Here is a 57,671-nt window from a genome sequence, read left to right on the forward strand (position 1 = left end):
ACTTTCTGCTTCATGGTCGGGTTTCCAATCATTCTGTTGGGCCAATGGGACCAATTGTGGAGCCGCGTGTTGCTGGCTTGCGGATGGGGATTCTTGATCTGGGGCATGTATGCGTATTTGTGGGCGTTCGTGCTGTACGCCGTCCAGATGACGATGGTGGTGCGGCAGATGCCCAAGCTCAAACACCGGACTCATCAGCCGGTCGCTCGGAACTCGGGTGAACATGGCTGAGTCTGATCGGCTGCTCGGCGGCTACGACCCCAACGCCGGCTTCAGCGCCCACTCAGCGGCGCGCCCACAGAGAATTCCATTGCCGTCCTTGCTTCGCGCGCTGCTGTCCGAACATCTGGATCCCGGATACGCGGCGGCTGCCGCCGAACGTGACCGTGCCGCGGCGCCACGAGGTAAGCGAGCCCGCGCCATCGACTGGATGTGGCAGGCTCTGGCGGCGACCCTGGTCGCCGCGGTGTTTGCCGCGGCGGTAGCGGAGGCGCGCTCGGTCGCACCCGGTGTGCGTGCCGCTCAGCAGCTGCTGGTCACGAGCGTGCGATCAACCCAGGCCGCCGCCGCCACGTTGGCCCAACGGCGCAGCGCACTCTCGGCGAAAGTCGACGTCGAGCAGCGGATCGCACTCGCGGACGACGCCGAGGGGCAACGGCTGCTGACCCGACTCGACGCGCTCGGCCTGGCGGCGGCCAGCACCCCAGTCATCGGCCCCGGTTTGACGGTGACCGTGACCGACCCCGGGGTGGGCCCTAATCTTTCCGACGTGTCCAAACAACGGGTGAGTGGCAGCCAGCAAATCATCCTGGACCGCGATTTGCAGCTAGTCGTCAACTCGTTGTGGGCAAGCGGCGCCGAGGCAATTTCGGTCGATGGCGCCCGGATCGGGCCGAACGTCACGATCCGGCAAGCCGGCGGAGCGATACTGGTCGACAACAATCCCACCAGTAGCCCCTACACGATCCTTGCGGTCGGGCCGCCGCACGTAATGCAAGATATCTTCGACCGCAGCCCAGGGCTGCACCGCCTGCGGTTGCTGGAGATCTCCTACGGCGTGGGCGTCAGCGTGAACGTCGGCGACGGTCTTGCGCTGCCTGCCGGAGCGGTCCGGGATGTCAAGTTCGCCAAACAGATTGGGCCCTAGTGAGAGAAGTACTCGTGGAAAAGATTTCGATGGGGGGAGAAATGCGGACGGGATTCCGGCGCACATGATCGGTATCGCAGCACTTGCCATAGGAATCGTGCTGGGTTTGGTTTTCCATCCCGGCGTGCCCGAGGCCATCGAGCCGTATCTGCCGATCGCAGTGGTCGCGGCGCTCGACGCGGTGTTCGGCGGGCTGCGCGCCTATCTCGAGCGCATCTTTGACCCCAAGGTCTTTGTGGTTTCGTTCGTGTTCAACGTCTTGGTGGCTGCCATGATCGTCTATGTCGGTGACCAACTGGGCGTCGGCACACAGTTGTCCACCGCGATCATCGTGGTGTTGGGCATCCGCATCTTCGGCAACACCGCCGCTCTGCGGCGGCGGCTGTTCGGCGCATGACGGAGATGAGATCAACGTGAGCGAGAATCGCCCAGACGCCGCCCCAGAGCCCGCCGGGGCTGAAACGCGCGCCGCGGCAACCCAGCACGGTCACCCCCAAGCCGACGCAGGAGACCACGAAACCGGGCGGCGTGGCCGTCACGAGCTATCGGCCGATCATCCGCGTCCCCCGACCGGAATGACCGAGACGCTGCGGGGTGGTCGTTCCCGGCTCGTGTTCGGGACGCTGGCGATCGTGTTGTGCCTGGTACTTGGGGTTGCCATAGTTACCCAGGTCCGTCAGACCGAGTCCGGCGATGCCTTGGAAACGGCGCGTCCCGCAGACTTGTTGGTGTTGTTGGATTCGTTGCGGCAACGCGAGGCCACGCTGAACGCCGAAGTGACCGAACTTCAGAACACGCTGAACGCGTTGCAGGCATCCGGCAACACCGATCAGGCAGCCATAGAAAGCGCCCAGGCCAGATTGGCCGCGTTGTCCATCCTGGTCGGCGCCGTGGGTGCCACTGGGCCAGGCATCAGGGTAACCATCGATGATCCAGGCCCCGGAGTGGCGCCCGAAGTGATGATCGACGTGATCAACGAGCTGCGTGCCGCCGGAGCCGAGGCAATCCAGATCAACGATGCGCAGCAGTCGGTGCGGGTCGGAGTTGACACCTGGGTTGTCGGCGTTCCCGGCTCGCTGACCGTCGACACCAAAACGCTGTCCCCGCCGTATTTGATTCTGGCGATTGGTGATCCACCCACGCTGGCCGCGGCGATGAACATTCCCGGTGGTGCCGACGACAGCGTTAAACGTGTTGGCGCGCGGATGTCGGTGCAGCAGGCCGACCGAGTGGACGTAACCGCCTTGCGGCAACCAAAACAGCACCAATACGCTCAGCCCGGCAAGTGAACCACCCAACTCCAAACCGACCAGAATAGGATTACCGTGAGCGATATCCCGTCCGATCTGCACTACACCGCCGAACACGAGTGGATTCGCCGCAGCAGCGACGACACCGTACGGGTGGGGATCACGGACTTTGCCCAGTCGGCACTTGGCGATGTCGTCTTCGTTCAGCTGCCCGCCGCCGGCACCGAGATCACCGCCGGCGAAACCTTCGGCGAAGTGGAATCGACGAAATCTGTGTCGGATCTCTACGCGCCCATTTCGGGCACAGTGTCTGCGGTCAACAGCGACCTGGACGGCACCCCGCAATTGGTGAACTCCGACCCCTACGGGGCGGGCTGGCTGTTGGACATCCAGGTCGACAGCTCGGATGTCGCCGCCCTGGACTCAGCCTTAGCGACGCTGCTCGACGCGGAGGCCTACCGCGGCACACTGACCGAATGACAATTGCTAGTGTCCCTGCCAGCGTCACCCGCGACGACGCGGGCCAGGGTTGAGCGCATTGCCGACCCGTGCGCGGTACGGTCGAGACATCAGCACGAGAAGGTAGTAAGGGCAATAATGGGCGGTGAAGAGTTAGTGGGAAGCCGGCCGAACGGGCCCGGTCAGACAACGCCACAGCGGCCAGTGAGGAGCAGCGGGTGACGGACATGGACCCCGATATTGAGAAGGACACGACCTCTGATGAAGTTACGGTAGAGACGACCTCCGTCTTCCGTGCAGACTTCCTCAACGAGCTGGACGCTCCCGCGCAGGCGGGTGCCGAGAGCGCGGTGTCCGGGGTGGAGGGGCTCCCCGCGGGCTCGGCGTTGCTCGTGGTCAAACGGGGCCCCAACGCTGGGTCTCGGTTCCTGCTCGACCAGGCCATCACGTCCGCCGGCCGGCATCCCGACAGCGACATCTTTCTCGACGATGTCACCGTGAGCCGTCGCCATGCCGAATTCCGGTTGGAAAGCCACGAATTCAATGTCGTCGACGTCGGAAGCCTCAACGGCACCTACGTCAACCGCGAGCCAGTGGATTCGGCGGTGCTGGCGAACGGCGACGAAGTCCAGATCGGCAAATTTCGGTTGGTGTTCTTGACCGGGCCCAAGCAAGGCGAGGCCGATGGGGGCACCGGAGGCCCGTGACCGCGCCCGATAGCCCCGGACTGGCCGGGATGTCGATCGGGGCGGTCCTGGACCTGCTACGACCGGATTTTCCCGATGTGACCATCTCCAAGATTCGTTTTCTGGAGGCCGAGGGGCTGGTGACGCCGCAGCGGGCGGCGTCGGGGTACCGGCGATTCACCGCGTACGATTGTGCGCGGCTCCGATTCATTCTCACCGCTCAGCGGGATCACTACCTGCCGCTGAAGGTGATCAGGGCGCAGTTGGACGCCCAGCCCGACGGTGAGTTGCCGCCATTCGGATCCCCTTACGTCGTACCGCGATTGGTGCCGGTAGCCGGCAAGGGTGCCGTCGGGTCGGATACTGCAGCGGTGTCGCCGACCCGTATCCGGCTGAGTCGGGAAGACCTCCTAGAACGCTCGGGAGTGGCCGACGAATTGCTGACGGCCCTGCTCAAAGCCGGTGTGATCACCACTGGACCGGGCGGCTTCTTTGACGAACACTCCGTCGTGATCCTGCAATGCGCACGAGCGCTGGCCGAGTACGGGGTTGAGCCGCGGCATCTACGCGCCTTCCGCTCCGCGGCCGACCGGCAGTCTGACTTGATCGCCCAGATTGCGGGGCCGCTAGGCAAGGCTGGTGCCCGCGATCGCGCCGACGACTTGGCCCGTGAGGTCGCCGCACTCGCCATCACTTTGCACACCTCGCTAATCAAATCTGCCGTTCGCGACGTTCTTCACCGCTGAGGACTAGACTTCGTTCGACAGCTTGGTGTTCGACGTCACGGGAGCGGCGCGGCGCTCACCGCGTCGTCGCGCCAAGCTTGGGTCGGAGATGGTGGCATGTGCGGAGGGCAGACACTGATGGGTGAAGTTCGTGTTGTCGGCATTCGCGTCGAGCAGCCGCAGAACCAGCCGGTGTTGTTATTGCGCGAGGCCAACGGTGACCGATACCTGCCGATCTGGATCGGCCAGTCGGAGGCCGCCGCCATCGCGCTGGAGCAGCAAGGTGTCGAGCCACCACGTCCGCTGACGCATGACCTGATCAGGGATCTCATTGCTGCACTGGGGCATTCGCTCAAGGAGGTCCGCATCGTCGACCTGCAGGAAGGCACCTTCTACGCGGATCTGATCTTCGACCGCAACATCAAGGTGTCTGCCCGCCCCTCGGATTCGGTGGCCATCGCATTGCGGGTGGGCGTTCCGATTTACGTCGAGGAGGCCGTGCTCGCCCAGGCCGGTCTGCTGATTCCCGACGAAAGCGACGAGGAGGCGAACACCGCCGTTCGCGAGGATGAGGTGGAGAAGTTCAAGGAGTTTCTCGACAGCGTGTCACCCGACGATTTCAAGGCCACCTAGCTGGCCAGGCAGCCGATGTGCGCCGAACGGCGGGCCCCCGCTATGCCGCGCTTCTCGCGGGGCAGCAAAGTCACGGCCGCGTCTCATCTCACGTTGCAATTGTCGACACGCCTGGCGGTTAGCCCGCTATGAGCCCGGCGACCGCGATACTTAATCACGACTTGATAGTTAACCGGGAGCATCGCGACCATCGAACAGCGTATGCTCTCTAACACTCGGGCCCTAAGCAGATGGCTGTCGGGGGCAGCCAGTAACGCAGCTAGTGACAAGAGCGCGATTGGCGAGAGGAAGCACGGTGGGCGAGCAGCCACGTCAAGACCAGCTGGACCTTGCTGACCACACGGACACCGCTAGCAACGGTAGCGACGGTGTTGTCGCAGCGAGCGAGCCCGTGCAGCCCGGCCTGTTCCCCGACGATTCCGTTCCCGACGAGTTGGTGGGCTACCGCGGGCCGAGCGCCTGCCAGATCGCCGGGATCACCTACCGCCAGCTCGACTACTGGGCACGCACATCGTTGGTTGTCCCGTCGATCCGCAGCGCGGCAGGCTCCGGCAGCCAGCGGCTCTACTCGTTCAAGGACATCTTGGTTCTCAAGATCGTCAAGCGGTTGCTTGACACCGGCATCTCGCTGCACAACATCCGGGTTGCCGTCGACCATCTGCGCCAGCGCGGCGTCCAGGATCTGGCCAACATCACGTTGTTCTCCGACGGCACCACCGTCTACGAGTGCACGTCGGCCGAGGAGGTCGTCGACCTTCTGCAAGGCGGCCAGGGTGTCTTCGGTATTGCCGTCTCCGGCGCAATGCGTGAGCTGACGGGCGTTATTGCCGACTTCCACGGTGAACGCGCCGATGGCGGCGAGTCGATTGCTGCACCCGAAGACGAACTGGCTTCCCGGCGCAAGCATCGCGACCGCAAGATCGGCTAGCCGCGCCATCGTGTTCGGCAACTGCCGAGCCGCATGCTTTGAACTCTTTGATTTGTCTTGATTCGTCCTTGGCCAGGTCGCGCAGGTAAAGTTGGATACGCATCGCCCTCGCGCGGGAGAGTTCCGTGACCGCCAGTTACGGACGCCGAAGGAGCAACACCTCTCCGTCAACCTCTCAGGCACCCGGACCGCGTGGGGCCCCGATGCCTCTGGAAAGTGGTAAGCCGATCAGTCGGCTTGCCCGCCCATGGGGAAAGGCAGCCGGGTCAGGTTGTCGAATCTCTCAGGCGCCCGGCTCGGGTGGACGACAGAGGGAGAGGACCACAGCGTCATGCCGATGACGTTGCGGTCCCACCGAGCGTCAGGAGTCCGGAATGCCCGAACCGAACACATCCAACAGCCAGCCGAACTTCGCCGACCGGCACATCGGCCTGGATAGCAGGGCAGTCGAAACCATGCTGGCGGTCATCGGTGTCGACTCGCTCGATGACGTGGCGGCCAAGGCGGTCCCGGCGGGCATCCTCGACAAGCTCACCGACAGCGGCGCCGCACCGGGTTTGGACCGGCTGCCAGCGGCCGCCAGCGAGGCGGAGGCGCTGGCCGAGCTGCGAGCGCTGGCCGACGCCAACACCGTTGCCGTATCGATGATCGGGCAGGGCTACTACGACACGTTCACGCCGCCGGTGCTGTTGCGCAACATTCTGGAAAACCCGGCCTGGTATACCGCCTACACGCCGTACCAACCGGAGATCAGTCAGGGTCGGCTGGAAGCCTTGCTGAACTTCCAGACCCTGGTCACCGATCTCACCGGCCTCGAAATCGCGAACGCGTCGATGCTCGATGAAGGCACCGCGGCCGCCGAGGCCATGACCTTGATGCAACGCGCGGCACGCGGTGGCGCCAAGAGGCTGGCCGTCGACGCCGACGTCTTCACCCAGACCGCGGCGGTGCTGGCCACCCGCGCCAAGCCGCTGGGCATCGAGATCGTCACCGCCGACCTGCGCGCGGGGCTACCGGACGGCGACTTCTTCGGCGTCATCACCCAGCTGCCCGGGGCCAGCGGCCGGATCACCGACTGGTCCCCCCTGGTGGCGCAGGCCCACGACCGCGGCGCCCTGGTCGCCGTCGGCGCCGACTTGTTGGCGTTGACGCTGATCACGCCGCCCGGCGAGATAGGCGCCGACGTCGCGTTTGGCACCACGCAACGGTTCGGTGTGCCAATGGGATTCGGCGGCCCGCACGCCGGGTACCTGGCGGTGCACGCCAACCATGCCCGCCAGTTGCCCGGTCGGTTGGTCGGCGTATCCGTAGACAGTGACGGCACGCGGGCGTATCGCTTGGCCCTGCAGACTCGCGAGCAGCACATCCGCCGCGACAAAGCCACCAGCAACATCTGCACCGCGCAGGTGCTGCTGGCCGTGATGGCGGCGATGTACGCCAGTTACCACGGCGCCGAAGGGCTGACTGGCATCGCACGCCGGGTGCATTCGCACGCGCGCAACCTGGCCGCCGGCCTGTCGGGCGCCGGGATAGACGTGGTGCACCAGGCGTTCTTCGACACCGTGCTAGCCCGGGTGCCCGGCCGGGCGACGCACATCCAGGCCGCCGCCAAGGAGCGCGGAATCAACATCTGGCGGATGGACGACGACCACGTTTCGGTGGCGTGCGACGAGGCCACCACCGCCGAGCACGTCGGGGCCGTGCTGGCCGCGTTCGACGTGGCGACGGCGGGGGAGACCTTCGACGGGCCGGATATCGCGGCGCGGACGTCGGAGTTCCTGACGCATCCGGCGTTCAGGGAATACCGCACCGAGACGTCGATGATGCGGTACCTGCGTGCGCTGGCGGACAAGGATATTGCCTTGGACCGCAGCATGATTCCGCTCGGCTCATGCACGATGAAACTCAACGCGGCAGCCGAGATGGAGTCGATCACCTGGCCCGAATTCGGGCGTCAGCATCCGTTTGCTCCGGCGTCTGACACCCCGGGGCTGCGTCGACTCATTGCCGACCTGGAGCAGTGGCTGGTGCTGCTCACCGGCTATGACGCGGTGTCGCTGCAACCCAACGCGGGCTCGCAGGGCGAGTACGCCGGCCTATTGGCGATCCACGAGTACCACGCCAGCCGGGGCGAACCGCACCGCAACATCTGCCTGATCCCATCCAGTGCGCACGGCACCAATGCCGCGTCGGCGGCCTTGGCCGGCATGCGGGTGGTTGTGGTGGGTTGCCACCACAACGGTGACGTCGACCTCGATGATCTGCGCGCCAAGGTTGGCGAACATGCCGAGCGGCTGTCGGCGCTGATGATCACCTACCCGTCCACCCACGGCGTGTACGAGCACGATATCGCCGAGATCTGCGCCGCCGTGCACGACGCCGGCGGCCAAGTGTACGTCGATGGGGCCAACCTCAACGCCCTGGTCGGCCTGGCCCGGCCGGGCAAGTTCGGCGGCGACGTCAGCCACCTGAACCTGCATAAGACGTTCTGTATCCCGCACGGCGGCGGTGGCCCGGGAGTCGGACCGGTCGCGGTGCGGGCGCACTTGGCCCCGTTCCTGCCTGGCCACCCGTTCGCGCCTGAGCTGCCCAAGGGCTACCCGGTGTCGTCGGCACCGTACGGGTCGGCCTCGATTCTGCCGATCACCTGGGCGTACCTCCGGATGATGGGCGCCGAGGGTCTGCGGGCGGCATCGCTGACCGCGATCACGTCGGCCAACTACATTGCGCGCCGTCTCGACGAGTATTTCCCGGTGCTGTACACCGGCGAGAACGGAATGGTCGCCCACGAGTGCATCCTGGACTTGCGCGGTATCACCAAATCAACCGGCATCACTGTCGACGATGTCGCGAAACGGTTGGCGGACTATGGTTTTCACGCGCCGACCATGAGCTTTCCAGTGGCCGGCACGCTCATGGTGGAGCCCACCGAGAGCGAGAGCCTGGCCGAGGTGGACGCCTTCTGCGAGGCGATGATCGGCATCCGCGCCGAGATCGATCGGGTCGGTGCCGGGGAGTGGCCTGTTGAAGACAATCCGCTGCGCGGCGCACCGCACACCGCCGAGTGCCTGCTGGCATCCGACTGGGACCACCCGTATACCCGCGAACAGGCCGCCTACCCACTCGGCACCGCATTTCGACCGAAGGTCTGGCCATCGGTGCGTCGCATCGACGGCGCCTACGGGGACCGCAACCTGATCTGCTCGTGCCCGCCGCTGGAGGCCTTTGCCTGAATTCTCGTGGGGTGAATTCTTGCCGACGCGCTCAGCGGATCGGATTCAGCCGAACCGCTCGATGATCGCCGCGGCGATCCGGTCGGGGGCGTCTTCCTGGATGAAGTGTTTGGCCCTAGGCAGCTCCACCAGGACATGATCGGGAAAAGTCGCACGCATCCGGGGAGTCATCGCTGCGGGCCGAAACGCGACGTCCTTCATCCCCCAGACCAACAGGGTGGGCTTGGCCCCCAGCGTGGCCGGCACCTCACCGGCAAGCCGTGCCAGGAGGGGACGGGCCGCCAGGATTTGCTTGGGCATCTCGGCTACGCCACGTCGTGCCGCGGCGCTGGGCTGCACCGCCCGGTAGTGCGCCATCACCGTGGCACTCGGCCGGCGCGCCGTTCCAGCGGGGATCAACCGCTCCACAAAGAAATTGCGCCGCAAAATCGCGTACTGCATTGGCGGGCTGGACATCACCCTGCTGAACGTCTTCATCGTCAGCGTGTCCGCCGGCCAGAACCAGGTGTTGCCCAGCACGATGCCGCGCACCCTTTCGGCGCGCTGCACCGCGACCGCCATGCTGATCGGTCCGCCCCAGTCCTGCCCCATCGTCAGATAGCCGTCCAGGCCGAGATGATCGACGAACTCGCCGACCACCCGGGCATGCCCGTCGATCTTGTACTCGAACTGCGACGGGCGCTCGGACAGCCCGAATCCGAGATAATCCGGCGCGATGCAGCGGAAGCGCTCCCGCAACGCCACAACGATGTCGCGGTACAGGAAGCTCCACGTCGGGTTGCCGTGGCACAGCAGAATCGGCGGGCCATCACCCTCGTCGATGTAATGCACGCGCCCCTGTGAGCTGTCGAACCAGCGCGACTCGAATGGATACAGCGCCGGATCGGGAGTGAAATCGACGTTCATTACGCACCTCAGCTTGCGTCAGCCCGCTGGAGCAGGCAGGTCAGCTCAAAAACATGTTGACAGCCGTCGCTAGGTCGGGGGAGGCCGACGTCGCCAGGTTCTGGTAGCTACCGCCACTGAGGTGTGCGACCGCTTCCCAGGTTGCCCGATCGGGGTCGGCACCGAAGTCGATGATGTTGACCGCGATGGGCTTGGCCGGGTCCGCATTGCTGCGGATGAAATCCTGCAGCCCCGGCCCGTCGAGAGTTTGGTCGGTGTGCGGCCCGGCCGTGATCACCAACACCGAATTAGCTTGGCCAGCACGGTAATTGGCTAGCATTTCCTGATAGATCAAGCGCAGCGTGGTGAACGACACCGCGCCGCCGCCTGAGGAGTATTGCTTGGCCAACGCGGCCGTCAATGCCGCAGTGCGTGGCTGGCCGTTGACGGGATCGGCCAGCGGCCCGGCCGGCACCTCGGATCGACCCTCGCGGCCGTCGAATGTCCACAGTCCGACGACCGAACTGGGCGGCATCGCCTTGATCCGGTTCTCAAGCGCCGCAACGACATTGGTAAGCCGAGATTTGCCGCCCTCGTCGTTGGGCATCGACTGGTCGAGCATGATGGTCGCGGCCACCCCGCTCGACGGCGCGGCCATGCTGTCGGCCAGCGTCGCGCGCATGGAGTCGTCACCCACCGACAGCGTCGAAGACAACGCCGGGAAACTGGTGACTGGGCTGCTGGGCGGTTTGACACCGTCAACTCGGAAACCGGCCTTGGCCAGCTTGGCCAGTTGCTCGGGCTTGTGCATATACCTGGCGAAGGCGCTGGCCGCCGTGGTCTGCTCCTGCGACAGCCATCCACCACTGAGCAGCACCGTCGGATAGTCAGCGACCGCAACCGGCCCCGGCGGCAACCAGGAACCCAATGTGCTCTTGGCATCCGAAAGTGACTGGCCGCGCTGGAATAGCTGTTGTTCGGTGGTGACCACCGCATGCACCGGCGCCGCAGCCACATCGCCGGACTTGAGCAGCGTGTTCATCGCCTCGGTCAGGGAGTCGTTGGCAAGCTTGGGTTGCGCGCTCATCAGCGTGCGCACCGCGCCGATACCCGTCGTTGGCGGCGCACCAGCGGGTACCGAAGCGGCAGCCACCGCCTCGCCGGCCAAGTACGCGGCATCGCCGTTGCCTTCCATCGGCATAGCCAGCCGCAGTGATCCCCAGGCCGGCAAGTTCAAGCCGGCCAACGAGTTCGGGTTGGTTTGCAGGCCGGGCAGCGCCGCCCAGTTCTGGCTGGCGAGCGCCTGCTGCAATTCCGGCCGGACGGCGAGCAGCACCGGCGAAGTGACCAGTGAGCGGCTATTGCTGATGGTTTGGTTACCCGCGGCCCCGGCAAGCCGCGCCGCGGAGATCGAGCTGCTCGGAATCCACAATCCCGGCTGGCCACCCAGTTCGTTCGGCCATTTGCCGATGAAGCCATTGATGACGGCGTCGGAGTCGGCCGATGTGACCGCCACTGCCACACAGCGGTCACCGACCGGGCCGGCCGATGCGTTATAGCTGTCCGCGAACTCTTTGACGTGATCGGCGATCGAGGGGTCGGCGATGACAGCGATGGTGTCCTTGCCGCCCACGCAGCGTGCGGCAGCACTGTGGGAACGGTTAGACAACGCGTCACCGAAGAAGCGCCACAAGATCACCCCGGCCACCACGACCACCACGGCGACCAGGGCCACTACGACGCCGATACTGACTCCCCGGCGGCCGCCTTCGCTGCGGTGGCCGCCCTGCCAGTCGCCGAGTCCCCGATGTCCCGAGCGGAACAGGGGCGGCGGGGCTGCCCCAGTAGGCTCCGAACTCGCTGGCTCCGTGCCGGCCGGGTGCGGCGGAAAGTCGGGGTACTCGGTCTCGCTGGAGAAGGGCCCGGCGTCGGCCTGGTCATCGACGTGCGGCCAGAACTCGGTAACCGGCGGCTCGGCAGCGGACGCAGGGAATCCGAGACCCTCGCCACCGCGGTGGTCGTCTACCGGGTAGCCCCAGTCCTGATGCTCCACAGCATGGTCGTCGAACGGTTCATCAGCGGATTCCTCGGGGTCGGGCTTGCTGTGCCTACCCATACCGGCTTCTGCGTCCTCTCCGTCGATGGTTGCCGGATGTCAAGCGGCAATCACCCACCGGCGCGAGCCTTAAACTCCCGACGACGGCGATGCAGAATCGGCTCGGTGTAGCCGTTGGGCTGCTGCGTCCCGGACAAGATCAGCTCCTGCGCGGCCAGGAAGGCGATGCTGTCATCGAAGTCGGGTGCCATCGGTTGATATGCCGCGTCGCCTGCGTTTTGCTCATCTACCAACGGCGCCATCCGCTCCAGGCTGGCCCGCACATCCTCGCTGGTGATCACACCGTGGCGCAGCCAGTTGGCCAGCAACTGGCTGGAGATTCGCAGTGTGGCGCGGTCCTCCATCAACGCCACGTTGTGGATGTCGGGCACCTTCGAGCAGCCGACACCCTGGTCGACCCAGCGGACCACGTAGCCAAGGATGGATTGACAGTTGTTGTCGACCTCCTCACGGATCTCGTCGGGAGCCCAGGCCAGTTCCTTGGCCAGCGGTATGGTCAGCAATTGTTCGATGGTGGCGCGCTTCTTGCCGGCCAGTTCCTGTTGCACCGCGGCGACGTCCACCTGGTGGTAGTGCATCGCGTGCAGGGTGGCGGCAGTGGGCGAGGGGACCCAGGCGGTGCTGGCACCGGCGCGGGGCTGGGCGATCTTTGTTTCGACCATGTCCGCCATTAGTTCGGTCATCGTCCACATGCCCTTGCCGATCTGCGCGCGGCCGGTGAACCCGGCGGCTAGGCCAGCGTCGACGTTGTTGTCCTCATAGGCCAGGATCCAGGGCTGGCTCTTCATGGTGCCCTTGCGCACCATCGGGCCGGCTTCCATGGAGGTGTGGATTTCATCGCCGGTGCGGTCCAGAAATCCGGTGTTGATGAACACGACGCGGTCGGCGGCGGCCTTGATGCACGACCGCAGATTGAGGGTGGTGCGGCGCTCCTCGTCCATGATGCCGACCTTCAGGGTGCCCTGTGGCAACCCCAGCACGTCTTCGACGCGACTGAACAGCTCGGTGGTGAATGCCACCTCGGCCGGACCGTGCATCTTCGGCTTGACGATGTAGATGGAGCCGGTGCGGCTGTTCACCAGCGGTCCGTTGGCGTCGCCGGCTTTGAGCCCGTGGATGGCGGTCAGTCCGGTGAAGAGCGCATCCATGATGCCTTCGAACACCTCGTTGCCATCGGCGCCCCCATTGTTCAAGAGAATCGCGTCGTTGGTCATTAGGTGCCCCACGTTGCGGACGAACATCAGGCTGCGCCCGGGCAAGCTGAACTGGCTGCCGTCTGGCGCGGTGTAGTCGCGGTCTTGGTTGAGCACCCGGGTGAACTCGGAGCCGTCCTTGTCGACTCCGGCGGACAGATCGCCCCTGTTCAGGCCGAGCCAGTTGCGATAGCCGAGCACCTTGTCGTCGGCGTCGACGGCGGCCACCGAGTCCTCGAAGTCCATAATCGTGGTGATCGCCGATTCCAGGATCACGTCTTTGATACCCGCGCTGTCGGTGGCGCCGACCGGCGACTGCGGGTCGATCAGGATCTCGATGTGCAGGCCATGATTGACCAGCAGCACCGATGTCGGTGACGCGGCTTCACCGGTGTAGCCGGCGAATTGGCGGGGGTCGGCCAGAAGCCCAGTGGACAGCTCGTCACCCGGCAGAGAGACCAGCAGTTGGCCGTCGTCGACCTTGAAACCGGTGGCATCGGCGTAGGAACCCGACGATAGGGGAACGCTGTCGTCGAGGAACTTGCGTGCGTAGGCGATGACCTTGTCCCCGCGGATTTTGTTGTAGCTGGCGCCGATTTCGGCGCCGTCGGTTTCGAGGATGACGTCGGTGCCGTAAAGGGCGTCGTAGAGGGAACCCCAGCGAGCGTTGGCCGCGTTCAGGGCGAACCGCGCGTTGAGCACGGGCACCACCAGCTGTGGGCCAGCCGTCGTGGTGATCTCGGCGTCGACTCCCGATGTGGTGATGGTGAAGTTATCGGGTTCGGGAAGCAGATAGCCGATGTCGATGAGGAACTGATGGTAGGCGGGGATGTCGAGCGGCTCGATCACCCGGTGCCGGTGCCACTTGTCGATTTGCGCCTGTAGCTCATCGCGGGTGTTCAGCAGGGCCTGGTTCTGCGGGGTCAGGTCCGTGACGACCTTGTCGGCGCCGGCCCAGAAGCTGTCCGGGTCGATATCGGTGCCAGGCAGGGCCTCGTTGTTCACGAAGTCGTAGAGCACCCGAGCGACGCGCAAGTTGCCCACCGACACGCGATCTGTCATTACTTCCTCCCTTACTGGCAATTGGCTCAGACTACCGGGCCACGGCATAGTTGCTGCATCCGGCGACCGGCAACAGCAGGTCACAACGGGCTAACAACGTTGCCCGCGGCGGTGTAGGGCGCCGCGTGCTCGCTCGCTGGCAACGCAGGCGTGGTGTTTGACAACGATCGGCGAGTTGCCGTAGCCGCTGCGATCATACGGGCCGGGCCGCAGGCCGACTCGGCGCCGCGACGAGGACGCGTTCCCACTGATTTGCGGTGTCGGTGGGCGGCAAGCTTCCACCGCCCGCGTGAGCCAGACACGAGGCGAACCCTGAGATCCGGACTTTTGGCCTTTCCGCGGACAGAAGTCGGAAACATACGTAGATTCCAAACCTTAAGACACTCCGTCGCCGATATCGATACCGGCGCCTTCGTGTCAGCTCACAACTATGACGGCGAGTACGCAATTGCAGCGGTTGCCGTTGGTGGGAGGTCAGGCGATGTCATTCATGCTTGTGGCGCCGGACGCGTTGGCGGCGGCGGCGACGGAGGTAGCGCAGATCGGTTCGGCAGTGAGTGCCGGCAATCTGGCGGCAACCATCCCGACCACCGCGCTCGCAGCGGCCGGCGGCGATGAGGTGTCGCGCGCGATTGCGGCGCTATTCGGTACGCACGCCCAGGAGTACCAGGCGGTGGCGGCGAACGCGGCGACCTACCACAAAGAATTTGCGCGCATCTTAGCTGCGGCGGCGGCATCGTATGGCAGTACGGAGTTCGGCAGCGCCGCTGCACTGGCTGGCCTGGGTTCACCCATCGCCAACGGGTTCCAGACGTTCGTCTACGGCCCCATTTACACCCTCGGCGAGGCATGGATCAACAGCCCATTCGGTCAGCTGCTCGACCCGATTATCAATGCACCTACCAATCTGCTGTTCGGGCGTGATCTGATCGGCAATGGCGCCGCCGGAACGGCGGCAAACCCCACCGGCGGTGCGGGCGGGATCCTGTTCGGCGACGGCGGGCCGGGATACACCCCGACCGGAGGTGCGGGAGGTGTGGCCGGCGGTAACGGCGGGAGCGCCGGGCTGATCGGCAACGGCGGTACCGGTGGTGGCGGCTTCGCCGGCGGGGCGGGCGGCAGCGGAGGCACCGGCGGCTGGCTGATGGGCAATGGCGGCATGGGCGGTCTGGGCAGTCTGGGCGGGGCCGGCGGGGCGGGCGGCCAGGCGTTGTTGTTCGGCAACGGCGGGATCGGCGGGGTTGGCGGCGCGGGCTCGGCGGGCACGGTCGCCGCCGCCGGCTCCGGCCTCAACGGCGGCGACGGGGGGCAGGAGGGATAGGCGGGGCTGGCGGTCGCGGCGGGCTGTTTGTCGGCGACGGCGGGGCAGGTGGGGGCGGCGGCACCGGCGGGATCGGCGGTGCCGGTGGTAGCGGCGTGGCTGGTGCGGCCGGCATGACCGGAGTCGATGCCGGAGCCGGTCAGACGGGTGGCCAAGGCGGCAGCGGCGGGGCCGGCGGTACGGGCGGGGCCGGCGGGGCCGGCGGGGCCGGCGGCCTCTTCGGCCAGGCGGGTGCGCTTGGTGACGGTGGTCAGGGCGGCGACGGTGGTACTGGCGGTATGGGTGGCCACGGCGGGGTGGGCCTGGACAACAGCGCCAACATCGGCATGCTCGGTGGAGCCGGTGGCCAGGGCGGCACCGGCGGTACGGGCGGCGCGGCCGGTCTGGGCGGGGCCGGCTCGATCGTCGGCGCCGCGGGTGCCGCCGGCGACGGCGGCGACGGCGGCCACGGCGGCGACGGCGGCCACGGCGGGGCCGGCATCGTCGGATTGGCCGGCGGCGGGCAAGGCGGTCAGGGCGCCGCGGGTGGTAGCGGAGGCCAGGGCGGCACCGGCGGGGCGGCCGGGGCCGGCAGCGGCGGCCAACAGGGTGCTGGGGGTCAGGGCGGCGACGGCGGCGACGGCGGGACCGGCGGCGACGGCGGGACCGGCACCGACAACAGCGCCACCATCGGTGTGGCCGGCGGTCAGGGCGGTGTCGGCGGCATCGGCGGGACCGGCGGGGCGGCCGGCGCCGGCGGCACTGGGTTCGGCGGTACCGCCGCCTGGGGTACCGCCGGCGACGGCGGCGCCGGCGGCCGAGGCGGTGTCGGCGGCAACAGTGGCGCGGGCAGCATCGGCAATACCGGGATCCAGGGCGGCACCGGTGGGGACGGCGGCGAGGGTGGCGCCGGCGGCGACTCCGGAATCGGCGGCACCAGTGGCTCCGGCGGCCAAGGTGGCACCGGCGGCGGGGGTGGTCAGGGCGGCACCGGTTACGCCGATGACGGCACCGACAACGCAACCGCCGGTGGCCAGGGCGGCACCGGCGGCACCGGCGGCCAAGGCGGCGCGGCCGGGACCGGCGGCACCGTCGGCACCCCGACCACTGGCGCTGCGGGCACCGGCGGCGACGGCGGCCAGGGCGGGAAAGGCGGCGCCACCACGTTCGTCGGTGACACCGCTGGTGATGGCGGCCAGGGCGGCGACGGCGGCCAAGGTGGCCAAGGGGCCGACGCCCCAGCGGGCAGCACCGGGTACGACGGCGGCCAAGCAGGCCAAGGCGGTGCCGGAGGCACCGGCGGCACCGCCAGCTTGGGTGCGACCTACGGCAGCGGCGGCCAAGGCGGCAGCGGCGGCCAAGGCGGCACGGGTGGCCAAGGCGGCGCGGACACCGGCTCCGGCGCAGGCACCGGCGGCGCCGGCGGGAGTGGTGGCCACGGCGGTAGCGGTGGGTCGGCAGGGTTCGGCGGCGCCGGCACCGGCGGTACCACGGGCGCCGGCGGCGCTGGCGGCCAGGGCGGCACCGGTGGCCAAGGCGGCACCGGTGCGGGCAGCAACGATGCCGGCCAAGGCGGCCGCGGCGGTCAGGGCGGCACCGGCGGCGCCGGAGTGGACGGCACGCCCGTGGGCGCCGGCAGCGGCAGCGACGGTTCGGCCGGCGGCGCCGGCGGCCTGGGCGGCACGGGCGGGGCCGGCGGGATGGCAACCGGGTCGGGTAACGGCGGTATGGGCGGCCTGGGCGGCGGCGGCGGCCAGGGTGGCGGCGGTGGTAACGGTGGTAACGGCGCCCTGGGCATGGGCGGCGGGACCGGCGGCAACGGTGCTCTCGGCGGCTCCGGCGGCCAGGGTGGCACCGGCGGTGACGGCGGGCAGGCCCTCGGGGCAGGTAACGGTGGTCAAGCGGGAGCCGGCGGCACCGGCGGCCAAGGCGGTGACGGCGGGGACGGCGGCGATGGCGGCAATGGCAACACCGTCACCCCCGATGCCGGCGACGGCGGCAGCGGCGGCCAAGGCGGCCAGGGCGGCACCGGCGGGACCGGCGGCGGCGCGCTATTGGGTATCGGCGGCACCGGCGGGGCCTCGGGCAGCGGCGGCGACGGCGGGATCGGCGGCGACGGCGGCGACGGCGGCCACGGTGTGGCCGGCGTGAATGGCGGGGTTGGCGGATCCGGCGGTCACGGCGGTGACCCCGGTGGCGGTGGCAACGCCGGCACCGTCGGGTCCGGCGGCAGCGGAGGCGGCGGCAACGGAAGCGACGGCGCCAACACCGGCACGGCCGGCAATATGCCCATGAGCGGCGGCAACGGCGGCGATGCCGGTGACGGCGCCGACGCCGTCACGGCGGGCGAGGCCGGCGGCGATGGTGGGGTCGGCGGCGCCGGCGGGCTGGTCGGCAACGGTGGCAACGGCGGCGACGGCGGCAAGGGCATGGCCGGCGCCGATGGCGTGAACCCCACGTGGGATGACACCACGGCCGCCACCGGCACCCCGAATTACGCGACCATCGGCCAGCCGGGTTACCCCGATCCACCAAACAACCCTGTGGACGGTAGTGACGGCGCCATCGGCATAGCCGGCGGCAACGGCGCCGACGGCGGCCCCGGCGCAGAGGCCGGCGGCAATGGTGGCGGCGGCCAGACTGTGTTCAACTACAGCGGCAGCGGCACGGCCACCGCCGGGGCCGGCGGTGATGGCGGTAGCGGCCATGCCGGCGGCGCCGGCGGCAACGGCGGCAACGGCGGGTTATCGGAGGCAACGGCCGTCGCCGGCATTGTCCCGGGCGCCGGGGGTAACGGTGGAACCGGTGGTACCGGCGCTGTGGGCGGTACCGGCGGCCAAGGCGGTGACGCCTCGTCGAGCAGCTTCAGCATCATTGGCGGTATCGGCGCCGACGGTGGCCTCGGCGGCAACGGCGGTGTGGGAGCTAACGGGCAGACCGGCGGGGCCGGCGGGACCGGCGGGGCCGGTGGCGCCTCCGGGACGCTCGCCGGTAACGCCGGCAACGGCGGCAACGGCGGCGTCGGTGGCGCCGGCGGGGCCGGCGCCGCCGGGGGTAACGGCGGTACCGGCGGACTGGGCGGCACCGGCTTCTTCGGTTCGACCGGTGGCCAGGGCGGCAACGGCGGAACCGGCGGTCAAGGTGGCGGCGGCGGGGCCGGCGGTCAAGGCGGAGACGGCGGTAGCGCTGGCGCCCTCCTTAATGGAACCGGTGGCGGTGGCGCCGACGGCGCCGGCGCCACCGGCGGTACGGGCGGCGTGGGCGGCACCGGCGGCGACGGCGGCCAAGGCGGCACCGGCGGCACCACCGGATCAGGCCCGGCGATTCCGGGACCGCCCATGCCGCCGGGCAACCCCGGTGGCCCCGGCGACCTCGGCGCTGACGGCAACACCGCGCCCGCCCTGGGCGATCCCGGGGGCCCAACCGCGGGTGGTGATCCCGTGGGCATCTCCGGGGGCGCCGGTGGTGGCGGCGGCGACGGGGGCGCCGGTGGTAGCGGCGGCACCGGGGGGACGCCGGGCCGGTTAGTCCCTAACCGTTGATTGTGTCCGCGTCATCGACGCTGCCGGGTACGGCCGCGGACGCCGAGCCTGGCCGACTACGCCCCGTCTGCCCCGTTCTGGCCGAACAACGACCCGCCGTTGCCGCCGGAGTTACCGGGCCCGCCATCGCCACCGTCGCCGACCAACTGGGCGTTGCCACCGTCGCCGCCATTGCTGGGGGTCGGGGCCACCGCCGCCGCATTGGCCGAACCGATCGTCGACCCAATGCCGGCCAGATCCGACGCCGCCGCGGCCACCAGCTCCGGCACCGCCGCCACAAACGACATCACGGCCTCCTCACACCACTTCCGACGACCCACTTCCAGGCGACCGGGCGAGTGCTGCGCACACCGTGGCAACAGTGCCCTAACGACGCAATGTATCAATATCCGGCCACTAGATCCGGGGGTTGACCAACACGGCCGAACGACGGCCGGGATGGCAGCCACGCCCGACCGACCCGTCAGAAGTGGGTGCCCGCATCAGGCGGGGTTCGCCCCATCACGCATGGTGCCGACCAGGTCCTCGACCAGGTCCTCCAGCGCCACCATCGCGACGACGGAGCCGTCGTCGCCGGTCACCAGTGCCAGATGGCTATTGGTGCGACGCATCCGAGACAAAGCATCGGCCAGCGGCAATGATCCGGGCAGCTGCGGCAGCGGGCGCACCAAGGTCAGATCGATCACGGTTTCGGGATCTTCACCGAGCGTCAGCACGTCTTTGATGTGCAGATATCCAACGAACCTTCCGCCGCGATCCACTACCGGAAACCGCGAGTAGCCGGTCTGGACCAACGCCTGTTCCACGGCACCAATCGTGGGCCCGGAACCCGCCGCCGATACCGGCACCGCCCTAATGTTGACCAGTGGCACCGCGACATCGGCAACCAGGCGAGTGCGAATCTGAAGCGCCCGGGTTAACCGGCTGTGCTCCTCGTGATCGAGCAGGCCTTCAGACAACGATTCGGCGATCATCTCGGACAGCTCCACCGTGGAGACGGTGATGTCGAGTTCGTCCTTGGGCTCTACCCCAAGCGCCCGCAGTATCGCGTTGGCGCACTTGTTGTAGAACACGATGAACGGCCGTGCGGCGCGCACATACACCAGATAGGGCGGGACCAGCAGCATCGCTGTCCGCTCCGGGCCGGCCAAAGCGATGTTCTTCGGCACCATTTCGCCGAGCAGGACGTGCAGTGCCACCACGATGGCCAGCGCCACCGCCAACGACAACGTGTGTAGCAGCGCCGGAGGTATACCGGTCAGCCCGAACAACATCCGCAGCAACCTGGCGACCGCCGGCTCGCCGATCCTGCCCAGCAGGATCGAGGACACCGTGACGCCCAGCTGCGCTCCGGCCAGCATGGCGGGGAGCTGCTCGCCAGCCCGGATCACGATGACCGCACTGGCCTTGCCCTGCTCGGCCAACGCTTCGAGGCGGTCGCGACGGGCTGAGATGAGCGCGAATTCCGCTCCGACAAAGAACGCGTTGGCGCCGATCAGCAAGAGCGCTAGGAACACTGCGGGTAGGACGTGCATCAGCGGCCCCCTCCCGACCCGGATTCAGCACCCGGTCCACGGTTGGGACCAAGTTCGATGAGCTCCAGCAAGTCGATTCGTCGCCCGTCCATCTGGACCACGGTGGCCAACCAGCGCATGGTGGCGTCGGGCAGACCATCCTGATTCAACGCGGTCAGCTCGACCGTTTCGCCGGACACCGGGATGTGGCCAAGCTCCCTAAGCACCAACCCGCCGATCGTCTCGTATGGGCCTTCGGGAGCTCGATAGCCAATGGCACTGGCCACCTCGTCGATGCGCAATAGGCCCGAGACCCGCCATCCGCTGCCGGCCGCCACCACATCCGGGGTCGCGTCGTCGTGCTCGTCGCGGACGTCGCCCACGATCTCTTCGATCAAGTCCTCGAGGGTGACCATGCCCGCGGTGCCGCCATATTCGTCCACAACCATGGCGGTCTGTAGCGCATTGGCGCGGATCTGCGCCATCACCGCATCGCCGTCCAGCGTCGACGGCACCACCGCGACCGGTTTGGCGATCGAAGTCAGCAACACCCGCGCGCGATCGGGGGGCGGGACCTCGAACACCTGCTTGACGTGCACGATGCCGACGGTCTCATCGAGATCACCCTCGACAATCGGGAAACGCGAGAACCCCGATGCGGCCACGACCGCAACCAGGTCGGCGATGGTGTTGTCGGTCTGCAGCGCCACGATCTTCGATCGCGGTGTCATCAGCTCCTCGGCCGTCAGGGCACCGAACTGCAGCGAGCGACGCATCAGCCACGCGGTCGCGTCGTCCAGCGAACCGCTACGCGCGGAGCTGTGCACCAACGACACCAGCTCCTGGGGGGTGCGGGCCGACCGCAGCTCCTCGGCCGGCTCGATGCCCAGTTGACGCACGATCCAGTTCGCCGCTCCGTTCGTCAGGCGGATGGCCGGGGTGAGCAGCAGCGAGAACAGCACCTGCGGGACCACGACCGCGCGCGCGGTGCGCAGCGGGCGCGCCACCGCAAGGTATTTGGGGACCAACTCGCCGAACACCATCGACACCGACGTCACGGCCGACAGTGCCAAGAAGGCCGCGATGCCGTCGGCCACCCGTTCGGATATCCCGATGTCGGTCAGTGCCGGATGCGGGAAATCGGCCACCAGCGGTTCGGTCAGGTACCCGGTTGCCAGGGTGGTGATCGAGATGCCCACCTGAGCACCCGAAAGCTGGAACGACAGCCGGCGGTGCGCGCGCCGGATGAAGCGGTCCCGGCTGGTACCGCGGCGGGCATTGGCCGCCACGGTGCTGCGGTCCAGTGCGGTCAGCGAAAACTCTGCTGCGACGAACACCGCCGTGCCGAAGGTGAGCGCCAAGATTGCCAGTATGGTCGCGACGGTGCCGGTCACGTTCATGGTTGGCTCGGACGTCCGTATGGCGGCGACGTGTTCGCGGCGGCCCGCACCAGCCGGGTCACCAGCCGAGGGGCAGCGGATGGCCCTCGGCGAAGCCCGCCGCCGACTGCACCCCGACCACGGCCCGCTCATGCAGCTCCGGCAGATTCGCGGCACCCACGTAGGTACAGGTGCTGCGCACGCCGGAGGTGATGTGGTCGATCAGGTCCTCCACCCCGCCGCGGTCGGGGTCGAGTCCCATCCGTGACGTCGAAATACCTTCCTCGAACAACGCCTTCCGAGCCCGGTCGAACTGGCTGTCCGCGCCGGTCCGGGCCACCACCGCCCGCTTGGACGCCATACCGTAGCTCTCCTTGTAGGGCTGATCGTCGCGGTCGCGCATCAGGTCTCCGGGGGACTCGTAGGTACCGGCGAACCAGGACCCAATCATCACGTTGGACGCACCCGCGGCCAGCGCCAGAGCCACATCGCGGGGATGGCGGATCCCGCCGTCAGCCCACACGTGACCACCGAGTTGCCGTGCAGCAGAAGCGCATTCGAGCACGGCGGAGAACTGCGGGCGGCCGACACCGGTCATCATTCGGGTGGTGCACATCGCACCGGGGCCGACACCGACTTTGACAATGTGCGCCCCAGCTGCCAGCAAGTCTCGAGTTCCCTCCGCCGACACCACGTTGCCCGCCGCCAGCGGCAAACCCAAGTCCAGCGAAGAGACGGCCTTGATCGCGTCGAGCGCCTTGACCTGGTGACCATGTGCGGTGTCGACGACCAGCACGTCGACGCCGGCTTCGGCGAGCGCGCGGGCCTTGGCACCCACGTCACCGGTGATACCGACGGCGGCGCCGATCCGCAGCCGGCCCGCGGTGTCGGTGGCCGGGGTGTAGATGCCGGCGCGGATCGCGCCGGTGCGGCTCAGCACGCCCGCCAACGTGCCGTCGGTGGTGGTCAGCACCGCGACGTCGATGGGGGCGTGCTCAAGCAGGTCGAAGATCTTGCGTGGATCGGTGCCCGCCGGGGCGGTCACATAGTCCGTCACGGCGATGTCGCGCACCCGGGTGAAGCGATCCACACCCAGGCAGGAGGATTCGCGCACCAATCCGATCGGGCGACCCTCGAAGACGACGACGGCCGCGCCATGTGCGCGCTTGTGGATGAGCGCCATGGCGTCGGACACCGAATCGTCGGGTGCCAGCATCACCGGTGTGTCGAGCACCAGGTCCCGCCCTTTGACGAACTCGACCGTCTGCTGCACCGCCGGGATCGGCAGATCCTGGGGCAAGATCACGATGCCACCGCGGCGGGCGATCGTCTCGGCCATCCGCCGCCCGGCTACCGCGGTCATGTTGGCGACCACCACCGGAATGGTGGTGCCCGAGCCGTCGGAGGTGGACAAATCGACGTCGAACCGCGATGCCACCTCGGATCGGTTCGGGACGACGAACACGTCGTTGTATGTCAGGTCGTATCCGGGCGGGTGCCCGTCCAGAAACCTCATTGCTGGCCTCTTACCCCCTTTTGGTTCTCACCCAGCTAGACCGGCACTTCGGTGCGGTCTCCACTCCATAGTGTGTGGAACTTGCCCGGTCCGTCGATCCGGCCGTAGGTGTGCGCGCCGAAAAAGTCGCGCTGAGCCTGGGTGAGTGCGGCCGGCAGCCGCTCGGTACGTAGCGCGTCGTAGTAGCACAGGGCCGACGAGAATCCGGGGGTCGGAATTCCCAGTTGGGCCGCCGTGGACACCACACGCCGCCAACTATCGATGGCCGATTCGACGGCGCTGCGGAAATACGGCGCAACAACCAGGCTGGCCAGGTTCGGATCGGCGTTGAAGGCTTCTTTGATGCGGTTGAGGAATTTCGCCCGGATGATGCAGCCGCCGCGCCAGATGGTAGCCAGGTCGCCCGGCGTGATGTCCCAGCCGAATTCGGCGCTACCGGCCTGGATCTGGTTGAAGCCTTGCGCGTAGGCCACGATCTTGGAGGCATACAGGGCCTGACGGATGTCTTCGGTGAACGTATCGCCGTCGGCGGGCCGCTCGCCTAGCTTGCCCGAGGCTAGCCCGGTGGCGGCCGAGCGTTGCTCCACGGAGCCCGAAAGGGCGCGGGCGAACACGGCCTCGGCAATTCCTGTCACCGGCACGCCCAGGTCCAGCGCGGACTTGACGGTCCACCGGCCGGTGCCTTTCTGCTCGGCCTGGTCCAGGATGACGTCGACCAGCGGTTTGCCGGTCTTGGCATCGGTCTGGCGCAGCACCTCGGCGGTGATCTCGACCAGGTAGCTGTCCAGATCGCCCTTGTTCCACTCGGTGAATACCTCGGCGATCTGCGGGGCGGTCAGACCCAGCCCGTCGCGCAGCAGTTGGTAGGCCTCGCCGATGAGCTGCATATCGGAGTACTCGATGCCGTTGTGGACCATCTTGACGAAATGCCCGGAGCCGTCCGGGCCGATGTGGGTGCAGCACGGCACGCCGTCGACGTGCGCGGAGATCTCCTCGAGCAGCGGGCCTAGCGATTGGTACGACTCGGCGGGCCCGCCGGGCATGATCGACGGCCCGTTCAACGCGCCCTCTTCGCCGCCGGAGATCCCGGCGCCGACGAAGTGCAAGCCACGCTCGCGCATCGCGTTCTCGCGGCGCATGGTGTCGGTGTACAAGGCATTGCCGCCGTCGATGATGATGTCACCGGGTTCCATGGCGTCGGCAAGGTCGTTGATGACGGCATCGGTCGGGTCACCGGCTTTGACCATGATCAGCACTCGACGCGGCTTCTCCAGAGCGGCAAGAAATTCGGGGATCGTTTCAGTGCGCACGAACTTTCCGTCCGAACCGTGCTCTTTCAGCAGGGCATCGGTCTTGGCGATGGACCGATTGTGCAGCGCCACGGTGTAGCCGTGCCGGGCGAAGTTCCGGGCGATGTTCGAACCCATCACGGCCAGGCCGGTGACGCCGATCTGCGCGGCTGCAGCTTGCGATCTCGACGAACTCATGTCCCGCCTCTCAGGTTGAAGAACTCTTGCACGCGCTTCGCACACACTGTGGCACAGCGGACTGGTCGCACTCCAAAGCGTTTCGGTTGCCGCTAGGCGATGAACAGCCGCTGCAATTGCGTGAGCCACGGTACGGCGAGCGCGACGGTGGGCACCACCAGCACGGCAGCCGCGGCCAAGTATGCGGTTAGGGACAGCATCCGGCTATTCCCACGTCCGGACAGCCGGCGCACTCGGAGCACCGTGCTGGGACCGCCCGCGGCCAACGCACCCGACGGCGCCGGCCCGGATGCGCAGGCGACCAAAGCCCGAGCCAGGGGAGTGCGCCCCGTAGCCCGTACCGCGGCGTCATCAGCCAGGAGCTCGACGAGCAGCTGCACCGCGCCCAGCGCATTGGCGCTGCGGACCAACCGCGGGAAAGCCGCGTGTACCGCGGTGAACGCCTCCAATACCAGATCGTGGCGGGCGCGCAGATGAGCTCGCTCATGGGTAAGAATCGCCGCGACCTCGGAATCGGTGAGCGTGGTCAATGTCCCTTCGCTGACCACAACCCGGCTGCGCACACCGGGCAGACAGTAGGCAAGCGGCTGCGCCACGTCCAAGACCCGAAGGTCGCGGGCCCGGGCGCAGGGCTGGGCAAACGCGGCATCGTGTCCGACCCCGACGAGATCGACCACCATGCGGTGGTGGGCGCGTCGTCGGCGGGTGGCGATGGCTACCCGCACCACGGCGACCACCAAGCGCGCACCGACCATCAGGGTCAGCGCAAAGACCGTGACATATGTCGCCCACAGCGGCCAGCCGAGGCGACCGGCGGCCCCGACGAAGCTGGTCGTTGGCCGTCCGTCCGGGCCCGGCATGAGCAGCCGGCTAGCGATCGCGATTCCGGCGCTGAACGACGAAAGCACCGCTGCCAAGGCAATGGCCTGCCACAGCACCATTGCGGCGCGCGGGGCGCGCAATGGCCACGTCGCTCGGGCCAGCAGGGCTGGGGTCGGGCCAGCCAGCAGCACCGCGAGGATGGTGAAGGCCAGCCCGGACACGCCGTTAGTCTCCCTCAGGCCTCCGCTTCAGCGCCAGCCGGCGGCGGATTACGATGACCCGCTTCCAATTCGGCGAGGGCACGCCGCAGCGCGTCCGCCTCGTCGGCGCCGACACGCTCGACGAAGTGCACCAGCGCGGCCTGCCTGCTGCCGGAGTCCTCGGCCTGGGCCAATGCATCGACCATCAGCCCCGCGACTAGTTCATCGCGGCCGTGCACCGGCGCATACCGGTGGGCCCGATCGTCGCGGATCTGTAGCACGAGGTTCTTCTTCGCCAACCGCTGCAGCACGGTCATCACTGTCGTGTAGGCAAGCTCGCGTCGCGCCGACAACGCTTCGTGGACTTGGCGAACGGTTTGGGGTTCCGGCGTGGACCACAAACGATCCATGACGGCGCGTTCCAGGTCCCCCAGCCGTGTCAGCTTGGCCATAGTTCGCTCATCTCCTGCGGGTTGAAACCAGCGTACTCCGGCTTACTACCGACCGTCGTACCAAAACGCGACTCGTGGCCCTGCCCGGTCGACAAGGCCCGCCGAATGGCGGCTTGTCCCAGCTAGATCATCCGCCCGGAGATGACTGTGACCCGCATAACAGCGCTCGCGTGGGCGTCTCGTCGTGCCACACGTCCGCAATAGCGCACACGCAATGCTTGCAAAATTAGGGCAGCCTTGCCTACTATTACTCTGGTCGAGCTACAACGACCGCGGCCGAGTCCTGAGGGCTGCAGTGACCCCCGGTCGACTCGATCGGCGAGCCCCGTGCCTGGTGCGCGGGGCTCGCCCGTTTCCGGCCCTGGCGAATTCGGCGTCGTAACACCTGCGCGCATCCTTCGATGGTGTAGACACGGGAGCGTGCAGCGATCGTCGGACTCAACGCCTCCGCCGGATTTCACCGCGCCTTTCGACAGCGTGTTGGGTCTGCGATTCACCGAACTGGGCCCCGACGGCGCCCGCGCGCACCTCGAGGTCAACCCCAGACTGTTGCAGCCGATGGGCGTCGTGCACGGCGGTGTCTACTGCTCCATGATCGAAAGCATGGCCAGCCTGGCCGCTTTTAGCTGGCTGGCCACGCATGGCGGCGGCAATGTCGTGGGGGTCAACAACAACACGGATTTTCTGCGTTCCATCAGCGCGGGGACGGTGTACGGCACCGCAGAACCACTGCATCGCGGTCGGCGGCAACAGCTGTGGTTGGTCACCATCACCGACGACACCGACCGGGTCGTCGCCCGCGGCCAAGTGCGGCTGCAGAACCTCGAGGCGCAGCCGTAGCGCTCTCGAGGCTGCTGAAGCCACCCAGGCGTGGCAGGATCGCAGAACATGCGCCTGACGCCGCACGAACAGGAGCGATTGCTGCTGTCCTACGCCGCGGAGTTGGCCCGCCGGCGTCGGGCCCGCGGCCTGCGCCTCAATCACCCGGAAGCCATTGCGGTCATCACCGACCACGTCCTGGAAGGCGCGCGCGACGGCCGCTCCGTCGCAGAGTTGACGGTAAGCGGCCGTGAGGTGCTCGGCCGCGACGATGTGATGGAGGGAGTGCCTGAGATGCTTGCAGAGGTGCAGGTGGAGGCGACGTTTCCGGACGGTACCAAGTTGGTCACCGTCCACCAGCCGCTCGCATGATCCCGGGTGAAATCTTCTATGGCAGCGGCGATATCGAAATGAATGCAGCAGCACTCCAACACCTGGAGCTGCAGATCGTCAACACCGGAGATCGTCCGGTGCAGGTCGGCAGCCATGTCCACCTTCCGCAGGCCAATCGGGCGCTGTCGTTCGATCGCGCGGCGGCCCACGGCTATCGTCTGGACATTCCGGCGGCCACCGCGGTCCGGTTCGAGCCAGGCGTGCCCCTAGTCGTCGGGTTGGTTCCGCTACGCGGACGGCGTGAGGTGCACGGCCTGACGCTGAATCCACCTGGACGACTGGACATTTGATGGTGAAGCTGTCCAGGGAGCGCTACGCGCAGCTATTCGGCCCGACCACCGGTGACCGGATCCGGCTGGCCGACACCGACCTCCTGGTGGAGATCACCGAAGACCGGTCCGGGGGACCGGGACTGGCCGGCGACGAGGCGGTGTTCGGCGGCGGCAAGGTGCTGCGTGAGTCCATGGGGCAGGGACTCGCGAGCCGGGCCGAGGGCGCTCCCGACACGGTGATCACCGGCGCCGTGATCATCGACTACTGGGGAATCATCAAGGCCGACATCGGAATTCGGGATGGCCGCATCGTCGGAATCGGAAAGGCCGGTAACCCCGACATCATGACGGGTGTGCATCGGGACCTCGTGATCGGAGCGTCGACCGATCTCATTAAGGGCAACGGGCGCATCCTAACCGCAGGCGCCATCGACTGTCACGTGCACTTGATCTGCCCGCAGATCATCACCGAAGCACTCTGCGCGGGCACGACGACAATTATCGGCGGCGGCACCGGTCCCAGCTTAGGCACCAAGGCCACCACCGTCACTCCCGGCGAGTGGCACCTAGCCAGGATGCTGGAGGCACTGGATTCCTGGCCGGTGAACTTCGCACTGCTCGGCAAGGGAAACACCGTGAACACCGAGGCGTTGTGGGAGCAACTGCGAGGTGGCGCATCGGGTTTCAAATTGCACGAGGATTGGGGGTCTACACCCGCGGCAATCGATACCTGCCTGACTGTCGCGGAGGCGGCCGGCGTTCAGGTTGCGCTGCACAGCGACACCCTCAATGAGATGGGGTTTGTCGAAGACACCATTGCCGCGATCGCGGGCCGTTCGATTCACGCCTATCACACCGAAGGCGCCGGCGGCGGGCACGCACCGGACATCATCACCGTCGCGGGCCAGCCGAATGTACTACCCAGCTCCACCAACCCGACCCGCCCGCATACGGTCAACACCCTCGACGAGCACCTCGACATGCTGATCGAGTGTCATCACCTCAACCCCCGGATACCGGAGGATCTGGCCTTCGCAGAAAGCCGGATCCGGCCGTCCACTATCGCGGCAGAAGATCTGTTGCACGACATTGGCGCCATCTCGATGATCGGCAGCGATTCCCAGGCGATGGGCCGCGTGGGCGAAGTGGTGCTGCGCACCTGGCAGACCGCACATGTGATGAAAACGCGCCGCGGAGCACTTGCCGGTGACGGTTCGGCCGACAACATGCGTGTCCGGCGCTACGTCGCTAAGTACACCATCTGCCCTGCCATCGCACACGGCTTGGACCACGAGATCGGTTCGGTGGAGGTGGGAAAGCTTGCCGACCTGGTGATTTGGGAGCCGGCGTTCTTCGGGGTCCGGCCGCATACCGTGCTCAAAGGCGGCGCGATCGCCTGGGCGGCGATGGGCGATGCAAACGCGTCGATACCAACCCCCCAACCGGTGCTCCCGCGACCGATGTTCGGTGCGGCTACGGCAACCGCGGCAGCCACCTCGGTGCACTTCGTCGCCCCACAAGCCATCGACGCGCGCCTGGCGGACCGGCTCGCGGTCAATCGTCGGCTAATGCCGGTGAACGACGTACGCGCAGTGGGCAAAGCCGATCTGCCGCTCAATGCCACCTTACCGAGCATCGAGGTCGATCCCGACACCTTCACCGTGCGAATCGACGGTCAGGTATGGCAACCACAACCGGCCGCCGAACTCCCAATGGCACAACGGTATTTCCTGTTCTAATGACTTCCCTGGCAGTGCTTCTCACCCTCGCGGACTCGCGACTGCCCACTGGTGCGCACGTGCACTCGGGTGGTATCGAAGAAGCCATTGCCAGGGGTATGGTGACCAACCTGGCTAGCCTGGAAGCGTTCCTGAAACGGCGGATCCGCACCCACGGACTGGTCACGGCGTCGATCGCAGCCGCGGTGCACCGGGGTGATCTGGCGATTGACGACGCCGACCGCGAAACCGACGCGCGAACACCGGCTCCCGCGGCCAGGCACGCTTCACGCAGCCAGGGCCGGGGGCTGAACCGGCTGGCACGGCTGGTTTGGCCCGATTCACACTGGGAAGACCTCGGCCCGAGGCCGCATCTGGCGGTGGCCGCGGGCCGCATCGGAGCGATCAGCGCACTCACCCCTGCGCACACCACGCTGCACATCGTCTATACCACGATGACCGGCTCGGCCACCGCGGCCCAGCGACTGCTGGCGCTCGATCCTGCCCAGGTGGCCATTCTGACCTTCCGGCTGTCCGAACTGTGCGAACACATCGCGGCTGAGGCAACTGCGGGACTGGCAGACTTGTCTGACCCGCTACTCGACACGCTCGCACAGCGTCACGCCGAACGCGACCGTCCCCTGTTTGCCTCCTGAAAGACATTTCACGAAGTTAAAAGTCAAGCCGCGAGCTGGAGAGGGGGTGGAAGCGCCCGATGTTCGTCGTAGAGCTGGCCGGTGTGCAGGCAGTGGTGGAGTTGGCCGAGGAATTTGTTGAACAGGTGTGGTTGGGCTTGGCGGTTCCAGTCGCCGGCGGCGCGGCGGGCGTCATGGTGTCGGCGGGCGCCGGGAGAGGCACGCTGCGATCCCAGTGCCCATATTGGGCGGACGGCAGCCAGCCGCCGGTTTTTGATATGCCGGTGCAGGACAACGGTTTTCTTGCCGCTCGCGCGAGTGATGGGTGCCGATCCGGCGAAGGCTTTCAATCCGCGGGCTTCGGCGAATCGGGAGCGGTCATCACCGATCTCGGCGAGCACCCGGTCACCGGTAGGCATTCCCAGGCCGGGGAAGCTGGTGATGGTGGTGGCGTGCGGGTGCTGGTCAAAATGAGCGGTCGCCGCCTCGGCGAGTTCATCGGCGGCGATGCAGGCGGCGTGGAATTGACGCAGCAGAGCCGACAGTTGAATACCCATCGCGTTCTTTGCGACCGGTGGTTGGTGCAGGTAGGTGGCGGTGAAGACCTGCCTGAGGCGTTCGGTGTCGCGGTCGAGATTGCGTCGGCGACCGAGGGCACGGTCGGTTTCTATTGCGACCGGGATCGGATCGGAAGCGTTGTCGCCGGCGTCGGCCAGCAGTGTCAACAACGCGGCGAATCCGGCGGCGTCGTTGCTGACCCGGCTGCGCGCCACCACGCGGCCGTCGTGGTCGACCACTGCAACGTCGTGATGGTCTGTGGCCCAATCTATTCCGCAGTACAGTCCCACGTTCTCCTCACGCCTTCGATCCATCGCTGTGCCGTTACCGGTGGATTCAGGCGGCGCCCTAATCGTGGGACTCAAAGGTCCGTCATCTCACTAGCCGTCCGTGACTCCAGCGCACTGCAGGACTTCGTTCTGTCGAAGAGCTCAAGGCTCGGGAACAACTATCAGGAAGTCAACCCTGTGGCGGCTCGGGCAACGAAATCTCACCACCCGCGAAGTTGGCTCTGTCGCCAGGCGCGCCGTTCTTTCAGACGTCGTCGAACGACGGGAAGCACACGGGCGTCGCCGGGCGGCAGACCGAACAGGAACAGCCCCAGTCACATGACCAATCAACCCTTCCCAACAAACGATTAGGTAAGACATGGCAACACATTCCCATCCCCACTCCCACACTCACCTCGATCGACCAAAGCGGGTCCGCGAACCGGGCGAGCCGCTGCGCATCGGCGTCGGCGGCCCGGTCGGGTCCGGCAAAACCGCACTGGTTGCGGCGCTATGCCGGCGTTTACGGGACGAGCAGTCGCTGGCGGTGCTGACCAACGACATCTACACCACCGAGGACGCCGACTTCCTGCGCAAACATGCGGTGCTGCCCGACGAGCGCATCGCGGCTGTGCAGACCGGCGGCTGCCCGCACACCGCGATCCGCGACGACATAACCGCGAACCTGGACGCGATCGACGACTTGATTGCCGCCCACGATGCGCTGGACCTGATCCTGGTCGAATCCGGCGGCGACAACCTAACGGCCACCTTCTCTTCGGGCTTGGTGGACGTGCAGATCTTCGTCATCGACGTGGCCGGCGGTGACAAGGTGCCACGCAAGGGCGGTCCGGGGGTGACCTATTCGGATTTGTTGGTGATCAACAAAACTGACCTGGCTCCGCTCGTGGGCGCCGACCTGGGGGTGATGGCGCGCGACGCCGACGCGGTACGCGACGGCCGTCCGACGGTGCTGCAATCGTTGACCGAGGACCCAGCTGCCAGCGATGTCTTGGCCTGGGTTCGTAGTCAACTGACCGCCAATGGATTCTAAGGTCCTGGTGGTCGCTTCGCTAAATCGGTTGCCCCGCATCGACTGTCGTGGCGGCATCCAGGCACGCCGCACCGCGCCCGACACCGTGCACCTGGTGTCGGCGGCCGCCACCCCGCTGGGTGGCGACACCATAGAAATCCGGGTGATTGTGGAGCGGGGTGCCCGGCTCCAGCTACGCAGCGCCGCCGCCACGGTGGCACTGCCCGGCGCGGATACCCCGACGTCGCGCGCTTGCTGGGAGATCGACGTCACCGGGACCCTGGACGTGGATCTTGAGCCGACCCTCGTCGCCGCTTCAGCCCGGCATCTGTCATATGTCGCCCTGCGCCTGCACGACGATGGCCGGGTCCGCTTCCGAGAGCGCGTGCAGATTGGCAGATGCAATGAGTGGGAAGGGTTCTGGTCTGGATCGCTGCAAGCCAACCGGAATGGCCGCCCCCTGCTGCGCCACCGGGTGGAGGTGGGCGCCGGGTCGCTGGCCGACGACGTTATCGCGGCACCTCGCGCCACTATCAGTGAATTGCGCTATCCAGCAACGGCATTCACCGATGCCATCGATGCACGATCGACGGTTCTAGCGTTAGCCGGCGGCGGAACGCTCAGCACCTGGCAGGCTGACCGGCTGGCTGGTTAACTGGCCACCTTGGCGCTCGCTGCCGCGTCCTGTGCCTCGGCCGCAAGTTCCGCCAGCTGTTCGAGCCGCGTTCGCGCGAACGCCTGCTGGTCGGTAATGGTCAGCTGGCCGCGCCGAGTGCTCAAAAAGGTCACCGTCCATGACAGCAGCGTGGTGATCTTGGTTTTGAACCCGATCAGGTACACCAGGTGTAGCACTAGCCAAATCAGCCAGGCGACAAAGCCGCTGAACTCAACCGGACCGATCTTGGCCACCGCGGAAAACCGCGACACCGTGGCCATGGAACCCTTGTCGAAGTACTGAAATGGCTCACGCTCGGCTGGATTGGCTCCGGCGAGTTCGGCCTTGATGGTGCCGGCGACATATTTCGCCCCCTGGATGGCGCCCTGGGCTACTCCCGGAACACCCTCGACTGCAGCCATGTCGCCCACCACGAAGACGTTCGGGTACCCGGGGAGCGATAGGTCGGGCAGCACTTGGACCCGGCCGGCCCGGTCGAGCTCGGCGGCCGACTGTTCGGCGAGGTCCCTGCCGAGCCGACTGGCCGAGACGCCGGCGGACCAGACTTTGCAGGCCGACTCGATGCGTCGGATGGTGCCGTCGGAGTCCTTGACGGTGATGCCGTTGCGGTCGACGTCGGTGACCATCGCGCCCAGCTGGATTTCCACACCGAGTTTCTGCAACCGGGCCGCCGCCCGTCGACCGAGCTTTTCGCCCATCGGCGGCAGCACCGCGGGTGCGGCGTCGAGCAGAATCACCCGCGCCTTGGTCGAGTCGATGTGCCGGAACGCGCCCTTGAGGGTGTGCTCGGCCAGTTCGGCGATCTGTCCGGCCATTTCGACACCGGTGGGGCCTGCCCCGACAACGGTGAAAGTCAGCAGCTTGGCCCGTCGTTCCGGATCGCTGGACCGTTCGGCCTGCTCGAATGCGCTCAATATCCGGCCGCGCAACTCCAACGCGTCGTCGATCGACTTCATGCCGGGTGCGAATTCGGCGAAATGGTCATTGCCGAAATATGACTGGCCCGCGCCAGCGGCGACGATGAGGCTGTCGTAGGGGGTTTCGTAGCTGTGACCGAGCAACTCCGAGATGACGCACTGCCGGGCGAGATCGATGTGAGTGACGTTGCCCAGCAGCACCTGGACGTTGCGCTGCTTGCGCAGCACGACCCGCGTCGGTGGAGCGATTTCCCCCTCGGAGATGATCCCGGTGGCCACCTGGTACAGCAACGGCTGGAATAGGTGATGGGTGGTGCGCGCGATCAGCTTGACGTCGACGTCGGCCCGCTTGAGTTTCTTTGCCGCATTCAGCCCGCCGAACCCAGAACCGACGATGACAACTCGATGTCGACGACGTGGTTCAGCTGTGGGTTCTTGCTGTGGACTCATGTTCCGCTGCTCCTGACGGGGTCACCTCGATGAGCGAACTCAGTTAGCTACTACGGTAGTCAACCCGACCCCCGGAGGCCCAACTGAGGACGTGTGTAATCAGCCACACCGACGGTGGGCCGCGTTAGTTGCCCGGTGCCTACCCGCCGAGCAACGGACGCAACGCCTCTGCGGCGGTGCTGATGACCCCGGGCGTGTAGCCGTGCGGGGCCAAGTTGATGATCAATCCGTCGATACCGGCGTCGAGCACCTTGGCCTGGACTTGGTCGGCGATCTGTGCCGGCCCGCCCACCACCATGCGCCCGCTCACCTGCTCGGGAAGCGCATCCTGGGTGACGTTCTCATCGATCATTACCGTCAGCATCAGACTGGTCTCCAGCGTCGACCGGTCCCGGCCGGCCTCGTCGCACCGCGCGGCCAGTGCCTTCACTTTGCGCGGCAGCTCGTCAAGCGCCGCCACAATGTTGAGATGGTCGGCGCACCGGGCAGCGATCGCGAACGTCTTCTTCTCCCCACCGCCGCCGATCATGATTGGGATGCGGTCGCGATAGCGCGGCTCGGCCGTCGCGGATTCGGTGGTGTACCAATCGCCGGAAAAAGTCGGACGCTCACCCTTGATCATTGGCTCAAGAATCTGCAGCGCCTCCTCGAGCCGGTTGAACCGGTCGGTGAACGTGCCGAACTCGAAGCCGAGCTGGCGGTGTTCGAGCTCAAACCAACCGGCCCCGATGCCGAGGATCGCCCGGCCGGCGCTCACCACATCGAGGGTGGTGATGATCTTTCCGAGCAGGGTCGGATTGCGGTAGGTGTTGCCGGTTACCAACGTGCCCAGCTGCAGCCGCTCGGTCGCGGTGGCCAGCGCACCGAGGGCGGTGTAGGCCTCCAACATCGGCTGGTCGGGCGCCCCCAACATCGGCAGTTGGTAGAAGTGATCCATCACGAATAGTGAGTCGAAACCGGCCGCTTCGGCCTCACGTGCCTGGGCGAGGACAGACGGGAAAAGCTTCTCCACCCCGGTGCCGTACGAAAAGTTGGGGATCTGAAGACCAAGCCGAATAGCCACGTTTTCTACCGTAGCGATGCCACCGGTAAGCGAGGTGGCTCAGCCGAAGTGAGCCAGCGCGCCGTGGCTGACATGCAGCGTCTGACCCGTGATGTGGCGAGCCGCGGGGGTGGTGAGGAACAGCGCCAACCGCGCGATCTCCGCCGCGACGGGCGCGGGCGTGCGCGAAAGGCCTTCGTAACCGTTCTGCGCACCACGCCCGCAAGCGACGGCATTGATGGTGATCCCGCGAGTGCCGAAAACCGCGGCCTGACCCTCGATCCAATTCGACAGAGCCGCCTTGATTGCGGCGTCGGGGCCGCCGGCAGGCGGGTTCTCGGCCACCACACTCACAATCGAGCCACCCGAGCGCAGATGGTCGCCCACGGATTGCACCGTCAGCACCGTCGACAGGACCGTCGCGTCGAGCGCATTCCGCCACACATTGGCCGTGTCGGACACCGAGTAGGCACGGGGGTCACCGGCATCCCAGGCCGGCGCCGGCACGTTGACGATGGTGTCCAGGTGATGGGGGAATAATTCCCGGGCCTCGGTGAGGCTGGTCGGGTCGGTGGTGTCGCACACGATGGCGTCCACGTCAAGTTCCTTTGCGACGACCTCGAGGTCGCCACGGCGGCCACCCACCAGCGTTACCTTGTGACCGTCGTCGCGAAAGCCTTCGGCTATTGTGCGCCCCAGGTCGGTGTCCCCGCCGGTGACCAACACCTCCACTGCCATGACCTCCTCGTGTTCAACGTTGAACCCAGACCCTGGCAAGTTCACCAGCGCTTGCACGTCAGCTCGGCGCGTCAATCATCGTTTCGATGGTGGCACACCACAGGACCGTTGCCTGGGATCTCGGCGTTTATGGCGTTAACCCCCATAGATGTTACTGGACAGTAGCTATTCGACGAAACTCCCGCCCGCCACGACGCGCACACGATCTTGATAACTATTCAGGCGCGCTCAGCGGGCCCCTAACGGCCCGCATCGTTGCCGGGCTAGGTTTGGCCAATGCGCCGGATCCGGATGCTGGCTGGTTTGCTATCAACACTGCTGGTCGGAGGCCTGTTGGCAGCCTGCAGCGCGCAGTCGCCGTCGTCGTCGCCCGGCGCTCGATCGATCGTGGTGTTCGCCGCGGCCTCACTGCAACCGGCGTTCACTCAAATCAGCGAGCAATTCAAAACCGACAACCAAGGGGTCAACGTCGACTTCGCTTTCGCGGGTTCTTCCGAGTTGGCCACCCAGCTGGCCCACGGCGCGACCGCCGACGTCTTTGCCTCCGCGGACACCACGCAGATGGACGCGGTCGCTAACGCGGGGTTGCTGGCCGGGCATGCGACGAATTTCGCCGCCAACACGCTGGTCATCGTTGCGGCTGCAGGAAATCCGAAGAAGATCGGATCTTTCGCCGACCTCACGCAGCCCGGGCTCGACGTCGTGGTCTGCCAGCAGCCGGTGCCATGCGGCTCGGCGACTCGGTGGATCGAAGAGGCCACCGGGATCCACCTCAACCCGGCCAGTCAGGAGCCCAGCGTGACCGATGTCCTCAGCAAGGTCGTCACCGGGCAAGCCGATGCCGGGTTGGTCTACGTCACCGACGCGCTCAGCGCCGGAACCAAAGTGGCGACCGTCCGGTTTCCCGAAGCCGCCGGTGCGGTGAATGTCTACCCCATCGCGGTGTTGAAACGGGCACCCCAGCCCGTGCTGGCGCAGAAGTTCGTAGCCATGGTGACCACCGAGACAGGTCGCAAGATCCTGGATCGGTCGGGCTTCGCCAAGCCCTGACGATGCACTCGCCTCCGGATCTACCCCGCTGGGTATACCTCCCCGCAGCCACGGGGATCGCATTCGTGGTATTGCCTCTGGTCGCGATCGCGGTCAAGGTCGATTGGCCGCATTTCTGGGGGCTGATCACCAGCCCGTCCTCCAAGACCGCCCTCTTACTCAGCGTGAAGACGGCTGCGGCGAGCACGGTACTGTGCGTATTTCTCGGGGTCCCGATGGCGCTGGTACTGGCCCGCAGCAACGGACGGCTGATGCGGTTGCTGCGACCATTGATGCTGTTGCCGCTGGTGCTGCCGCCGGTAGTCGGGGGCATCGCGCTGCTCTACGCGTTCGGCCGGCTCGGCTTGATCGGGCAATACCTGGAGGCCGCCGGTATCAGCATCGCGTTCAGCACGACAGCTGTTGTCCTGGCCCAAACCTTCGTCTCGTTGCCGTTTCTGGTGATTTCCCTCGAGGGTGCCGCCCGCACTGCCGGAGCCGACTACGAGGTAGTGGCGGCGACACTCGGGGCACGGCCCAGCACGATCTGGTGGCGAGTCACCCTGCCGCTACTGCTCCCGGGCATGGTGTCCGGGTCAGTGCTGGCATTCGCCCGCTCGCTGGGAGAGTTCGGCGCGACACTGACCTTTGCCGGGTCCCGGCAAGGGGTCACTCGCACACTTCCACTGGAGATCTACTTGCAGCGGGTGACCGACCCGGACGCGGCGGTGGCATTGTCGCTCTTGCTCGTTGCGGTGGCGGCCCTGGTGGTGCTGGGCCTGGGCGCTCGCACGTTGACCGGAACAAATACGAGGTAAGCCGGTCATATGAGCGAGCTTCAGCTGCGCGCGGTCATCGCAGGCCGCGATCTGGACGTTGACTTCTCGGTGTCCGCGGGCGAGGTGCTCGCAGTGCTCGGCCCCAACGGCGCGGGCAAGTCCACCGCCCTGCATGTCATCGCCGGGCTGGTCCGCCCCGATGCGGGCTTGGTGCGGTTGGGGGAGCGCGTCTTGACCGACACCGAGGCCGGGGTGAATGTGGCGACCCATGAACGCCGAGTCGGGTTGCTGCTGCAAGACCCGTTGTTGTTTCCACACCTGACCGTGGCCAAGAACGTGGCCTTCGGACCACAGTGTCGCCGCAGGCTGTTTGGGTCCGGGCGCGGCAGGGAAAAGCCGTCGGCACTGCGGTGGCTGCGCGAGGTCGACGCCGAGCAGTTCGCCGACCGCAAGCCGCGTCAGCTATCTGGCGGCCAAGCCCGGCGCGTCGCCATTGCGCGAGCGCTAGCGGCAGAACCGGACGTGCTGCTGCTCGACGAGCCCCTGACCGGCCTCGACGTGGCCGCGGCTGCGGGCATCCGAGCGGTGCTGCGCAGCGTGGTCACGCGCAGCGGCTGTGCGGTTGTCATGACGACCCATGACCTGCTCGACGTGTTCACGCTGGCCGACCGGGTACTGGTGCTCGAGTCCGGGAAGATCGCCGAGATCGGCCCGGTCTCCGAAGTGCTCACGGCACCTCGCAGTCGTTTCGGAGCCCGCATCGCCGGAATCAACCTAGTCAATGGGACCATTGACTCCGACGGCTCGCTGCGCACCCAGTCCGGCGCTCACTGGTACGGAACCCCGGTCCATGATCTGACCAGCAAGCAGGATGCAATCGCGGTGTTCCCGCCGACCGCGGTGGCGGTGTATCAACATGCGCCGCATGGAAGCCCGCGCAATATCGTCGAGCTGACGGTGGCGGAGGTCGACACCCGCGGACCCGGGGTCCTGGTGCGCGGCGACGATCAGCCCGGTGGCGCGCCCGGCCTTGCCGCATGCATCACTGTCGATGCCGCGGCGGAACTGCGCTTGGCGCCCGGATCGCGCGTGTGGTTCAGCGTCAAGGCGCATGAAGTTGCCCTGCACGCGGCACCGCACCGACACGCTAATCCATGAGCCAACCTTGGCCCTGCCATGGACCACCGCAGACATCGAAATCGCATCTTCAGCACGCCGTCCTTGATTCGCGGCGTTAACACGGTAGGTTCTTCGCCATGCATCAGGTGGACCCGAATGTGACACGTCGCAGGGGACTATGGGCGACGCTGGCCATCGCCGCGATTTCCAGTGCCAGCGTTGTCACCATTGCGTTGCCCGCGACCTCCAACGCGGATCCGGAGCCAGTGCCGCCGGTACCCACGACGGCCCCCCCGTCGCCGACCGCTGCAGCGACACCCGCGCCGGCATCGCCACCGGCCGCCACCAACACGCCGAATGCCCAGCCGGGCGATCCCAACGCGGCACCCCCGCCGGCCGATCCGAACGCGCCGCCGCCACCTGTCATCGACCCGAACGCGCCGCCCCCGCCCGTCGTCGACCCGAACGCGCCCCAGCCGGTCCGGATCGACAACGCTGTCGGCGGATTCAGCTTCGTGCTACCTGCTGGTTGGGTGGAGTCAGACGCGTCCCATCTCGACTACGGTTCGGCGTTGCTTAGCAAGGTGATCGGCAATCCGCCACTGCCCGGACAGGCGCCTCCAGTGGCCAACGACACCCGCATCGTGCTCGGGCGGCTGGACCAAAAGCTCTACGCCAGCGCCGAAACCACCAACCCCAAGGCGGCGGTCCGGTTGGGCTCGGACATGGGTGAGTTCTTTTTGCCCTACCCCGGTACGCGGATCAACCAGGAAACCATCCCACTCGACGCCAATGGGGTGTCGGGAAGCGCTTCGTACTATGAAGTCAAGTTCAGCGATCCGAGTAAGCCGAACGGCCAGATCTGGACGGGCGTAATCGGCTCACCCGCAGCCACCACACCCGACGCCGGCCCCCCCAGCGCTGGTTTGTCGTGTGGCTAGGAACCGCCAACAACCCGGTGGACAAGGGCGCAGCCAAGATATTGGCCGAGTCGATCCGACCTTGGACAGCACCGCCGCCGCCCGCCCCGGCACCAGCACCGGGAGAGCCGGCACCGGCACCGGCCCCGGTACCAGCGCCTGTCCCGGCGCCTGCACCGGCCCCCGCCGGGGAAGTCACTCCTACCCCAACGACGCCGACACCGCAGCGGACCCTCCCGGCCTGACCGGACCTGGCCGACGGACCGTCGCCAAGCGACCGCCAAATCGTTACGCAGACGCGGTATACCGATATCACGGCCCGGTATTGGGCTGGGCTTCGCCAGCGTATGCAAGGAGAACCGCATGGACATCACGGCTGCAACCGAATTTCTTGCCCGGTCAACCACGCTGACCAGCGTCGGCTGGATTGGATACATCATCATCGGTGCTATCGCGGGCTGGATCGCCGGCAAGATCGTCAAAGGCGGGGGATCCGGCATCTTGATGAACATCGCGATCGGCATCACCGGCGCATTGATCGGCGGCTTCCTGCTGAGCTTTTTCGTCGATACCGCGGCCGGCGGCTGGTGGTTCACCTTGTTCACCGCGATCCTCGGTTCGGTGATCCTGCTGTGGATTGTCGGCATGGTGCGGAAGACGTAACGCGCCAACCTGTTGCGGCCCTTTGCAAGTCGAGGACGGGTCGAGCGGCGGGCACCGGGGCGCGGCATGATGGAGTGATGGGCTCAGCGGCGACCACCACGACCATGAGCGCGTGGCAGGTGCGTCGCCCCGGCCCGATGGACACTAACCCGCTCGAGCGGGTGACCACAGAGGTGCCCCGTCCTGAGCCCGCCGAGCTGCTAGTGGCCGTACACGCGTGTGGTGTGTGCCGCACGGACCTGCATGTGACCGAAGGCGACCTGCCCGTGCACCGCGACCGGGTGGTTCCCGGTCATGAGGTCGTGGGAGAGGTCATCGAAGTGGGTTCGGCAGTGCCTGCGGACGCCGCTCACGAATTCGATGTAGGGGATCGGGTGGGCATCGCCTGGCTGCGCCACACCTGCGGGGTATGCACGTATTGTCGGCGCGGCAGCGAGAACCTCTGTCCGGAATCCCGCTACACCGGCTGGGACGCCGACGGCGGATACGCCGAATTCACCACGGTTCCTGCGGCTTTCGCGCACCACTTGCCGAGCGGCTACAGCGACAGCGAGCTGGCGCCGCTGTTATGCGCCGGCATCATCGGATATCGCTCCCTGCTGCGTGCCGAGCTACCACCCGGTGGCCGGCTGGGTCTCTACGGTTTCGGCGGCAGTGCCCACATCACCGCCCAAGTCGCACTGGCGCAGGGCGCCGAGGTACATGTGATGACCCGCGGCGCCCGCGCGCGCGAGTTGGCGCTGGAACTGGGCGCCGCGTCGGTTCAGGGCGCCGCCGACCCGCCACCGGTGTCGCTGGACGCCGCGATCCTGTTCGCCCCGGTCGGGAATCTGGTGCTGCCCGCGCTGGAAGCGCTGGACCGTGGCGGCACCTTGGCTATCGCCGGAATCCACCTGACCGATATCCCGCCGCTGAATTACCAGCGTCATTTGTTCCAGGAGCGTCAGATCCGGTCGGTTGCGTCCAACACTCGCGCTGATGCGCGGGCGTTCCTCGATTTCGCGAGCCAACATCACATCCAGGTCACCACGCCGGAATACCCACTCGGCCAAGCCGATCGTGCACTGGGCGACCTCAGCGCCGGCCGCATCGCCGGCGCCGCCGTGCTGCTGGTGTGACCAGGCTCAGGTCGAAAGGTGCCAGACCAGGGCAGCGGCCAAGGCACCCATCCCATTCAGCGACCAGTGCAGGGCGATCGGTGCGATCAGGCTGCCGCTGCGCCGCCGTAGCCAGCTGAACACGAATCCGGCCGCTCCGGTGGCCAGCACGGCCAACGTGACTCCGGCCAGCATGCCGACGATCCCACCACCGAACAGCCGGGCAAAGCCCACATTGCTGCTGGTCAGTCCCAACGATGTAGCGATATGCCATAGCCCGAACAACAACGAGCCCGCCAGGGCGACCCCACGGAATCCCCAAGCACGATTCAGCGCGCCGTGCAGCACTCCCCGAAAGACCAGTTCCTCGGGAATAACGGTTTGCAGCGGAATGATGACCATCGAGGCGATCAGCGCGCCGGATATCGTCGCGTAGTGGTGGTTCATGAACATCGGCCGGGTCATCGGTACCAGGACGCCTACCGAGATCACCGCCACCACCAGGGCGACAGCGGCCAGCGCATAACCCAGCCCGGATTTCCAGTGTTGGCGGCCCAGACCCAGTTCGGCCCAGCCCAGGCCTCTGCTCCGTACCAGGATCACAAGTCCGATCGCGGCGGCCGGGACCGTGGCCATGCTCGCCCACGGTGTGGTGAAGTGCGCGATCAGGTTCGTCAGCACCAGGATCACGACGACGGCCGCGACATCGACATAGATCCGGAACCGGTGCAGCGCCGAAAGGCGGGTGATCAGCGGATCTGGATGAACGGCTGCGCAAGCAGTGGAGGCGTGGTCAGGCATCGTCCGCAGAGTCTACCTGCGGAGCACGCAGCGTCCGCTGTCTTTCACGACCCGACGTGATCGCGCTGACGTGCGGCCGGGTGGTCAGCCTTCGGCGCAGGCAAGCCGGCGGCGTGCGTAGGCCTTGAGCTCTCCCGAGAGCGCGTCTGCCAGCAGCAGCTGAGGTAGCAGCTCCGATTCAGACAATCGGGCGCGAAAAACCAGCCCAACGGTCACGTCGTGCTCCGGGCGGTATTCGACTGTGATCGCATCGCCGGCGCGCACTGTTCCGGGCGAGATCACCCGCAAGTAGGCGCCGGGTTTGGCCGCATGGGTGAAGGTCTTGATCCAGTGCTCCAAATCCAGGAACGCCGCGAAGGTGCGGCACGGGATCCGGGGTGCCGAAACCTCCAGCACCAGGCCATCGGTGCCGATGCGCCAGCGTTCACCAATCCGCGCGTGAGTCACGTTGATTCCCGCGGTGGTCAGATTCTCGCCGAACATCCCGTGGGTGAGGGTGCGCTGAAGCAAAGTTTCCCAAGCGTCGAGGTCTTCTCGCGCATACGCGTACACGGCCTGGTCGTCACCGCCGTGGACTCGTTGGTTGCCGATCACGTCGCCGACCAGCCCGCTGCCGAGACCTTCATGCATCGGTCCCGGCGCGCGCACCGTCACCGCATCAGTTGTCGCCACCTTGTCGATGCCCGTCAACTTCGTCTGCGCACGCGGATCAGGATGAGTTCGGACACGAGCCAAATTGACGGACAACACATGCGCCATCCGCACAGGGTAGCGCTGACGCGCAGCGTCATTGGTCCAGGTTTCCAGTATCCATTTGCCGGCCTTCACCCTCGTTCGCTCGACTCCCAGGCCGGATGGGTCGTCTCGCTCCCGTCACTCGCTCCGCTCGCTCGACTCCCAGGCCGGATGGGTCGTCTCGCTCCCGTCACTCGCTCCGCTCGCTCGACTCCCAGGCCCAGTCGGCGATGTGCGGGTCGTCCTCTCCGTGTTCCCGTGTGTAGCGTCGTGCGGCCAGACGCGCGTCGACCATCCGCTGACGCAGCACTGCGGCGCGGCTGGCCAGCCCGTCGACCCGGTCGATGACGTCCATCACCAGGTGGAAGCGGTCGAGATCGTTGAGCATCACCATGTCGAACGGCGTTGTCGTGGTGCCGCGCTCCTTGAAGCCGCGCACATGGATGTGAGAGTGAATGGTGCGACGATAGGTGAGCCGGTGAATCAACCACGGATAGCCGTGGTAGGCGAAGATGACCGGCTTGTCCCGCGTGAACAGGGCGTCGAATTCCTTGTCGGGCAACCCGTGTGGGTGCTCGGAGTCTGGCTGTAGGCGCATGAGGTCGACGATGTTGACCACCCGCACCCGCAGGTCGAGCAGTTCGCGCCGGAGGATGTCGGCGGCCGCCAGTGTCTCCAGCGTCGGGATGTCCCCGGCGCAGGCCAGCACCACATCGGGCTCGCCAGTCGCGGTGCTCGCCCACTGCCAGATCCCCAGCCCCCTCGTGCAGTGCAGGATCGCTTCGTCCATCGATAGGTAGGAAAGCGCGGGCTGCTTGCCGGCGACGATGACATTGACGTAGCCGCGGCTGCGCAAGCAGTGATCTGCCACCGACAGCAGCGTGTTGCCATCCGGCGGCAAGTAAACCCGCACCACCTCGGCGCGCTTGTTGGCGACCAGATCGATGAATCCGGGGTCCTGATGGGACGCGCCATTGTGATCCTGACGCCACACGTGCGAGCTCAGCAGGTAGTTCAGTGACGCGATCGGCCGCCGCCAAGGCAATTCGCGGCAGGTGAACAGCCATTTCGCGTGCTGGTTGAACATGGAGTCGACGATGTGCACAAACGCCTCGTAGCAGTTGAACAACCCGTGACGGCCGGTCAGCAAATAGCCTTCCAGCCACCCCTGGCACAGGTGCTCAGACAACACCTCCATCACGCGGCCGTCGGCGGCCAGGTGGTCATCGTCAGGCACCGTGTCCGACAGCCAGACCTTGTTGGTGGACTCGAAAACGGCGCTGAGACGGTTGGAGGCGGTCTCGTCGGGACCCATGAGCCGGAATCGATCGGAGTTGCGGGCAATCACATCGCGCACGAAGGTGCCCAACACACGGGTGGCCTCGTGGGTCGCCACCCCTGGCGCGGCGACCGGCACCGCATAGTCACGAAAGTCGGGCAGGTCGAGATCATGCAGCAGCACTCCACCGTTTGCGTGTGGGTTGGCGCTCATCCGCCGATCGCCGCTCGGCGCCAGCGCCCGCAACTCCGCCCGCAGCGCCCCATGCTCGTCGAACAACTCCGCGGGACGGTAACTGCGCAGCCACCGATCCAGCTGCGCCCGGTGCTCAGGATTGTCACGGGTCCCGGCCAGCGGAACTTGATGCGATCGCCAGTTGCCCTCCACCTGCTGCCCGTCGACCACCTTCGGTCCGGTCCAGCCTTTGGGCGTGCGCAGCACGATCATCGGCCACAGCGGCCGATCGGCCCTGGCGCCGCCACGTGCGCCGCGCCGAATGGCCGCGATGTCGTCAAATGCGTCGTCCAGGGCCGCGGCCAGCTGCTGGTGCACGCCGGTCGGCTCGTCGCCAGCCACGGTGATCGGGCGGTATCCGTAGCCGCGCAACAACGCTTCGAGCTCGGCATGCGGAATGCGGGCCAACACGGTCGGGTTGGCAATCTTGTAGCCGTTGAGGTGCAGGATGGGCAGCACCGCACCGTCGATTGCCGGGTTGAGAAACTTGTTCGAGTGCCAGCTGGCGGCCAACGGCCCGGTCTCGGCCTCACCGTCACCGATCACGCAGGCGACCACCAGATCGGGGTTGTCGAAAGCTGCGCCGTAGGCGTGTACCAGCGCGTAACCCAACTCACCGCCTTCGTGGATGGATCCCGGGGTCTGGGCCGCGACATGGCTGGGAATTCCGCCGGGGAAGGAGAATTGCCGAAACAGCCGCCGTAACCCCTCGGCGTTTTGCTCGATGCCGGTGTACACCTCGCTATAGGTGCCTTCGAGGTAGGCGTTGGCGACCAATCCCGGGCCGCCATGACCGGGCCCGGTGACAAAAATGATGTTGGCGTCGCGGTCGCGGATTATCCGGTTCAGGTGCGCGTAGATGAGATTGAGCCCTGGCGTGGTGCCCCAGTGTCCCAGCAGCCGGGGTTTGACGTGTTCGGCGGCCAGCGGCTCGGTCAGCAGTGGATTGTCCAGCAGATAGATCTGGCCGACCGACAGGTAGTTGGCAGCGCGCCAATACGCGTCGATGAGGGCCAGTTCATCATCGGAAAGTACCTTGGAACCGACTGCAGTCTCGTTGGTCTCTAGGCTCATCTGCCCGATTGTCCGCGTCGCGGATGAACGCCGCCCTAGGCGGGGCTCACCCTTCTCCACGAGCCCGAGCCTCGTAGGCCCTGCGTTTCTCGACGTCGACGTCATCGGTGAAGACGTGCTCGCCGCCCAGGATTCGGTTCAGACCCTCGGAAACCTGGCGCGGCATGAACCGCTGCGCCACCACCATCGCGCCAGCTGCTTTGGTCACCCGCGCCCGCGGCTTGGGATGAGCAATGAGCCCGACGATCGCGTTGGCGATATCGGCCGGCTCGGCGTTCTTGAATCCCTTGACCCCGGCGGTTCCCGCCGTTAGCTCGGTGTTCACAAACGACGGCAACACCAGAGAGAACTTCACGCCGGCCGAACGGTACTCAAGCCTGGCCGAATCGGTGAACGCGACCACCGCATGCTTGCTGGCACAGTAAGTGGCCAAGCCAACGGCGTAGATCTCCCCGGCAAGCGAGGCCACGTTGATCACGTGTCCCCGCCCGCGCGGGACCATCCGCTGCGCCGCCAGCCTGCTGCCCAGGATCACGCCGTAGACGTTGATGTCCAGGATTCGGCGGGTGACCGCGTCTGGCTCGTCGACAATTCGGCCCACGGGCATGATGCCGGCGTTGTTGACCAGCACGTCGATCGGGCCGATTTGGCGCTCGACAGCGTCGAGGAATTCCGAAAACGACGTCGGGTCGGTGACATCGAGTTTGCCGTACACGTCGAGGCCGAGGTCGGCACCCGACTCCTTCACCATCGCCTCGTCGATGTCGCCGATCGCAACACGAGCACCCAACGTGTGCAGTGCGGTCGCGGTGGCCAACCCGATTCCCCGCGCGCCGCCCGTGATGACGATGACTTTCTGTTCGACCTTGCCCCGGACCTTGACGCCGATGGATGTCCTGTCTGTCACCCTTATCCCTTCGGAGTGTTATTGAGAAGCACAACATTCGACATCGGACAGCGCAATAGCACAGCAACACGACGCTGACCCGCGCACGCGAACGCCAGGGACGGGATTTCGACGGCACGCGCCATCGGCAGTATCCGGCTACCGTGTGCAAGTGCGCCAAACATTGCTCGATGCCGTGCGCGTGCTCGACTTGTCGGACGGTTGTTCTGCTGGCGGGACCGATGCGGTGACTCGGCTGCTCGCCGACCTGGGCGCAGACGTTCTGAAGGTGGAACCCCCGGGCGGCAGCCCAGGGCGCCGCATGCGGCCCACTTTGGCCAGCGGCAGCATCCCGTTCGCCGTGCATAACGCCAACAAACGCAGCGCACTGCTCAACCCGCTCGACGAGAGTGACCGCCGGCGGTTCTTCGACCTCGCCGCGAGTGCCGACATCGTCGTCGACTGCGGTCCTCCGGGGCAAGCCGCCGCGTACGGGACATCGTGTGCCGAGCTGGCCGATCGCTACGAACACCTTGTCACGCTGTCGGTCACCGACTTCGGTGCAACGGGTCCGCGGTCGCAGTGGCGCGCGACCGACCCCGTGTTGTACGCGATGTGTGGTTCGCTGTCGCGGTCGGGTCCCACCACCGGCACTCCCGTACTGCCGCCGGACGGCATCGCTTCGGCCACTGCCGCGGTGCAGGCGACCTGGTCCGTACTCGTCGCCTACTACAACCGATTACGTTGTGGTACTGGGGATTACATAGACTTTTCCCGGTTTGACGCCGTTGTCATGGCGTTGGATCCCGCATTCGGAGCGCACGGGCAGGTCGCGGCCGGCCTCCGTGGCACCGGGCGATGGCGGGGCCGACCTAAGAACCAGGACGCTTACCCCATCTATCCGTGCCAGGACGGCTACGTCCGGTTTTGCGTGATGGCGCCGCGGCAGTGGCGCGGCCTGCGTCGCTGGTTGGGGGAGCCGGGAGACTTTCAGGACCCCAAGTACGACGTCATCGGTGCACGGTTCGCCGCATGGCCGCAGATCAGCGTGTTGGTCGCGGCGTTCTGCGCCGAGAAGACCATGAAGGAGTTGGTGGCAGCCGGCCAGGCGCACGGAGTTCCCATAGCCGCGGTGCTGACACCGTCGAGGATCCTGGCCTCCGAGCACTTCCAAGCGGTGGGCGCGATCACCGATGCCGAACTCGTCCCCGGCGTGCGCACCAGTGTGCCCACCGGATACTTCGTCGTCGACGGGCAACGTGCCGGCTTCCGGTCACCGGCCCCCGCTGTGGGGCAGGACCAACCGCGCTGGCTCGCTCACCCAGCGCCCGTGCCCCCGCCCTTGGGCCGAGTCGGCGACCATCCAACGTATCCATTTGACGGTCTGCGGATTCTCGATTTGGGCATCATCGTGGCCGGTGGCGAGTTGAGCCGGCTGTTCGGCGACTTGGGTGCCGAGGTCATCAAGGTCGAAAGCGCTGACTACCCCGATGGATTGCGGCAGGCGCCCGTCGGCGACGCGATGAGTGAATCGTTCGCCCGGACCCACCGCAATCACCTCGCACTCGGCTTGGATCTACGCAACACCGAGGGCAAAGCGATCTTCGCTCGTCTAGTCGCTGAAGCCGACGCGGTGTTCGCCAACTTCAAGCCGGGAACCCTTACGTCACTTGGGTTTTCATACGATGTGCTGCACGCGCTCAACCCGCGGATCGTGCTGGCCGGGAGCAGCGCGTTCGGTAACCGGGGGCCCTGGAGCAACCGGATGGGCTACGGGCCACTGGTGCGCGCCGCCACCGGTGTCACCCGTGTTTGGACGTCCGAGGAAGCCCGTACCGACAAGTCCCGGCATGCCTTTTACGATGCGATGACGATATTCCCCGACCATGTGGTTGGGCGGGTTGGCGCCCTGCTGGCGCTGGCGGCCCTGATCCGCCGCGACCGAAGCGGCGAAGGAGCCCAGGTCCACATTTCCCAGGCCGAAGTCGTCGTCAACCAACTGGACACCCTGTTCGTTGCCGAGGCCGCCGTCGCGACCGGGGTTGCCGAGATCCAGAAAGACACCAGTGTGCATGCGGTCTACCCCTGTGCCGGCGACGACGAATGGTGCGTCGTATCAATCCGCTCCGACGATGAATGGCGTCGCACTACAACTGTTTTGGGCCAGCCCGAATTGGCGAGCGACCCACGTTTCGCGGCAAGCGAGTCTCGCGTGGCCAACCGCTCGGAGTTGGTGGCCGTGGTGTCTGCCTGGACCAGCGCCCGCACGCCCGCGCAGGCGGCCAGCTCGCTGCAGTCGGCCGGAGTTCCGGCCGGCCCGATGAACCGGCCGCCGGATGTCCTTGCGGATCCACAGCTGATCGAGCGAAAGCTGCTCCGCGACATGGTGCACCCGCTAATCGCACGTCCACTGCCCGCCGAGACGGGTCCGGCTCCGTTTCGGCACATTCCGCAGGCACCCCAACGCCCGGCGCCACAGCCGGGACAGGACACGGTGGAGATCTGTCGGAAGCTGCTCGGCATGAGCTCGGAGGAGACCGAACGTCTGATCGACGAGCGCGCACTGTTCGGACCCGCCGACAGCGCCTAGCATCTGCGGAGGGGGCAGTGGTTGGCACGGGAGGCACGCCAGTGACATTTTTGCCGTCGTCACCATCTTCGCCGTCTTCGCCGGCCCAGTTTTTCAGCGGCGGGCGATTCCGGATCGCCGATGATGTCGAACCGGTGCTGGAAGCAGCTACCGGCGCACGCCTCGGTGACGGCGCCTGCGTCACCGAATCCGATATCGATGACGCCGTGGCGGCCGCCCGTTCGGCGCTGCCCGACTGGCGGGCCAGCCCGCCGGAGCACCGCGCCGGCATCCTTACCGCGATGGCGGACGTGCTGCAGTCACGGGCACAGTCCACCAGCGAGCTGGTGACTCGGGAGAACGGCATGCCGATCTCGCTGTCCCGCGGCGCCAACGGCGCTTTCCCACCCCTGCTGTTCCGCTATTACGCCCAGCTGATCACCGAGATTCCGGTCGAGGAAATCCGGCCGAGTTTCACTGGACACACGATTGTCCGCCGGGAGGCGGTCGGGGTAGTAGCCGCGGTGATCCCGTGGAACTATCCGCAGGCACTGGCCGCGATGAAAATCGCGCCCGCACTGGCCGCCGGTTGCCCGGTGGTCCTCAAGTCCTCGCCTGAGACCGCCTTGGACGCACTGGTTTTCGCCGAGGCCGCGGTCGATGCCGGGCTACCTCCCGGGGTGTTGAACGTGGTATCGGGCGGCGCGGGCGTCGGCGCATGCCTGGTGGCTCATCCCGGCGTCGACAAAGTGGCATTCACCGGTTCGACGGAAACCGGGCGAGTGGTCGCTGAAGTGTGCGGCCGGCTGATGCGCCCAGTCACCCTGGAACTCGGCGGCAAGTCTGCGGCGATCATTCTCGACGATGCCGACCTGGACGCGACAATGCGCGGGTTGCGTACCGCGTCGTTCGTCAACAACGGGCAGACCTGTCACCTGAGTTCGCGCATCCTCGCGCCGAGATCTCGCTACGACGAGATCGTCGACGCGGTCGCGGCACTGGCCGAGAGTATGACGGTCGGTGATCCGCTGCACCCGTTGACCGAGATCGGCCCCATGGTCAGCTCCCGCCAACGTGAGCGAGTGTTGGGCTACATCGGCATCGGTAGGGATAGCGGTGCGAGGCTGGTTGCCGGCGGCTCAGTTCCGAGGGAGCAGCCGCGCGGCTGGTTTGTGTCTCCGACGGTTTTCGCCGACGTCGACAACTCCGATCGCCTGGCGCGCGAGGAAATCTTCGGCCCGGTGCTGACCATCACCAGGTACGAGACCGATGACGAAGCGATCGCCCTTGCCAACGACAGCGAGTTCGGCCTTGCCGGCACCGTGTGGTCGACCGACACCGACCGCGCCACCGATGTTGCCCGCGCAGTACACAGCGGCACCGTCGGGATCAACGACTACCAACTCGACGTGCGCGCGCCGTTCGGCGGGGTCAAGGCCAGCGGGCTGGGCCGGGAGCTGGGCCCAGAGGGTCTGGCGGCCTACCGCACGCTGAAATCGATCTATCGAACAGGTCCGGCCTAGCCTTTCTCGGCGCCGAACGTCACGCTGGCGTGATGTTGGACGGCCGTTCCACGGCCCACTCGGAAGGTTCGGGGTCGCCGCGCTAGGCCCAATTGCGCAGCTCCTCCTCGGGCCGTTCCACGGCCCGCATCGTCGCCGCGCTAGGCCCAATTGCGCAGCTCCTCCTCGGGCCGTTCCACGGCCCGCATCGTCGCCGCGCTAGGCCCAATTGCGCAGCTCCTCCTCGGGCCGTTCCACGGCCCGCATCGTCGCCGCGCTAGGCCCAATTGCGCAGCTCCTCCTCGGGCCGTTCCACGGCCCGCATCGTCGCCGCGCTAGGTTCGAGCTATGCCTGTAGACCCCAGGACACCGGTGCTGGTCGGGTATGGCCAGGTCAACCACCGCGACGAGATCGACACCGCAAAGCGGTCGATCGAACCGGTCGACCTGATGGCCGCCGCGGCCCGGAAAGCCGCGGCTTCGACGGTGCTCGAGGCGGTGGATTCCATCCGCGTGGTGCACATGCTGTCAGCGCACTACCGAAATCCCGGGCAACTCCTCGGCGAGCGCATCAACGCCGGCAGCTTCACCACCGGTTACAGCGGCATGGGAGGTAACATGCCGCAGTCCCTGGTCAACCAGGCCTGCCGGGACATCCAGCTGGGGCGGGCGGGCGTGGTGCTGTTGGCCGGTGCCGAAACCTGGCGCACCCGGACCGGCCTGCGCGCTAAGGGCAGCAAATTGGAGTGGACTGCGCAGGACGAATCCGTTCCGATGCCCGAGATCGCCGACGACGGCGTTCCGATGGCCGGCGCGGCAGAGCTGAGGATCAAACTGGACCGGCCGGCCTACGTGTATCCGCTGTTCGAGCAGGCGCTGCGCATAGCCAATGGCGAGTCGCTCGAGAACCACCGTAGGCGCGTCGGCGAGCTGTGGGCGCGCTTCAGTGCCGTCGCGGCCGACAATCCGAACGCCTGGATCCGTAACCCGGTGACGGCTGACGATATCTGGCAGCCCGGCCCGCAGAACCGGATGATCAGCTGGCCCTACACCAAGCTCATGAACTCCAACAACATGGTCGACCAGGGCGCCGCGTTGCTCCTGACCTCGGTCGAACTGGCGAAACGCCTGCAAATTCCCGCCGAACACTGGGTTTATCCGCTGGCCGGCACCGACGCGCATGACACCCCCGCCGTCGCCGATCGGGCCGAGCTGCATGGGTCCACGGCCATCAGGATCGCCGGCGCCCGGGCGCTGGAGCTTGCCGGGCTGGGGCTCGACGATATCGACCACGTCGACCTGTACTCGTGTTTTCCTTCTGCGGTCCAGGTCGCCGCCACCGAACTCGGCCTGGACACCGACGATCCCGCCCGCCCACTGACCGTCACCGGTGGCCTGACCTTCGCCGGCGGTCCGTGGAGCAACTACGTCACACATTCGATCGCCACGATGGCAGAGCTGCTGGTGGCCAATCCCGGCCGCCGCGGTCTGATCACCGCTAACGGCGGCTACCTGACCAAGCACAGCTTCGGGGTCTACGGCACCGAACCGCCATTGGAGTTCCGCTGGGAGGACGTGCAACCCGCGGTGGATCGGGAGCCCGTCGGAGACGGATTGCTCGAGTGGGAAGGCGTCGGCACCGTCGAAGCGTGGACCACACCGTTCAACAGGGAGGGATTACCGGAGAAGGCCTTCCTGGCGGTTCGCACGCCCGACGGGTCGCGCAGCCTGGCGGTGATCACCGACCACGCGTCGGCCGAAGCAACAGTTCGTGAGGATATCGCCGGCGCCAAGGTTGCCGTCGCCACCGATGGCAGCGCAACGCTGAGGTAACCGGCGGCGAGCAGCCAAGAGTCACGTTCGAGACTCAATAGTCGCGCAACTCACGCCGACGTGCCTATTGTCATGAGGAGACGTTGGGGGAGGTGAGGCCAGGTGCAGATCCTGGTTACCGACGCCACGGGTGCGGTCGGCCGCTTGGTCACCCGGCAGCTCATCGCTGCCGGGCACACGGTGAGCGGCATAGCGCAGCACCCGCACGAGTGCCTGGACCCGGGCGTCGACTATGTTTGCGCGTCATTGCACAACCCGGTGCTGCAGGAGTTAGCCGGCGAAGCCGACGCGGTGATCCATCTCGCCCCGGTTGATACCAGCGCCCCCGGCGGCGCCGGCATCACCGGTGCGGCACATGTCGCGAATGCGGCCGCACGTGCGGGCGCCCGGCTGCTGTTCGTGTCTCAGGCCGCAGGGCGCCCCGAACTGTATCGGCAAGCTGAGACGTTGGTGTTGACCGGTTGGGCGCCGAGCCTGGTCATTCGGATCGCTCCACCCGTCGGTCGCCAGCTCGACTGGATGGTGTGTCGAACGGTGGCCACGCTGCTGCGCGGCAAGGTCTCGGCACGGCCGATGCGGGTGCTGCACCTCGACGACTTGGTCCGCTTCCTGGTTTTGGCGCTGAACACCGACCGCAACGGGGTGGTTGACCTGGCCACCCCTGACACCACCAACGTGGTCACGGCGTGGCGGCTGCTCCGGTCTGTGGACCCGCGCTTGCGGCCACACCGGGTTCGCGGCTGGGCGCAATTGCTTCCAAAGATGGATATCGCTGCCGCGCAGGAGGATTGGAACTTCGAGTTCGGCTGGCAAGCGACCGAGGCGATCGTCGACACCGGGCGGGGACTCGTCGGCCGCAGACTTGATTCCGCAGGGGCGACCAGCGGACCGGGGCAACTGGTACTGCCGGTGGAGTCTCTCCCGCGGTCCGGGCCTTCCCCCGGGGAACCGCTGAGCAGCGCCGCGCCAGAAGGGCTGGAGGGAGAGTTCGACGACCGTATCGACGAGCGGTTCCCGGTCTTCAGCGCGACCAGTCTCGCCGAATCGCTGCCGGGACCGCTGACCCCGATGACGCTCGACGTGCAGTTGAGCGGACTACGGGCAGCCGGTCGGGCGATGGGTCGGGTGCTGGCGCTTGGCGGTGTCGTTGCCGACGAGTGGGGGAGCAGGGCCATCGCGGTGTTCGGTCACCGCCCCTACGTCGGGGTATCGGCCAATATTGTCGCCGCCACCCAACTACCTGGCTGGGACGCACGGGCCGTGGCCCGGCGCTCACTGGGTGAGCAGCCGCAGGTCACCGATCTCCTTCCGTTTGGTCGACCGCAACTTGCGGGCGGACCGCTCGGGTCGGTCGCGAAGGTGGTGGTGACGGCGCGCTCGGTTGCCCTGCTACGCCATCTCCGGAGCGACACGCACGACTATGTTGCCGCCGCAGATGCCGAGTGCCTCGATGCCGAGCAGCTCGCCGCGCTACCGGACGCGGGACTGGAAGTGCGGATTCGGCTGCTGCGCGATCGGATTCACCAGGGCTGGATTCTCACCGCACTGTGGGTGATCGACACCGGCGTCACGGCGGCCACGCTGGAGCACACCCGCGCGGGCTCGGCGGTGTCCGGAGTGGGCGTGATCATGGAAAGCGGCCGAATCGCGGCCGGGATTGCCCCGCTGGCGGCGGTGCTGCGCGCCGACCCACCCTTGTGCGCGCTGGCCCGAGACGGCAACCTCGCCAGTATCCGCGCGCTGTCTTCGCCCGCGGCCGCCACAGTCGACGCGGCCCTTGCCCGGATGGGGCACCGCGGGTCAGGGGAAGCCGAGCTGGCCAACCCGACGTTCGGCGACGATCCGGCGCTTCTGCTGAAGGCCGCCGCCGAAACCGCCGCGCGGCCCACCGAGGCACCACCCCCAGCGACGCTCACCCAGCGATTGGCTGCCAGCGCCCGCAATTCCCGGGAGCTGGCACACGACACCACCATCCGTTTCACTCATGACCTCCGGATGACGCTGCGGGAGCTGGGATCTCGACGAGTCGCGGCGGACCTGATCGACGTTGTCGACGATGTGTTCTACCTGACCTGCGATGAGCTGGTTACCACGCCGGCGGACGCCCGGCTGCGGGTGAAACGTCGGCGCGCCGAACGAGAACGGCTGCAGGCCCAGCGCCCGCCAGACGTTATCGACCACACCTGGATACCGGTGGAGTAGCGGTCAACTCACGTCAGTTCGTCAGTTCGTCAGGTCCGCCAGCGGCGACTGCGGATCGGCCAGCCCGTCGGCGTCCACCGGGTTCCCGGACCGGATCAGGTCTTTGACGTCGTCCAGCACGTCCCAGATATTGACATTCATCCCGGCCAACACCCGGCTGTCGTCGTCGAGCCAGAAGGCGACGAACTCGCGGCCGGCGACGTCGCCGCGAAACACCACCCGGTCGAAGCTGGGGGCGTGGCCGACGTACTCCATCCCAAGATCGTATTGGTCGGTGAAGAAGTAGGGCAGCTCGGCGTACTCACCGGGCCGGCCCAGCATGCCGGCAGCCGCGACAGCGGGTTGTTTGAGCGCATTGGCCCAGTGTTCGGTGCGGATGCGGCTCCCGAAAAGCGGGTGCTCAGCGGCGGCAATGTCGCCGACCGCGTAGATGTCGGGATCGCTGGTCCGCAGCGTCGCATCAACCAGCACACCGCCATCGCCCATCGACAGCCCGGCCCGTTCCGCGAGTTCGACGTTGGGCTTCGCGCCGACGGCCACGAGCACGGCATCGGCGGCAACCGTCGACCCATCACGCATCTTGAGTCCGGTCGCCTTGCCATCGGCCCTGGTGATCTCCTCGACCTGCGCCCGCAACCGCAAGTCCACCCCGTGATCACGATGCAGGTCGGCAAAAACTTTGCCAACTTCCTCCCCGACAGCGGCCAGCAGCGGCTGTTCGGCGATCTCGACGACAGTGACGTCTACGCCGCGTCGGCGCGCACCGGCGGCCACTTCCAGACCGATCCAGCCGGCACCTACCACCGCGATTGAAGACCCTTGCACCAGAACGGAATTCAGCACCTCAGCATCCTGGTAGCTGCGCAGGTAGTGAACGCCGGCGGCGTCGGACCCCGGTATCGCTGGGCGTCGCGAGGCCGATCCAGTGGCCAGCAGCAGCTTGTCATAGTGCACCTGGGTGTCGCCGGGCAGCCGCACGGTGTGTGCGGAAGGATCCACCGACGACACCTTCACACCAAGCCTCACGTCGACGTCATGGTCGTGGTACCAGTCGGAGGTCTGCACGGTGAAGTCGCTCAGCGACTTCTTCCCGGCCAGAAATTCCTTGGAGAGCGGAGGTCTTTCGTAGGGCAGGTGCTCTTCGTCGGCGAATAAGATGATCCGACCGTCGAAGTTGCTGTCGCGCAATGCTTCTACCGCTTTGGCCCCGGCAAGTCCGCCGCCAACAATGACGAATGTGTTTGAGCTTGCCATAATCGCTGCTCCGTTCTGTTGTGTGACAGCCTACGAATCGGTCGCATACCGGGGTCAACCGGTCATCTGCCGACGAAGCTCGTCATCTAAAGCGTGTCGCACCAACGCGGCGGCCAGGACCGCATTGGTATTGGGCGCCAGCGACGCCAGCTTCTTCGGGTTGGTGGGCAAGCCCAATTGCTGCGCCGCGGCGGTGGCCCGATCATCGAAATACGGGCGCACCCAGGTCCAGACGTCTTGGACTTCACGCAAGAAGATGTCGGCACCGGTATCGCCGATTCCGTTGAACAGCTTGAGCATACGTTTGGCCGACTGAACATCAGGTTGGCTGCGCCGGGCGAGTTCCCGCAAATCCCCGGAATACTCGCCGCGAACCCGTTGGGCGATTGCGGTGAGCCGGGTCGCCGAGCTCTCGTCGTATCGCACATAGCGGGCACGGCCAAACGCGCTGATCATGGTTTGTCGATCCGATGCCAGCACGGCTTGGGGTGTACGCAGGCCCGCGCTGAACAATTCCCGGGCGGCACGCACTGCGGTGGTGGCCTCGATCGGTTTGCTGGCCAGCATGCACAGAACCAGCAACTGAAACAGCGGCATCGGTTTGTCCTTGATCCGGATTCCCGCCTCAGCCCCGAAGGTGGTGCCGGCGATGTCGAGCAGTCGTCGTACCAGTTGGTCCGGCTTGTCCATAGGCACCGCGTACCCGCAATGCGGGCCCGCAAACCGCGTCTACTTCGCAGGCAAGTCGCGCGCGTAGCCCGCACCCCGGCTAACCCAAGCCCGTAGCTGGCGCTTGGTTTCCACGCCGGCAGCAGCAACCCGCAACCAACCCCGGGTTTCCCGGCCAGCCATCACCATCGGCCCGACATGGGCACGTCCCAGCAAGTTGTCGGTGTCCCCTGGTGGTACCCGCACCAACAGGCCGCCCTCGCCGCTGACGGCGACCGCCATATGTCCACCGATCAGGAACGCGAGCCCGCCGAACATTTGCTTTTCTTCGACGCCGCGCTCGGAGCCGAGAAGTTCGCGGACCCGGTTGGCCAAGTCTTCGTCGTAGGCCATGGACAGACCGTAGCGCCGGGTTCCGACAGCCCGCGTCAGTCCAAGTCCACCCGAATGGTCAGCAAATCGGTGCCCATCGCGAGTACGCCCGCGCTGTTGAGCCGGGGGAGGCTGCGCAACCGCTGCCTCGGGTCGTCGTCGGGCAACAGATGGGCGGTGCCACTGCGCCAATGGCCGTCGATGCGGACCCGCACCGCCGGGTTGGCCTTGATGTTGTAGACGTAGTCGGAATGCTCGCCGTGCTCAGACACCATCCAAAATTGGTCGTCCACCACGCGCCCGCCTACCGCGGTACGCCGTGGCTGTCCCGTCTTGCGGCCGATGGTTTCGAGCATGGTTACCGGCAATTGCCGGCCGACCGGATTGACTACCATGCGTTGAACGCGATGGACTATCTCCCGCTTCAGAGTCACAGCTCCATTCAACGCCGAGCGTCACGTCAATGTCACGCTCCGCGCCCAACGTGACGCTAGCGTCGCGCTGGTGACGCGATGGGGCCGAGCCGCCGCAGTTGCGTCACGTGCTGGGGCGACAGCTCCTCGAGGCAGGTCACGCCCAGCAGCCGCATGGTCCGGGTAACACCG

Annotated in this window: 50 protein-coding genes, 2 pseudogenes and 2 riboswitches (2 of these 54 only partly in view); of the genes and pseudogenes, 29 read left to right on the forward strand and 23 right to left on the reverse strand. The window is 66.7% G+C overall.

The window, feature by feature from the left end:
• The 10 genes from AADZ55_RS11745 to gcvP all read left to right on the forward strand — a co-directional run.
• Positions 1–231, forward strand: partial view of a CDP-alcohol phosphatidyltransferase family protein gene (locus AADZ55_RS11745; RefSeq protein ID WP_085326209.1) — the end only. It extends 399 nt beyond the left edge of the window; 231 of the gene's 630 nt are visible here — the last part of the coding sequence; its start codon lies beyond the left edge, outside the window; the stop codon is at positions 229–231.
• Positions 224–1,147, forward strand: coding sequence for a DUF881 domain-containing protein (locus AADZ55_RS11750; RefSeq protein WP_085326211.1), 924 nt, complete (start codon positions 224–226; stop codon positions 1,145–1,147). The genes AADZ55_RS11745 and AADZ55_RS11750 overlap by 8 nt, the downstream gene beginning before the upstream one ends.
• A gap of 64 nt (positions 1,148–1,211) precedes the next feature.
• Positions 1,212–1,544, forward strand: coding sequence for a small basic family protein (locus AADZ55_RS11755; RefSeq protein ID WP_085326213.1), 333 nt, complete (start codon positions 1,212–1,214; stop codon positions 1,542–1,544).
• Positions 1,545–1,560: 16 nt separating this feature from the next.
• The gene (locus AADZ55_RS11760) at positions 1,561–2,436 is read left to right on the forward strand and encodes a DUF881 domain-containing protein (RefSeq protein WP_085326215.1); all 876 of its coding nucleotides are present in this window, start codon (positions 1,561–1,563) and stop codon (positions 2,434–2,436) included.
• Positions 2,437–2,472: 36 nt separating this feature from the next.
• The gene (gcvH, locus tag AADZ55_RS11765; RefSeq protein WP_085326217.1) at positions 2,473–2,877 is read left to right on the forward strand and encodes a glycine cleavage system protein GcvH; all 405 of its coding nucleotides are present in this window, start codon (positions 2,473–2,475) and stop codon (positions 2,875–2,877) included.
• A 197-nt stretch (positions 2,878–3,074) separates the two neighbouring features.
• On the forward strand, positions 3,075–3,563 hold the full coding sequence (gene garA, locus AADZ55_RS11770) for a glycogen accumulation regulator GarA (RefSeq protein WP_085326219.1): 489 nt from the start codon (positions 3,075–3,077) through the stop codon (positions 3,561–3,563).
• Complete coding sequence (locus AADZ55_RS11775; protein WP_085326221.1) at positions 3,560–4,288, forward strand: MerR family transcriptional regulator; 729 nt, start codon at positions 3,560–3,562, stop codon at positions 4,286–4,288. The genes garA and AADZ55_RS11775 overlap by 4 nt, the downstream gene beginning before the upstream one ends.
• Before the next feature lie 117 nt (positions 4,289–4,405).
• Entirely contained in the window at positions 4,406–4,900 is a 495-nt protein-coding gene (locus AADZ55_RS11780; RefSeq protein ID WP_085326223.1) for a bifunctional nuclease family protein, read from the forward strand.
• 295 nt (positions 4,901–5,195) lie between these two features.
• Complete coding sequence (locus AADZ55_RS11785; RefSeq protein WP_085326225.1) at positions 5,196–5,828, forward strand: MerR family transcriptional regulator; 633 nt, start codon at positions 5,196–5,198, stop codon at positions 5,826–5,828.
• A 103-nt stretch (positions 5,829–5,931) separates the two neighbouring features.
• Positions 5,932–6,029: riboswitch (glycine riboswitch) on the forward strand.
• A riboswitch (glycine riboswitch) is annotated at positions 6,030–6,149 on the forward strand.
• Between the two features lie 53 nt (positions 6,150–6,202).
• Entirely contained in the window at positions 6,203–9,061 is a 2,859-nt protein-coding gene (gene gcvP, locus AADZ55_RS11790; RefSeq protein WP_085326227.1) for an aminomethyl-transferring glycine dehydrogenase, read from the forward strand.
• Between the two features lie 45 nt (positions 9,062–9,106).
• On the opposite strand, the gene AADZ55_RS11795 is transcribed toward gcvP, so the two are convergent.
• From AADZ55_RS11795 to AADZ55_RS11805, 3 genes are read right to left on the reverse strand one after another with little or no spacing between them, the layout of a single operon-like run.
• Complete coding sequence (locus AADZ55_RS11795; RefSeq protein WP_085326229.1) at positions 9,107–9,967, reverse strand: haloalkane dehalogenase; 861 nt, start codon at positions 9,965–9,967, stop codon at positions 9,107–9,109.
• 40 nt (positions 9,968–10,007) lie between these two features.
• Positions 10,008–12,062 (reverse strand): substrate-binding domain-containing protein, encoded by a 2,055-nt coding sequence (locus AADZ55_RS11800; protein WP_085326231.1) that lies wholly within the window; start codon positions 12,060–12,062, stop codon positions 10,008–10,010.
• A 50-nt stretch (positions 12,063–12,112) separates the two neighbouring features.
• Positions 12,113–14,317 carry a malate synthase G gene (locus AADZ55_RS11805; RefSeq protein ID WP_085326233.1) on the reverse strand — a complete coding sequence of 735 codons (2,205 nt, stop codon included), beginning with the start codon at positions 14,315–14,317 and terminating at the stop codon, positions 12,113–12,115.
• Between the two features lie 481 nt (positions 14,318–14,798).
• Here AADZ55_RS11805 and AADZ55_RS11810 point away from each other — a divergent pair.
• Both AADZ55_RS11810 and AADZ55_RS11815 read left to right on the forward strand, forming a co-directional pair.
• Positions 14,799–15,700 (forward strand): annotated as a pseudogene (locus tag AADZ55_RS11810) (PE family protein); the annotation flags it as partial.
• 51 nt (positions 15,701–15,751) lie between these two features.
• The gene (locus tag AADZ55_RS11815; RefSeq protein ID WP_341286318.1) at positions 15,752–19,159 is read left to right on the forward strand and encodes a PE family protein; all 3,408 of its coding nucleotides are present in this window, start codon (positions 15,752–15,754) and stop codon (positions 19,157–19,159) included.
• Positions 19,160–19,215: 56 nt separating this feature from the next.
• On the opposite strand, the gene AADZ55_RS11820 is transcribed toward AADZ55_RS11815, so the two are convergent.
• The 7 genes from AADZ55_RS11820 to blaI all read right to left on the reverse strand — a co-directional run bounded on the left by AADZ55_RS11820 (position 19,216) and on the right by blaI (position 26,529).
• Positions 19,216–19,446, reverse strand: coding sequence for a PE family protein (locus AADZ55_RS11820; protein WP_085326091.1), 231 nt, complete (start codon positions 19,444–19,446; stop codon positions 19,216–19,218).
• Positions 19,447–19,641: 195 nt separating this feature from the next.
• Positions 19,642–20,694: a hemolysin family protein gene (locus AADZ55_RS11825; RefSeq protein ID WP_085326089.1), complete on the reverse strand. Its 1,053-nt coding sequence runs from the start codon at positions 20,692–20,694 to the stop codon at positions 19,642–19,644.
• On the reverse strand, positions 20,694–22,073 hold the full coding sequence (locus AADZ55_RS11830; RefSeq protein ID WP_085326087.1) for a hemolysin family protein: 1,380 nt from the start codon (positions 22,071–22,073) through the stop codon (positions 20,694–20,696). The genes AADZ55_RS11825 and AADZ55_RS11830 overlap by 1 nt, the downstream gene beginning before the upstream one ends.
• 58 nt (positions 22,074–22,131) lie before the next feature.
• Positions 22,132–23,568, reverse strand: coding sequence for a GuaB1 family IMP dehydrogenase-related protein (locus tag AADZ55_RS11835; protein ID WP_085326085.1), 1,437 nt, complete (start codon positions 23,566–23,568; stop codon positions 22,132–22,134).
• Positions 23,569–23,603: 35 nt separating this feature from the next.
• Positions 23,604–25,055 (reverse strand): NADP-dependent phosphogluconate dehydrogenase, encoded by a 1,452-nt coding sequence (gndA, locus tag AADZ55_RS11840; protein ID WP_085326083.1) that lies wholly within the window; start codon positions 25,053–25,055, stop codon positions 23,604–23,606.
• Between the two features lie 92 nt (positions 25,056–25,147).
• The gene (locus AADZ55_RS11845) at positions 25,148–26,098 is read right to left on the reverse strand and encodes a M56 family metallopeptidase (RefSeq protein WP_085326082.1); all 951 of its coding nucleotides are present in this window, start codon (positions 26,096–26,098) and stop codon (positions 25,148–25,150) included.
• 14 nt (positions 26,099–26,112) lie between these two features.
• On the reverse strand, positions 26,113–26,529 hold the full coding sequence (blaI, locus tag AADZ55_RS11850) for a transcriptional repressor BlaI (protein ID WP_085326080.1): 417 nt from the start codon (positions 26,527–26,529) through the stop codon (positions 26,113–26,115).
• Positions 26,530–26,949: 420 nt separating this feature from the next.
• Between blaI and AADZ55_RS11855 the strand changes: the two genes are divergently transcribed.
• The 5 genes from AADZ55_RS11855 to AADZ55_RS11875 are packed head-to-tail and all read left to right on the forward strand — an operon-like array spanning position 26,950 to position 30,387.
• On the forward strand, positions 26,950–27,369 hold the full coding sequence (locus AADZ55_RS11855; protein WP_085326078.1) for a PaaI family thioesterase: 420 nt from the start codon (positions 26,950–26,952) through the stop codon (positions 27,367–27,369).
• 48 nt (positions 27,370–27,417) lie between these two features.
• Complete coding sequence (locus AADZ55_RS11860) at positions 27,418–27,720, forward strand: urease subunit gamma (protein WP_085326076.1); 303 nt, start codon at positions 27,418–27,420, stop codon at positions 27,718–27,720.
• Positions 27,717–28,031, forward strand: coding sequence for an urease subunit beta (locus AADZ55_RS11865; protein ID WP_085326074.1), 315 nt, complete (start codon positions 27,717–27,719; stop codon positions 28,029–28,031). The genes AADZ55_RS11860 and AADZ55_RS11865 overlap by 4 nt, the downstream gene beginning before the upstream one ends.
• Positions 28,031–29,752 (forward strand): urease subunit alpha, encoded by a 1,722-nt coding sequence (locus tag AADZ55_RS11870; RefSeq protein ID WP_085326072.1) that lies wholly within the window; start codon positions 28,031–28,033, stop codon positions 29,750–29,752. Before AADZ55_RS11865 ends, AADZ55_RS11870 begins: the two co-directional genes overlap by 1 nt.
• A complete protein-coding gene (locus tag AADZ55_RS11875; protein ID WP_085326070.1) occupies positions 29,752–30,387 on the forward strand; it encodes an urease accessory protein UreF in 636 nt (211 codons plus the stop codon). Before AADZ55_RS11870 ends, AADZ55_RS11875 begins: the two co-directional genes overlap by 1 nt.
• A 23-nt stretch (positions 30,388–30,410) precedes the next feature.
• Here the strand turns inward: AADZ55_RS11875 and AADZ55_RS11880 are convergent, their stop codons facing one another.
• Positions 30,411–31,238, reverse strand: coding sequence for a transposase (locus AADZ55_RS11880; RefSeq protein ID WP_119185024.1), 828 nt, complete (start codon positions 31,236–31,238; stop codon positions 30,411–30,413).
• A gap of 334 nt (positions 31,239–31,572) precedes the next feature.
• Here AADZ55_RS11880 and ureG point away from each other — a divergent pair, with 334 nt between their 5' ends.
• Positions 31,573–32,247, forward strand: a complete 675-nt coding sequence (gene ureG / locus AADZ55_RS11885; protein WP_085326066.1) for an urease accessory protein UreG — start codon at positions 31,573–31,575, stop codon at positions 32,245–32,247.
• A complete protein-coding gene (locus tag AADZ55_RS11890; protein ID WP_207569119.1) occupies positions 32,237–32,881 on the forward strand; it encodes an urease accessory protein UreD in 645 nt (214 codons plus the stop codon). The genes ureG and AADZ55_RS11890 overlap by 11 nt, the downstream gene beginning before the upstream one ends.
• Here the strand turns inward: AADZ55_RS11890 and AADZ55_RS11895 are convergent.
• The 3 genes from AADZ55_RS11895 to AADZ55_RS11905 form a co-directional block, all read right to left on the reverse strand.
• Positions 32,878–34,269: an NAD(P)/FAD-dependent oxidoreductase gene (locus tag AADZ55_RS11895; protein ID WP_085326064.1), complete on the reverse strand. Its 1,392-nt coding sequence runs from the start codon at positions 34,267–34,269 to the stop codon at positions 32,878–32,880. The genes AADZ55_RS11890 and AADZ55_RS11895 overlap by 4 nt on opposite strands.
• 139 nt (positions 34,270–34,408) lie before the next feature.
• Complete coding sequence (locus tag AADZ55_RS11900; RefSeq protein WP_085326062.1) at positions 34,409–35,332, reverse strand: LLM class F420-dependent oxidoreductase; 924 nt, start codon at positions 35,330–35,332, stop codon at positions 34,409–34,411.
• 39 nt (positions 35,333–35,371) lie between these two features.
• The gene (locus AADZ55_RS11905; RefSeq protein WP_085326123.1) at positions 35,372–36,049 is read right to left on the reverse strand and encodes an SDR family oxidoreductase; all 678 of its coding nucleotides are present in this window, start codon (positions 36,047–36,049) and stop codon (positions 35,372–35,374) included.
• 276 nt (positions 36,050–36,325) lie between these two features.
• Here AADZ55_RS11905 and modA point away from each other — a divergent pair, with 276 nt between their 5' ends.
• From modA to AADZ55_RS11935, 6 genes and pseudogenes are all read left to right on the forward strand, one after another.
• A complete protein-coding gene (modA, locus tag AADZ55_RS11910; RefSeq protein WP_085326060.1) occupies positions 36,326–37,099 on the forward strand; it encodes a molybdate ABC transporter substrate-binding protein in 774 nt (257 codons plus the stop codon).
• Positions 37,100–37,101: 2 nt separating this feature from the next.
• The gene (locus AADZ55_RS11915; RefSeq protein WP_085326058.1) at positions 37,102–37,896 is read left to right on the forward strand and encodes an ABC transporter permease; all 795 of its coding nucleotides are present in this window, start codon (positions 37,102–37,104) and stop codon (positions 37,894–37,896) included.
• A gap of 9 nt (positions 37,897–37,905) precedes the next feature.
• On the forward strand, positions 37,906–39,015 hold the full coding sequence (locus AADZ55_RS11920; protein ID WP_085326056.1) for a sulfate/molybdate ABC transporter ATP-binding protein: 1,110 nt from the start codon (positions 37,906–37,908) through the stop codon (positions 39,013–39,015).
• Between the two features lie 98 nt (positions 39,016–39,113).
• Positions 39,114–40,141, forward strand: a pseudogene (locus tag AADZ55_RS11925) (alanine and proline-rich secreted protein Apa).
• A 118-nt stretch (positions 40,142–40,259) separates the two neighbouring features.
• A complete protein-coding gene (locus AADZ55_RS11930) occupies positions 40,260–40,559 on the forward strand; it encodes a GlsB/YeaQ/YmgE family stress response membrane protein (protein WP_085326052.1) in 300 nt (99 codons plus the stop codon).
• Positions 40,560–40,636: 77 nt separating this feature from the next.
• The gene (locus AADZ55_RS11935) at positions 40,637–41,677 is read left to right on the forward strand and encodes a zinc-binding alcohol dehydrogenase family protein (RefSeq protein ID WP_085326050.1); all 1,041 of its coding nucleotides are present in this window, start codon (positions 40,637–40,639) and stop codon (positions 41,675–41,677) included.
• Positions 41,678–41,683: 6 nt separating this feature from the next.
• Here AADZ55_RS11935 and AADZ55_RS11940 read toward each other — a convergent pair whose 3' ends face one another.
• From AADZ55_RS11940 to AADZ55_RS11955, 4 genes are all read right to left on the reverse strand, one after another.
• Positions 41,684–42,457, reverse strand: a complete 774-nt coding sequence (locus AADZ55_RS11940) for a CPBP family intramembrane glutamic endopeptidase (RefSeq protein ID WP_085326048.1) — start codon at positions 42,455–42,457, stop codon at positions 41,684–41,686.
• Between the two features lie 84 nt (positions 42,458–42,541).
• Entirely contained in the window at positions 42,542–43,216 is a 675-nt protein-coding gene (locus AADZ55_RS11945; protein ID WP_085326121.1) for an MOSC domain-containing protein, read from the reverse strand.
• 166 nt (positions 43,217–43,382) lie between these two features.
• Positions 43,383–45,779, reverse strand: coding sequence for a phosphoketolase family protein (locus tag AADZ55_RS11950; RefSeq protein WP_085326046.1), 2,397 nt, complete (start codon positions 45,777–45,779; stop codon positions 43,383–43,385).
• A gap of 46 nt (positions 45,780–45,825) precedes the next feature.
• Positions 45,826–46,686: an SDR family oxidoreductase gene (locus AADZ55_RS11955; protein WP_085326044.1), complete on the reverse strand. Its 861-nt coding sequence runs from the start codon at positions 46,684–46,686 to the stop codon at positions 45,826–45,828.
• 151 nt (positions 46,687–46,837) lie between these two features.
• Here AADZ55_RS11955 and AADZ55_RS11960 point away from each other — a divergent pair, with 151 nt between their 5' ends.
• The 4 genes from AADZ55_RS11960 (at position 46,838) to AADZ55_RS11975 (ending at position 54,771) form a co-directional block, all read left to right on the forward strand.
• A complete protein-coding gene (locus AADZ55_RS11960; RefSeq protein WP_423202307.1) occupies positions 46,838–49,255 on the forward strand; it encodes a CoA transferase in 2,418 nt (805 codons plus the stop codon).
• 41 nt (positions 49,256–49,296) lie between these two features.
• A complete protein-coding gene (locus AADZ55_RS11965) occupies positions 49,297–50,757 on the forward strand; it encodes an aldehyde dehydrogenase (protein WP_423202308.1) in 1,461 nt (486 codons plus the stop codon).
• Between the two features lie 327 nt (positions 50,758–51,084).
• Positions 51,085–52,569, forward strand: coding sequence for an acetyl-CoA acetyltransferase (locus tag AADZ55_RS11970; RefSeq protein WP_085326040.1), 1,485 nt, complete (start codon positions 51,085–51,087; stop codon positions 52,567–52,569).
• A gap of 102 nt (positions 52,570–52,671) precedes the next feature.
• A complete protein-coding gene (locus AADZ55_RS11975) occupies positions 52,672–54,771 on the forward strand; it encodes an NAD(P)H-binding protein (protein WP_085326038.1) in 2,100 nt (699 codons plus the stop codon).
• 21 nt (positions 54,772–54,792) lie between these two features.
• On the opposite strand, the gene AADZ55_RS11980 is transcribed toward AADZ55_RS11975, so the two are convergent.
• The 5 genes in view from AADZ55_RS11980 to AADZ55_RS12000 are tightly spaced (at most 54 nt apart) and all read right to left on the reverse strand, a layout consistent with a single transcriptional unit that may run on beyond the window.
• The gene (locus AADZ55_RS11980; RefSeq protein ID WP_085326036.1) at positions 54,793–56,025 is read right to left on the reverse strand and encodes an NAD(P)/FAD-dependent oxidoreductase; all 1,233 of its coding nucleotides are present in this window, start codon (positions 56,023–56,025) and stop codon (positions 54,793–54,795) included.
• 54 nt (positions 56,026–56,079) lie between these two features.
• Entirely contained in the window at positions 56,080–56,715 is a 636-nt protein-coding gene (locus AADZ55_RS11985; protein WP_085326034.1) for an endonuclease, read from the reverse strand.
• A 39-nt stretch (positions 56,716–56,754) separates the two neighbouring features.
• A complete protein-coding gene (locus AADZ55_RS11990; protein WP_085326032.1) occupies positions 56,755–57,087 on the reverse strand; it encodes a TfoX/Sxy family protein in 333 nt (110 codons plus the stop codon).
• A gap of 35 nt (positions 57,088–57,122) precedes the next feature.
• Complete coding sequence (locus AADZ55_RS11995) at positions 57,123–57,512, reverse strand: nitroreductase family deazaflavin-dependent oxidoreductase (RefSeq protein ID WP_085326031.1); 390 nt, start codon at positions 57,510–57,512, stop codon at positions 57,123–57,125.
• 44 nt (positions 57,513–57,556) lie between these two features.
• Positions 57,557–57,671, reverse strand: the end of a protein-coding gene (locus AADZ55_RS12000) for an alpha-hydroxy acid oxidase (RefSeq protein WP_085326115.1). It continues 1,136 nt past the right edge of the window; 115 of the gene's 1,251 nt are visible here — the last part of the coding sequence; its start codon lies off the right edge, out of view; it ends in the stop codon at positions 57,557–57,559.

The organism is Mycobacterium decipiens, from assembly GCF_963853665.1.
In the GTDB taxonomy this organism is placed as follows: domain Bacteria; phylum Actinomycetota; class Actinomycetes; order Mycobacteriales; family Mycobacteriaceae; genus Mycobacterium; species Mycobacterium decipiens.

Excerpts from the sequence above, each read along its gene's own strand:
- AADZ55_RS11815 (WP_341286318.1), top strand. The coding sequence starts at position 15,752 with ATGACCGGAGTCGATGCCGGAGCCGGTCAGACGGGTGGCCAAGGCGGC.
- AADZ55_RS11890 (WP_207569119.1), top strand. The coding sequence starts at position 32,237 with ATGGATTCTAAGGTCCTGGTGGTCGCTTCGCTAAATCGGTTGCCCCGC.
- AADZ55_RS11805 (WP_085326233.1), bottom strand. The coding sequence starts at position 14,317 with ATGACAGATCGCGTGTCGGTGGGCAACTTGCGCGTCGCTCGGGTGCTC.
- AADZ55_RS11985 (WP_085326034.1), bottom strand. The coding sequence starts at position 56,715 with ATGGACAAGCCGGACCAACTGGTACGACGACTGCTCGACATCGCCGGC.
- AADZ55_RS11980 (WP_085326036.1), bottom strand. The coding sequence starts at position 56,025 with ATGGCAAGCTCAAACACATTCGTCATTGTTGGCGGCGGACTTGCCGGG.
- AADZ55_RS11825 (WP_085326089.1), bottom strand. The coding sequence starts at position 20,694 with ATGCACGTCCTACCCGCAGTGTTCCTAGCGCTCTTGCTGATCGGCGCC.
- AADZ55_RS11935 (WP_085326050.1), top strand. The coding sequence starts at position 40,637 with ATGGGCTCAGCGGCGACCACCACGACCATGAGCGCGTGGCAGGTGCGT.
- AADZ55_RS11880 (WP_119185024.1), bottom strand. The coding sequence starts at position 31,238 with ATGGATCGAAGGCGTGAGGAGAACGTGGGACTGTACTGCGGAATAGAT.
- AADZ55_RS11755 (WP_085326213.1), top strand. The coding sequence starts at position 1,212 with ATGATCGGTATCGCAGCACTTGCCATAGGAATCGTGCTGGGTTTGGTT.
- AADZ55_RS11905 (WP_085326123.1), bottom strand. The coding sequence starts at position 36,049 with ATGGCAGTGGAGGTGTTGGTCACCGGCGGGGACACCGACCTGGGGCGC.
- AADZ55_RS11795 (WP_085326229.1), bottom strand. The coding sequence starts at position 9,967 with ATGAACGTCGATTTCACTCCCGATCCGGCGCTGTATCCATTCGAGTCG.
- AADZ55_RS11945 (WP_085326121.1), bottom strand. The coding sequence starts at position 43,216 with ATGGCGCATGTGTTGTCCGTCAATTTGGCTCGTGTCCGAACTCATCCT.
- AADZ55_RS11875 (WP_085326070.1), top strand. The coding sequence starts at position 29,752 with ATGACTTCCCTGGCAGTGCTTCTCACCCTCGCGGACTCGCGACTGCCC.
- AADZ55_RS11860 (WP_085326076.1), top strand. The coding sequence starts at position 27,418 with ATGCGCCTGACGCCGCACGAACAGGAGCGATTGCTGCTGTCCTACGCC.
- AADZ55_RS11780 (WP_085326223.1), top strand. The coding sequence starts at position 4,406 with ATGGGTGAAGTTCGTGTTGTCGGCATTCGCGTCGAGCAGCCGCAGAAC.
- AADZ55_RS11950 (WP_085326046.1), bottom strand. The coding sequence starts at position 45,779 with ATGAGCCTAGAGACCAACGAGACTGCAGTCGGTTCCAAGGTACTTTCC.
- AADZ55_RS11835 (WP_085326085.1), bottom strand. The coding sequence starts at position 23,568 with ATGAGGTTTCTGGACGGGCACCCGCCCGGATACGACCTGACATACAAC.
- AADZ55_RS11870 (WP_085326072.1), top strand. The coding sequence starts at position 28,031 with ATGGTGAAGCTGTCCAGGGAGCGCTACGCGCAGCTATTCGGCCCGACC.
- AADZ55_RS11830 (WP_085326087.1), bottom strand. The coding sequence starts at position 22,073 with ATGAACGTGACCGGCACCGTCGCGACCATACTGGCAATCTTGGCGCTC.
- AADZ55_RS11820 (WP_085326091.1), bottom strand. The coding sequence starts at position 19,446 with ATGTCGTTTGTGGCGGCGGTGCCGGAGCTGGTGGCCGCGGCGGCGTCG.
- ureG (WP_085326066.1), top strand. The coding sequence starts at position 31,573 with ATGGCAACACATTCCCATCCCCACTCCCACACTCACCTCGATCGACCA.
- AADZ55_RS11800 (WP_085326231.1), bottom strand. The coding sequence starts at position 12,062 with ATGGGTAGGCACAGCAAGCCCGACCCCGAGGAATCCGCTGATGAACCG.
- AADZ55_RS11970 (WP_085326040.1), top strand. The coding sequence starts at position 51,085 with ATGCCTGTAGACCCCAGGACACCGGTGCTGGTCGGGTATGGCCAGGTC.
- AADZ55_RS11940 (WP_085326048.1), bottom strand. The coding sequence starts at position 42,457 with ATGCCTGACCACGCCTCCACTGCTTGCGCAGCCGTTCATCCAGATCCG.
- AADZ55_RS11920 (WP_085326056.1), top strand. The coding sequence starts at position 37,906 with ATGAGCGAGCTTCAGCTGCGCGCGGTCATCGCAGGCCGCGATCTGGAC.
- AADZ55_RS11750 (WP_085326211.1), top strand. The coding sequence starts at position 224 with ATGGCTGAGTCTGATCGGCTGCTCGGCGGCTACGACCCCAACGCCGGC.
- AADZ55_RS11930 (WP_085326052.1), top strand. The coding sequence starts at position 40,260 with ATGGACATCACGGCTGCAACCGAATTTCTTGCCCGGTCAACCACGCTG.
- AADZ55_RS11865 (WP_085326074.1), top strand. The coding sequence starts at position 27,717 with ATGATCCCGGGTGAAATCTTCTATGGCAGCGGCGATATCGAAATGAAT.
- gcvP (WP_085326227.1), top strand. The coding sequence starts at position 6,203 with ATGCCCGAACCGAACACATCCAACAGCCAGCCGAACTTCGCCGACCGG.
- AADZ55_RS11990 (WP_085326032.1), bottom strand. The coding sequence starts at position 57,087 with ATGGCCTACGACGAAGACTTGGCCAACCGGGTCCGCGAACTTCTCGGC.
- AADZ55_RS11915 (WP_085326058.1), top strand. The coding sequence starts at position 37,102 with ATGCACTCGCCTCCGGATCTACCCCGCTGGGTATACCTCCCCGCAGCC.
- AADZ55_RS11895 (WP_085326064.1), bottom strand. The coding sequence starts at position 34,269 with ATGAGTCCACAGCAAGAACCCACAGCTGAACCACGTCGTCGACATCGA.
- modA (WP_085326060.1), top strand. The coding sequence starts at position 36,326 with ATGCGCCGGATCCGGATGCTGGCTGGTTTGCTATCAACACTGCTGGTC.
- gndA (WP_085326083.1), bottom strand. The coding sequence starts at position 25,055 with ATGAGTTCGTCGAGATCGCAAGCTGCAGCCGCGCAGATCGGCGTCACC.
- blaI (WP_085326080.1), bottom strand. The coding sequence starts at position 26,529 with ATGGCCAAGCTGACACGGCTGGGGGACCTGGAACGCGCCGTCATGGAT.